The sequence below is a fragment of the Streptomyces sp. SYSU D01066-1 genome, assembly GCF_054956795.1.
This window is the reverse complement of record NZ_JBUDHV010000042.1, coordinates 1-55,625: the sequence shown is the minus strand read 5'-3', so window position 1 is coordinate 55,625 and position 55,625 is coordinate 1. Positions and strand designations below refer to the sequence as shown.

Annotated in this window: 50 protein-coding genes and 4 pseudogenes (1 of these 54 running past the window's edge); 23 read left to right on the top strand and 31 right to left on the bottom strand. The window is 73.8% G+C overall.

What is annotated here, in order from left to right; all coding sequences use genetic code 11:
- The 3 genes in view from kdpB to kdpF are tightly spaced (at most 9 nt apart) and all read right to left on the bottom strand, a layout consistent with a single transcriptional unit that may run on beyond the window.
- A protein-coding gene (gene kdpB / locus ACY1JF_RS27960; RefSeq protein WP_462708047.1) for a potassium-transporting ATPase subunit KdpB crosses the window boundary here: on the bottom strand, nt 1-1,034 show its beginning. Its footprint begins 1,093 nt before the window's first position; only the first 1,034 of its 2,127 coding nucleotides appear in the window; it begins with the start codon at nt 1,032-1,034; the stop codon falls past the left edge of the window.
- Nucleotides 1,031-2,695 (bottom strand): potassium-transporting ATPase subunit KdpA, encoded by a 1,665-nt coding sequence (gene kdpA, locus ACY1JF_RS27955; protein ID WP_462708046.1) that lies wholly within the window; start codon nt 2,693-2,695, stop codon nt 1,031-1,033. Before kdpA ends, kdpB begins: the two co-directional genes overlap by 4 nt.
- Before the next feature lie 9 nt (nt 2,696-2,704).
- A complete protein-coding gene (gene kdpF, locus ACY1JF_RS27950; protein ID WP_462708045.1) occupies nt 2,705-2,794 on the bottom strand; it encodes a K(+)-transporting ATPase subunit F in 90 nt (29 codons plus the stop codon).
- Between the two features lie 626 nt (nt 2,795-3,420).
- On the opposite strand from kdpF, the gene ACY1JF_RS27945 reads away from it, so the two are divergent.
- The 4 genes from ACY1JF_RS27945 to ACY1JF_RS27930 are packed head-to-tail and all read left to right on the top strand — an operon-like array spanning nt 3,421 to nt 6,419.
- Entirely contained in the window at nt 3,421-3,690 is a 270-nt protein-coding gene (locus tag ACY1JF_RS27945; protein WP_462708044.1) for a hypothetical protein, read from the top strand.
- Between the two features lie 28 nt (nt 3,691-3,718).
- Entirely contained in the window at nt 3,719-4,552 is an 834-nt protein-coding gene (locus ACY1JF_RS27940; RefSeq protein WP_462708043.1) for a lysostaphin resistance A-like protein, read from the top strand.
- The gene (locus ACY1JF_RS27935; protein WP_462708042.1) at nt 4,549-5,736 is read left to right on the top strand and encodes a sensor histidine kinase; all 1,188 of its coding nucleotides are present in this window, start codon (nt 4,549-4,551) and stop codon (nt 5,734-5,736) included. Before ACY1JF_RS27940 ends, ACY1JF_RS27935 begins: the two co-directional genes overlap by 4 nt.
- The gene (locus ACY1JF_RS27930; RefSeq protein ID WP_462708041.1) at nt 5,733-6,419 is read left to right on the top strand and encodes a response regulator; all 687 of its coding nucleotides are present in this window, start codon (nt 5,733-5,735) and stop codon (nt 6,417-6,419) included. The genes ACY1JF_RS27935 and ACY1JF_RS27930 overlap by 4 nt, the downstream gene beginning before the upstream one ends.
- 396 nt (nt 6,420-6,815) lie before the next feature.
- Here the strand turns inward: ACY1JF_RS27930 and ACY1JF_RS27925 are convergent.
- Nucleotides 6,816-7,529, bottom strand: a pseudogene (locus tag ACY1JF_RS27925) (phosphatase PAP2 family protein); the annotation flags it as partial.
- A gap of 954 nt (nt 7,530-8,483) precedes the next feature.
- Here ACY1JF_RS27925 and ACY1JF_RS27920 point away from each other — a divergent pair.
- Both ACY1JF_RS27920 and ACY1JF_RS27915 read left to right on the top strand, forming a co-directional pair.
- Nucleotides 8,484-9,692 carry an acyltransferase family protein gene (locus ACY1JF_RS27920; protein ID WP_462708040.1) on the top strand — a complete coding sequence of 403 codons (1,209 nt, stop codon included), beginning with the start codon at nt 8,484-8,486 and terminating at the stop codon, nt 9,690-9,692.
- 176 nt (nt 9,693-9,868) lie between these two features.
- On the top strand, nt 9,869-10,249 hold the full coding sequence (locus ACY1JF_RS27915) for an antibiotic biosynthesis monooxygenase family protein (RefSeq protein WP_462708039.1): 381 nt from the start codon (nt 9,869-9,871) through the stop codon (nt 10,247-10,249).
- A gap of 33 nt (nt 10,250-10,282) precedes the next feature.
- Here the strand turns inward: ACY1JF_RS27915 and ACY1JF_RS27910 are convergent, their stop codons facing one another.
- Complete coding sequence (locus tag ACY1JF_RS27910) at nt 10,283-10,579, bottom strand: hypothetical protein (RefSeq protein WP_462708038.1); 297 nt, start codon at nt 10,577-10,579, stop codon at nt 10,283-10,285.
- 422 nt (nt 10,580-11,001) lie between these two features.
- Between ACY1JF_RS27910 and ACY1JF_RS27905 the strand changes: the two genes are divergently transcribed.
- Nucleotides 11,002-11,274, top strand: coding sequence for a winged helix-turn-helix domain-containing protein (locus ACY1JF_RS27905; RefSeq protein WP_462708037.1), 273 nt, complete (start codon nt 11,002-11,004; stop codon nt 11,272-11,274).
- Here ACY1JF_RS27905 and ACY1JF_RS27900 read toward each other — a convergent pair.
- From ACY1JF_RS27900 to ACY1JF_RS27880, 5 genes and pseudogenes are all read right to left on the bottom strand, one after another.
- A complete protein-coding gene (locus tag ACY1JF_RS27900) occupies nt 11,208-11,591 on the bottom strand; it encodes a hypothetical protein (RefSeq protein WP_462708036.1) in 384 nt (127 codons plus the stop codon). The genes ACY1JF_RS27905 and ACY1JF_RS27900 overlap by 67 nt on opposite strands.
- Nucleotides 11,592-11,670: 79 nt before the next feature.
- A complete protein-coding gene (locus ACY1JF_RS27895; RefSeq protein WP_462708035.1) occupies nt 11,671-12,300 on the bottom strand; it encodes a fascin domain-containing protein in 630 nt (209 codons plus the stop codon).
- A 654-nt stretch (nt 12,301-12,954) separates the two neighbouring features.
- The gene (locus ACY1JF_RS27890; protein ID WP_462708034.1) at nt 12,955-14,277 is read right to left on the bottom strand and encodes a DUF3500 domain-containing protein; all 1,323 of its coding nucleotides are present in this window, start codon (nt 14,275-14,277) and stop codon (nt 12,955-12,957) included.
- Nucleotides 14,278-14,360: 83 nt separating this feature from the next.
- A pseudogene (locus ACY1JF_RS27885) lies at nt 14,361-14,693 on the bottom strand (ATP-binding protein); the annotation flags it as partial.
- Between the two features lie 71 nt (nt 14,694-14,764).
- A pseudogene (locus ACY1JF_RS27880) lies at nt 14,765-15,484 on the bottom strand (response regulator transcription factor); the annotation flags it as partial.
- 487 nt (nt 15,485-15,971) lie between these two features.
- On the opposite strand from ACY1JF_RS27880, the gene ACY1JF_RS27875 reads away from it, so the two are divergent.
- Together ACY1JF_RS27875 and ACY1JF_RS27870 are read left to right on the top strand one after the other, a co-directional pair.
- On the top strand, nt 15,972-16,178 hold the full coding sequence (locus tag ACY1JF_RS27875) for a cold-shock protein (RefSeq protein WP_361158498.1): 207 nt from the start codon (nt 15,972-15,974) through the stop codon (nt 16,176-16,178).
- A gap of 278 nt (nt 16,179-16,456) precedes the next feature.
- Complete coding sequence (locus ACY1JF_RS27870; RefSeq protein WP_462708033.1) at nt 16,457-17,947, top strand: DEAD/DEAH box helicase; 1,491 nt, start codon at nt 16,457-16,459, stop codon at nt 17,945-17,947.
- A 169-nt stretch (nt 17,948-18,116) separates the two neighbouring features.
- Here the strand turns inward: ACY1JF_RS27870 and ACY1JF_RS27865 are convergent, their stop codons facing one another.
- Entirely contained in the window at nt 18,117-18,518 is a 402-nt protein-coding gene (locus ACY1JF_RS27865) for a hypothetical protein (protein WP_462708032.1), read from the bottom strand.
- Nucleotides 18,519-18,650: 132 nt separating this feature from the next.
- Here ACY1JF_RS27865 and ACY1JF_RS27860 point away from each other — a divergent pair, with 132 nt between their 5' ends.
- Together ACY1JF_RS27860 and ACY1JF_RS27855 are read left to right on the top strand one after the other, a co-directional pair.
- Entirely contained in the window at nt 18,651-18,995 is a 345-nt protein-coding gene (locus ACY1JF_RS27860; protein ID WP_462708031.1) for a MerR family transcriptional regulator, read from the top strand.
- A gap of 177 nt (nt 18,996-19,172) precedes the next feature.
- Complete coding sequence (locus ACY1JF_RS27855; protein ID WP_462708030.1) at nt 19,173-22,448, top strand: ATP-binding protein; 3,276 nt, start codon at nt 19,173-19,175, stop codon at nt 22,446-22,448.
- Here the strand turns inward: ACY1JF_RS27855 and ACY1JF_RS27850 are convergent.
- From ACY1JF_RS27850 to ACY1JF_RS27840, 3 genes are all read right to left on the bottom strand, one after another.
- Entirely contained in the window at nt 22,426-23,232 is an 807-nt protein-coding gene (locus ACY1JF_RS27850; protein ID WP_462708029.1) for an ABC transporter permease, read from the bottom strand. The two genes, ACY1JF_RS27855 and ACY1JF_RS27850, sit on opposite strands and share 23 nt — an antisense overlap.
- A complete protein-coding gene (locus ACY1JF_RS27845) occupies nt 23,229-24,209 on the bottom strand; it encodes an ATP-binding cassette domain-containing protein (protein WP_462708028.1) in 981 nt (326 codons plus the stop codon). Before ACY1JF_RS27845 ends, ACY1JF_RS27850 begins: the two co-directional genes overlap by 4 nt.
- 144 nt (nt 24,210-24,353) lie before the next feature.
- Complete coding sequence (locus tag ACY1JF_RS27840) at nt 24,354-24,680, bottom strand: ATP-binding protein (protein WP_462708027.1); 327 nt, start codon at nt 24,678-24,680, stop codon at nt 24,354-24,356.
- Here ACY1JF_RS27840 and ACY1JF_RS27835 point away from each other — a divergent pair.
- Both ACY1JF_RS27835 and ACY1JF_RS27830 read left to right on the top strand, forming a co-directional pair.
- Complete coding sequence (locus ACY1JF_RS27835; protein ID WP_462708026.1) at nt 24,597-25,208, top strand: DUF5753 domain-containing protein; 612 nt, start codon at nt 24,597-24,599, stop codon at nt 25,206-25,208. The genes ACY1JF_RS27840 and ACY1JF_RS27835 overlap by 84 nt on opposite strands.
- Before the next feature lie 8 nt (nt 25,209-25,216).
- Nucleotides 25,217-25,405: a DUF397 domain-containing protein gene (locus ACY1JF_RS27830; protein WP_462708025.1), complete on the top strand. Its 189-nt coding sequence runs from the start codon at nt 25,217-25,219 to the stop codon at nt 25,403-25,405.
- Between the two features lie 10 nt (nt 25,406-25,415).
- Here ACY1JF_RS27830 and ACY1JF_RS27825 read toward each other — a convergent pair whose 3' ends face one another.
- Nucleotides 25,416-26,438 carry a hemolysin family protein gene (locus ACY1JF_RS27825; protein ID WP_462708024.1) on the bottom strand — a complete coding sequence of 341 codons (1,023 nt, stop codon included), beginning with the start codon at nt 26,436-26,438 and terminating at the stop codon, nt 25,416-25,418.
- On the bottom strand, nt 26,435-27,850 hold the full coding sequence (locus tag ACY1JF_RS27820; RefSeq protein WP_462708023.1) for a hemolysin family protein: 1,416 nt from the start codon (nt 27,848-27,850) through the stop codon (nt 26,435-26,437). The genes ACY1JF_RS27825 and ACY1JF_RS27820 overlap by 4 nt, the downstream gene beginning before the upstream one ends.
- A gap of 260 nt (nt 27,851-28,110) precedes the next feature.
- Between ACY1JF_RS27820 and ACY1JF_RS27815 the strand changes: the two genes are divergently transcribed.
- The 5 genes from ACY1JF_RS27815 (at nt 28,111) to ACY1JF_RS27795 (ending at nt 31,888) form a co-directional block, all read left to right on the top strand.
- Nucleotides 28,111-28,566, top strand: a complete 456-nt coding sequence (locus ACY1JF_RS27815) for a tellurite resistance TerB family protein (protein ID WP_462708022.1) — start codon at nt 28,111-28,113, stop codon at nt 28,564-28,566.
- Between the two features lie 28 nt (nt 28,567-28,594).
- A complete protein-coding gene (locus ACY1JF_RS27810; RefSeq protein WP_462708021.1) occupies nt 28,595-28,816 on the top strand; it encodes a twin-arginine translocase TatA/TatE family subunit in 222 nt (73 codons plus the stop codon).
- A 139-nt stretch (nt 28,817-28,955) separates the two neighbouring features.
- On the top strand, nt 28,956-29,330 hold the full coding sequence (locus ACY1JF_RS27805; RefSeq protein WP_462708020.1) for a DUF6479 family protein: 375 nt from the start codon (nt 28,956-28,958) through the stop codon (nt 29,328-29,330).
- A gap of 159 nt (nt 29,331-29,489) precedes the next feature.
- A complete protein-coding gene (locus ACY1JF_RS27800) occupies nt 29,490-30,236 on the top strand; it encodes a phosphotransferase (protein WP_462708019.1) in 747 nt (248 codons plus the stop codon).
- Between the two features lie 221 nt (nt 30,237-30,457).
- Nucleotides 30,458-31,888 carry an alpha/beta hydrolase gene (locus ACY1JF_RS27795; protein ID WP_462708018.1) on the top strand — a complete coding sequence of 477 codons (1,431 nt, stop codon included), beginning with the start codon at nt 30,458-30,460 and terminating at the stop codon, nt 31,886-31,888.
- A 37-nt stretch (nt 31,889-31,925) separates the two neighbouring features.
- On the opposite strand, the gene ACY1JF_RS27790 is transcribed toward ACY1JF_RS27795, so the two are convergent.
- The 9 genes from ACY1JF_RS27790 to ACY1JF_RS27750 all read right to left on the bottom strand — a co-directional run bounded on the left by ACY1JF_RS27790 (nt 31,926) and on the right by ACY1JF_RS27750 (nt 42,158).
- Nucleotides 31,926-33,596: a glycoside hydrolase family 13 protein gene (locus ACY1JF_RS27790; RefSeq protein WP_462708017.1), complete on the bottom strand. Its 1,671-nt coding sequence runs from the start codon at nt 33,594-33,596 to the stop codon at nt 31,926-31,928.
- A gap of 82 nt (nt 33,597-33,678) precedes the next feature.
- Entirely contained in the window at nt 33,679-34,695 is a 1,017-nt protein-coding gene (locus ACY1JF_RS27785) for a hypothetical protein (RefSeq protein ID WP_462708016.1), read from the bottom strand.
- A complete protein-coding gene (locus tag ACY1JF_RS27780; protein ID WP_462708015.1) occupies nt 34,692-36,968 on the bottom strand; it encodes a hypothetical protein in 2,277 nt (758 codons plus the stop codon). The genes ACY1JF_RS27785 and ACY1JF_RS27780 overlap by 4 nt, the downstream gene beginning before the upstream one ends.
- A gap of 66 nt (nt 36,969-37,034) precedes the next feature.
- Nucleotides 37,035-37,466 (bottom strand): hypothetical protein, encoded by a 432-nt coding sequence (locus tag ACY1JF_RS27775; RefSeq protein ID WP_462708014.1) that lies wholly within the window; start codon nt 37,464-37,466, stop codon nt 37,035-37,037.
- Nucleotides 37,467-37,587: 121 nt separating this feature from the next.
- A complete protein-coding gene (locus ACY1JF_RS27770; RefSeq protein ID WP_462708013.1) occupies nt 37,588-37,890 on the bottom strand; it encodes a hypothetical protein in 303 nt (100 codons plus the stop codon).
- A gap of 140 nt (nt 37,891-38,030) precedes the next feature.
- The gene (locus tag ACY1JF_RS27765; RefSeq protein WP_462708012.1) at nt 38,031-38,798 is read right to left on the bottom strand and encodes a GAF and ANTAR domain-containing protein; all 768 of its coding nucleotides are present in this window, start codon (nt 38,796-38,798) and stop codon (nt 38,031-38,033) included.
- Nucleotides 38,799-39,002: 204 nt separating this feature from the next.
- Nucleotides 39,003-39,749 (bottom strand): TIGR03943 family putative permease subunit, encoded by a 747-nt coding sequence (locus ACY1JF_RS27760; RefSeq protein WP_462708057.1) that lies wholly within the window; start codon nt 39,747-39,749, stop codon nt 39,003-39,005.
- Nucleotides 39,746-40,765, bottom strand: coding sequence for a permease (locus ACY1JF_RS27755; protein WP_462708011.1), 1,020 nt, complete (start codon nt 40,763-40,765; stop codon nt 39,746-39,748). Before ACY1JF_RS27755 ends, ACY1JF_RS27760 begins: the two co-directional genes overlap by 4 nt.
- Nucleotides 40,766-40,808: 43 nt before the next feature.
- Entirely contained in the window at nt 40,809-42,158 is a 1,350-nt protein-coding gene (locus ACY1JF_RS27750) for a helix-turn-helix domain-containing protein (protein ID WP_462708010.1), read from the bottom strand.
- A gap of 139 nt (nt 42,159-42,297) precedes the next feature.
- Here ACY1JF_RS27750 and ACY1JF_RS27745 point away from each other — a divergent pair, with 139 nt between their 5' ends.
- Nucleotides 42,298-42,468 carry a hypothetical protein gene (locus ACY1JF_RS27745; protein WP_462708009.1) on the top strand — a complete coding sequence of 57 codons (171 nt, stop codon included), beginning with the start codon at nt 42,298-42,300 and terminating at the stop codon, nt 42,466-42,468.
- Nucleotides 42,469-42,531: 63 nt separating this feature from the next.
- Here ACY1JF_RS27745 and ACY1JF_RS27740 read toward each other — a convergent pair whose 3' ends face one another.
- The 5 genes from ACY1JF_RS27740 to ACY1JF_RS27720 form a co-directional block, all read right to left on the bottom strand.
- Entirely contained in the window at nt 42,532-43,905 is a 1,374-nt protein-coding gene (locus tag ACY1JF_RS27740) for an extracellular solute-binding protein (RefSeq protein ID WP_462708008.1), read from the bottom strand.
- Entirely contained in the window at nt 43,905-46,658 is a 2,754-nt protein-coding gene (locus tag ACY1JF_RS27735; protein WP_462708007.1) for a caspase family protein, read from the bottom strand. Before ACY1JF_RS27735 ends, ACY1JF_RS27740 begins: the two co-directional genes overlap by 1 nt.
- Before the next feature lie 4 nt (nt 46,659-46,662).
- Complete coding sequence (locus tag ACY1JF_RS27730; protein WP_462708006.1) at nt 46,663-47,025, bottom strand: hypothetical protein; 363 nt, start codon at nt 47,023-47,025, stop codon at nt 46,663-46,665.
- Between the two features lie 53 nt (nt 47,026-47,078).
- Entirely contained in the window at nt 47,079-48,149 is a 1,071-nt protein-coding gene (locus tag ACY1JF_RS27725; RefSeq protein ID WP_462708005.1) for a hypothetical protein, read from the bottom strand.
- A gap of 279 nt (nt 48,150-48,428) precedes the next feature.
- Nucleotides 48,429-49,604, bottom strand: a complete 1,176-nt coding sequence (locus ACY1JF_RS27720; protein ID WP_462708004.1) for a PP2C family protein-serine/threonine phosphatase — start codon at nt 49,602-49,604, stop codon at nt 48,429-48,431.
- Nucleotides 49,605-49,750: 146 nt separating this feature from the next.
- Between ACY1JF_RS27720 and ACY1JF_RS27715 the strand changes: the two genes are divergently transcribed.
- From ACY1JF_RS27715 to ACY1JF_RS27705, 3 genes are all read left to right on the top strand, one after another.
- On the top strand, nt 49,751-50,215 hold the full coding sequence (locus ACY1JF_RS27715; RefSeq protein WP_462708003.1) for a hypothetical protein: 465 nt from the start codon (nt 49,751-49,753) through the stop codon (nt 50,213-50,215).
- Nucleotides 50,216-50,394: 179 nt separating this feature from the next.
- Nucleotides 50,395-51,345 (top strand): hypothetical protein, encoded by a 951-nt coding sequence (locus ACY1JF_RS27710; protein ID WP_462708002.1) that lies wholly within the window; start codon nt 50,395-50,397, stop codon nt 51,343-51,345.
- A 60-nt stretch (nt 51,346-51,405) separates the two neighbouring features.
- A complete protein-coding gene (locus ACY1JF_RS27705) occupies nt 51,406-52,410 on the top strand; it encodes an endonuclease/exonuclease/phosphatase family protein (RefSeq protein ID WP_462708001.1) in 1,005 nt (334 codons plus the stop codon).
- A 168-nt stretch (nt 52,411-52,578) separates the two neighbouring features.
- On the opposite strand, the gene ACY1JF_RS27700 is transcribed toward ACY1JF_RS27705, so the two are convergent.
- Nucleotides 52,579-54,663 carry a PhoX family protein gene (locus ACY1JF_RS27700; RefSeq protein WP_462708000.1) on the bottom strand — a complete coding sequence of 695 codons (2,085 nt, stop codon included), beginning with the start codon at nt 54,661-54,663 and terminating at the stop codon, nt 52,579-52,581.
- Between the two features lie 278 nt (nt 54,664-54,941).
- On the opposite strand from ACY1JF_RS27700, the pseudogene ACY1JF_RS27695 reads away from it, so the two are divergent.
- Nucleotides 54,942-55,625, top strand: a pseudogene (locus ACY1JF_RS27695) (VWA domain-containing protein); the annotation flags it as partial.

Genomic DNA, 55,625 nt, shown 5'->3' with positions numbered 1-55,625 from the left:
ACCGGCACGAACTCGGCGGCCCGCCGGTCGCCCAGGGTGATCGTGCCGGTCTTGTCCAGCAGCAGTGTGGAGACGTCACCGGCGGCCTCCACCGCGCGGCCCGACATCGCGAGCACGTTGCGCCGCACCAGGCGGTCCATGCCCGCGATGCCGATCGCGGAGAGCAGGGCGCCGATGGTGGTCGGGATCAGGCAGACCAGCAGCGCGACCAGCACGACCATCGTCAGTTCGGTGCCCGCGTGGGCCGCGAAGGGCGGGAGCGTGGCGCAGGCCAGCAGGAAGACGACGGTCAGCGAGGCCAGCAGGATGTTCAGGGCGGTCTCGTTGGGCGTCTTCTGCCGGGCGGCGCCCTCCACCAGGCCGATCATCCGGTCGATGAAGGTCTCGCCGGGCCGGGTGGTGATCCGCACGACGATGCGGTCGGAGAGCACCTTGGTGCCGCCGGTGACGGCGGACCGGTCGCCGCCGGACTCGCGGATGACGGGCGCCGACTCTCCGGTGATCGCCGACTCGTCGACGGACGCGACGCCCTCGACGACGTCGCCGTCCCCGGGTATGACGTCCCCGGCCTCGCAGACGACCAGGTCACCGACGGCGAGGTCGGTGCCGGGGACCGTGCTGCCGTCGACCCGCCGGGCCACCGTGCCGGTCCTGGCCCGGCGCAGGGTGTCGGCCTGCGCCTTGCCGCGGCCCTCGGCGACCGCCTCCGCCAGGTTGGCGAAGAGCACGGTCAGCCAGAGCCAGGCGCTGATGGTCCAGCCGAACCAGTCGCCGGGGTCGGTGGCGGAGAACGCCGTGGTCAGCACGGCCCCGACCAGGACCACGAACATGACCGGCGACTTCACCATCGTCCGCGGGTCGAGCTTGCGGAAGGCGTCCGGCAGCGAGGTGAGCAGGTGCTCGGGTCCGAAGAGGCCCGCGCCCGCGCGGCCGGCCCCCTCGGACGTACGGCCGCCGGGTGCGGCGCGGTGCGGCGCCCGGGTCTCGGTGGTGGTGGACATCGGGTCCTCGTACTCCCGTGTGTCGGTGGTCATGCCGCCAGCCCCTCGGCGAGCGGCCCCAGCGCCAGCGCCGGGAAGTAGGTCAGACCGGTGACGATCAGGACGGCGCCCACCAGCAACCCCGTGAACAGGGGCTTGTCGGTGCGCAGGGTGCCCGCGGTGGCCGGCACCGGCCGCTGCCCGGCCAGCGAGCCCGCGAGCGCCAGGACGAACACCATCGGCAGGAAGCGGCCCAGCAGCATGGCGAGGCCCAGGGTGGTGTTGAACCACTGGGTGTCGGCGTTCAGACCGGCGAAGGCCGAGCCGTTGTTGTTGGACGCGGAGGTGTAGGCGTACAGGATCTCGGAGAAGCCGTGCGCCCCGCTGTTGGCCGTCGAGTCGCCCGGGGTGGGCAGGGCGACCGCCAGCGCGGTGCCGACCAGGACCAGCGCGGGGGTGACGAGGAGGTAGCAGGCGGCGTACTTGATCTCCCGGGTGCCGATCTTCCGGCCCAGGTACTCCGGCGTGCGCCCGACCATGAGCCCGGCGACGAACACCGCGATGACCGCCATGACCAGCATGCCGTACAGCCCGGAGCCGACCCCGCCGGGGGCGATCTCGCCCAGCATCATGCCGAGCAGGGTGATGCCGCCGCCGAGGCCGGTGAAGGACGAGTGGAAGGAGTTCACGGCGCCGGTGGAGGTCAGGGTGGTGGACACCGCGAAGAGTGAGGAGCCGACGATGCCGAAGCGCACTTCCTTGCCCTCCATCGCCCCGCCCGCGATCTCCAGCGCCGGGCCCTGGTGGGCGGACTCGGTCCACATCATCAGGGCGACGAAGCCGGCCCAGATGGCGCCCATCGCCGCGAGGATCGCGTAGCCCTGCCGCACCGAGCCGGCCATGACGCCGAAGGTCCGGGTCAGGGCGACCGGGATCAGCAGGAGCAGGAAGATCTCGAAGAGGTTGGTGAAGGGGGTGGGGTTCTCGTAGGGGTGGGCGCTGTTGGCGTTGAAGTAGCCGCCGCCGTTGGTGCCCAGCTCCTTGATGGCCTCCTGCGAGGCGACCGCGCCGCCGTTCCACTGCTGCGTGCCGCCGGTGAACCGGCCGGCCTCGTGGATGCCGGAGAAGTTCTGGATGACGCCGCACGCCACCAGCACCACGGCGGCCACGGCCGCGAGTGGTACGAGGACGCGGACCACTCCGCGTACCAGGTCGGCCCAGAAGTTGCCCAGCTCACCGGTACCGGAGCGGACGAAGCCGCGTACGAGGGCCACGGCGACGGCCATGCCGACGGCCGCCGAGACGAAGTTCTGCACGGCCAGACCGGCGGTCTGCACGACGTGGCCCATGGTCTGTTCGCCGTAGTACGACTGCCAGTTGGTGTTGGTCACGAAGGAGACGGCGGTGTTGAACGCCTGGTCCGGGTCGACGGACGCGAAGTCCAGCGAGCCGGGCAGCACGCCCTGGAGCCGCTGGAGCAGGTAGAGGAAGAGGACACCGGCCAGGGAGAAGGCGAGGACACCGCGCAGATACGCGGGCCAGCGCATCCGCGTGTCCGGGTCGGCACCGATGGCGCGGTAGATCCACTTCTCGGCCCGCAGGTGCCTGGGGGACGAGTAGACCCGGGCCATGTGGTCGCCGAGGGGGATGTGGGCGAGCGCCAGCGCGGCGACGAGCGCGAGCGACTGGAGCACGCCGGCGAGGACGGGGCTCATGGGGCGCTCTCAGAACCTCTCCGGGTGGATGAGGGCGAGGACGAGGTAACCGAGCAGGGAGACGGCCACGACCAGGCCGACGACGTTCTCGGCGGTCACAGCTTCGTCACCCCCTTGGCGACGAGGGCCACGAGCGCGAACGCCGCGATCGTGGTGACGACGAAGGCCACGTCGGCCATCGCGAGCTCCTAGTGAGGTGCGGAGAAGAACCTGCCGTGTCGAGGAAAGCCCCTCCGTGGCCGGATCCGTACCGCCGTTGACAGCTCCCTTACGTCGGCGCGGACACCTTTGACGCTTCCCTTACGGTGCTTACGGCACTTATGACGCTTGCGGTGCTCATGACCCTTGCGGCGCCTACGGCTGCGTCCGCGCCCCGGCGCGCGGACCGGTGGCCGGTGCCGGACGGTCCGCCACCGGCCACCGGCCACCGGCCACCGGCCACCGACTAGCGGCCACCCGTTCCTTGACGCCAGAACCCCGGACCCCGGACCCCGACCCACGGCCCACGGGCCCACGGGCTCGCGGCCTCCCCGCCACCCTGGCCTCCCCACCCGCACCGCCGGAGCCAGCCGAGGAACCCCCCGAACTCCCCCAAAGCGGCCCGAGTCACCGGTTCGGGCCCCTCCCCCGTGGTCGGCTCCCCCCTGCTGTCCCCCACGTGAGCCACACGCAAGTCCGCCCCACGGGGTGACGATCCCGGGCCGCCGTTTCCCTAGATTCCAGGTGTGGCCGCCGGAGACCGGAGAGGCCGCTTCCACCCCCTCCTCCCCCGGTCCTTCCTGGAGTTCCTCATGCCGCGCACGCCCGAGGCAACCGCGACGGCCGCGCTGTGCTGTGCCGCGGCCGGTGACGGCCCGGTCGCCCCGGCCGGTCACTCGACGGGCGGGCCGGCCACCGCCGCCGAGAGCGGCCACCACACCCGCGCCGACCGCCCCGGCCCCGCCGTCGGGGCCGGCCGGAACGTCACCCCCCAGGCCGCCGCCGACCAGCGCTGACCACCCCCGCACCCGAAGGAGAGTTCTCATGAAGTTCGTCTGGCAGCTGCTGACCGTGGTGGTCATCTCGATGGCCGGGGGCCAGGCCCTCATAGCCGTGGAGGACAGCCCCTGGCTCCAACTGGCCGCCGGAGCGGTGACCGTCGCACTCGGGCTGTACCTCTACGGGTGGGTGGTACGCCGCACCGAGCACCGCCCCTGCGCCGAAGTGTCCCTGGACGGTGCCGCGCCCGCGTTCGGGCGGGGCCTGCTGATCGGCGCCGCGGTCTTCGGCGCCGTCATCGCGAACCTCTACACCGCCGGGTACTACGAGGTCGACGGCCTCGGGTCGCCGACCGGCGCGGTCGGGCTGCTCGGCTTCATGGCCGGCGCCGCCGTGACGGAGGAACTGCTGTACCGCGGCGTGCTGTTCCGCCACGTCGAGAAGCTCACCGGCACCTGGCTCGCGCTGGTCCTCACCGGCCTGCTGTTCGGCGCGTCCCACCTGCTCAACCCGGACGCCTCCGTGTGGGGCGCCGTCGCCATCGCCATCGAGGCCGGCGGCATGCTCACCGCCGCCTACGTCGCCACCCGCCGGCTGTGGGTCCCCATCGGCCTGCACTTCGGCTGGAACTTCGTCGCGTCCGGCGTCTTCAGCACCGAGGTCTCCGGCAACGACACCCCGCAGGGCCTGCTCGACTCCACGATGTCCGGTCCGGTGGCGCTCACCGGCGGGGACTTCGGCCCGGAGGGCAGCGTGTACTCGGTGGTGTTCGGCGCCGCGGTCACCATCGTGTTCATGGCGCTGGCCCGCCGCCGGGGCCACCTGGTTCCCCTGCGGCGTGCCGACCGCGCGGCCGCGACCGCTACGCTCGCCCGGTGAGCGCACTGCTGAACGCCGTACCGGCCCGGCTGCGACACGCGGCCGGGCGGTGGCGCGGCGTCGACGTCACCGCCTGGTACGTCGTGCTGGGCCCGCTGCTCCTGGTCACCTCGTTCATGCCGTCGCTGCACCACCACGGCACGCAGCTCGGCGGGGTGGCGGACCGGCCCTTCGACGCGCTGGCGGTGCCGGCCGTCGCCCTGCAGTGCCTCCCGCTGACGGTGTGCCGGCGCCGGCCGACGGCCTGTCTGGCCCTGGCGTCCACGGGCTTCGCCCTCGACCAGCTGCGCGGCTACCACTCCGTGGCGGGCACCGCGATCGCCTTCGCGCTGCTGGGCGCCGGCTCCCGGATCGAACGGCACCGGCGGATCACCGCGCTGGCCCTCACGGTGGCGTACGTACCGCTGTCCGTCGCCCTCGCCCGCCTCGGGTCGGTCGACGCGGTCAGTGAGTACGCCACGTTCTACGTGGTGACGGCCCTGATGTGGGGCATGGGCTCGTGGCTGCGCTCCGCCCGGCACGCGGAGGCGGAACGCCGCGTCCGGGTCGCCGAGGAGACCCGTACCGCCGAACGCACCCGGATCGCCCGCGAGTTGCACGACGTGGTGACCCACCATGTGACGGCGATGGTCGTGCAGGCCGAGGCGGCCCGCTATCTGACCGCCGCGCCCGACCGCCTCGACCAGACCCTGACCGCCGTGTCGCAGACCGGCCGGCAGGCCATCGGCGACCTGCGGCACCTGCTCGACCTGCTCAACCCCGACCACGGCACCCGCTCGCCCGAGGACCGGACACCGCACGTCGGTACCCTCGGCTCGCTGGTCGAACAGACCCGCCGGGCGGGCCAGCCGGTGGAGTTCACCGAGGAGGGCACCGCGCCGGAGTCGGCCGGCAGCGCCCACCTGGTGGCCTACCGGGTGGTGCAGGAAGCCCTGACGAACGCGCTCAAGTACGCCCACGGCATCCGCACCTCGGTCGCGGTGCGCCACGGCGAGAAGGAGATCACCGTGGAGGTCAGCACGGAGGGGGCGGGCGACCGGTCGGCGTCCCCCGGCGGCAGCGGACGGGGCCTGGCCGGACTGCGGGAGCGGGTCGACGTGCTGGGCGGCGAGTTCAGCGCGGGCGGCCGGCCGGGCGGCGGCTTCACGGTGCGGGCCCGCATCCCTTCCGGGAGCCCGTCGTGAGCACCCCGGCCGCCACCGGGGCGGCGGCCCCGACGCGGGTCCTGGTCTGCGACGACCAGGTACTGATCCGCACCGGCCTGGTCACCATCATCGACGCCCAGCCCGACCTCTCGGTGGCCGGGGAGTGCGGCGACGGGCAGGCCGCCGTCGACCTCGCCGGCCGGCTGTGCCCGGACGTCGTGGTGATGGACATCCGCATGCCGGGGCTCGACGGCATCGAGGCCACCCGGCTGCTGGCCGGCGCCGGGGTGGCACACCCCGTCAAGGTCCTGGTGGTGACGACGTTCAACCTCGACGCGTACGTCTACGAGGCCCTGCGCGCCGGTGCCAGCGGCTTCCTGCTGAAGGACGCGCCGCCCGACCGGCTGCTGCACGGCATCCGCACCGTCGCCACGGGCGCGGCCCTGCTGGACCCCGAGGTGACCCGGCGGCTGGTGGGCCGGTACGCCACCCGCATCCGCCCCGCCGAGCAGGGCGCGGATCCGGATGTGCCGCTGACGCCGCGGGAACTGGAGGTGCTGCGCCTGATCGCGGACGGCCTGTCCAACACCGAGATCGCCGCGGCGCTGCTGATCAGCCGGGAGACCGTCAAGACGTTCGTCTCCCGCATCCTCACCAAACTGGGCCTGCGCGACCGCGTCCAGGCCGTCGTGTACGCCTACCGGCATGGGCTGGTGACCTGAACTCGGTCGTCCGGCCGTTACTTCCGGCGGTGTCCAGCCGCGGCCCGGTTGCCTAAGGTCACCTCCCGTGAGAAAAGTGATCCGACCGGAGCTACCGCTGCTCGTGGTGGCGGCGGCCACCGTGCCGCTGGACGCGGCGAGCCCGTGGTGGGCGGTGGCGACGGCGGTGCTGTCGGGTGCGGGCGGCGCGCGTGCGGGCACCGCCCGTGCGGCGGCCGGGGTGCTGGCGGGCGCGGTGGCCGCGGCCGTGGCGGCGGTGGGTGCCGTCCCGTCGTGGATCGCGCACGGCGACCGGTTCGTGGCCGTCCTGGCCGGGGCGGGCGTACTGCCGTGGTGCGCCGGCCGGTTCCGGCGCCAGTACCGCGCGCTGGTGCGGGCCGGCTGGGAGCGGGCCGGGCACGGGAGCCGCGTAGCGCGGGCGCGGTACGGCCGCCGAGCAGCGCGGTCGCGGCGCGGGCGGACGCCCACCAGCACCAGTGCCGTCGCCACCGCGGCCCCGAGCGCCGCGCCCGCCACCACGTCGTGCGGGTAGTGCGCGCCCGCCGCCACCCGCGCCGCCGCCACCGCCGCCGCGAGCGGCAGGGTGACGGCGGCCAGGCGGGGGCGGAGCACGGCCAGGCCGGCGGCGAGTCCGGCGGCCAGCGTGGCGTGGTTGCTGGGGAAGGCCCAGTCACCCGCCCCGGGGCACTCGGCGACCGGCTCCGCACCCGGTACGGCACGGCAGGGCCGTTCCTCGTCCACCACCAGCTTCAGCGCCTCGCTGACCGCGTACGCCACCGCCGTACCGGCGACGGCCAGGACCGTCCCCACCGCCGTACGGACGTCACGGGCGCGCAGCGCGGTCCAGCCCAGGTACGCGGCCAGCAGCCCGAGGACGAGCAGCAGACCGTCGCCGGCCCCCTCCGCGAGCGCGCCCGCCCAGGACGGGCCGCCGGCCATCGCGTCGTTCACCTCCCGGAACACCGAGGCCGAGACACCACCGGTCACCCGTACCGGCCTCGCCTCACCGAGGCCGCCGGGGTACAGAAGGGCGGTCGCACCGCCGCCCACGACCAGCGCGCCCGCCCCGCCGCCGATCCGGAACTTCCTTCCAGGCACCTTCGCTTCCATGGGGACCGACGCCAGGGACGCCGACCCGTCGGCACCCGGGCCGAAGGACAGGGCCGACCCCCGACGATCGTCATGGTCGACAGGGCGGACGGGACGGTGCAGAGCAGGGCGGGCAGGGTCGTCCGCATCGCCGCCCAGCATCATCACGTACCGCAACTGTCATGTTGCCGAGAAGACCTCAATGGCGAAGATGACCGGCACGGGCCTGGTGGCCCCGGTGTCCCAGATTCTGTCGGCCACGAACAGGCCCCGGTATCTCCTCGCGCCTGCGGGGTGGATACCGGGGCTCTTTCTACATCTACGGCGGCAGATGCTTCAGGAAGGCGGTAGCGTCTCCGGCCGACCAACCCGCAGGGCTTCCCAACGATTCCGAGGCAGCCCGGTAGTCACCCCCGGACACAACACCCGCACGAAAAACGTGAACACTTCCTGCCTCACTGCCCTTTCCCTGCTCATTTGAGCACCCTCCTGACGTTCGCTCCCCATCTGCTCACGTCATCCAGCGGTGGGTACATGACTCCGACGGTCGGCGGGGGAGTGAGCCCGAGACAGCGTCCCGTACAACTTGTCCCAGCAAGGCGCTTTTTGACCATTGAGTTCACGAAGACCACCCGGGTTTCAACGCTTGATCCCCCTACACCGCGGAGCGGGACGCGACCCCACCCCCACAGTCGGGGGCCGCTTTCACGCAGGGCCGGACGGGACCGACAGGGCACTCTCAGGGCACATGAGGGCGGGAAACGGTGGCAACCGCCGAGAAACACTGAAAGTAGTTTTTCCACGTCAGATGCCCTGGCACTGAGAAGACGCGGGCCAGGACCCTGAGCGGATGAACTTCGGCGGCAACGTCTGACCCGGCCGCCCGGGGGACGCGGGAGGCATACGGCCACGCTTTGTGGGCAGGCGCCCCCGGTCACCGCTCGTGAAGCCGGCAGAGGGGAAGCGTCTCCGTCCATGGCCGAGGCACCGGACTCGACGACCGCGCGCACCACCGCCCCGGAGACGGAGGCGGACGACGCCTCCGGCAGACCTTCTCACCCGGGCCACCGGGGCTTCCCGTCGGTGCTCGCGCGGCCGGGCCGGATCGACGCACTGGACGGACTGCGCACCCTCGCCGTCGCGCTGGTCCTCGTGTACCACGTCGAGCCGGACCTCATGCCCGGCGGCTCGGTCGCCGTCGACCTGTTCTTCACCATCAGCGGCTTCGTCATCACCCGGCTGCTGCTCGCCGAGCACGTCCGCACCGGCCGGATCGCCCTGCTCGCCTTCTACCGGCGCCGCTGGGCCCGCCTGGTCCCCGCGCTGTGGGCGATGTGCGCGGTCTGCGCGCTCCTGGGCGCGGCCACCTCGCTGTGGGCCTTCGACGGCGCGTGGCAGGCGGCCGGTCTGGCCGCCGCGTTCGTCGTCAACCTCGTACGCGCCGGGGAACTTGGCCCCTACTCCGACCTCACCGCGCCCCTCGCCCACACCTGGTCGCTCGGCGTGGAGGAGCAGTTCTACCTCCTGTGGCCCCCGCTCCTGCTCGTCCTGCTGCACCGGCTCCGCCCCCGCGCCGTCCTGCTGTGCACGGCCGCCCTGTGCGCGCTGCCGGTCCTGTGGCGCTGCGCCCTGTGGGCCCCCGACGCCGCGCACCGCCTCTACAACGGCACCGACACCCGCGCCGACCAGCTCCTGGCCGGCGCCCTGGTCGCCGTACTCCTGGCCCGGCTGCGCGCCGACGACCCCCGCCTGGCGCGGCTGCGCGCCTGGGCGGCCCGGCTGGCCTGGCCCGCCCTCGGACTGCTCCTCCTCGCGGCCTGGCGGATGCCGGTCACCCAGGACGCCGGTGTCTGGACGGCCGTCTGGTACACCGTCGGCCTCCTCGCCGTGGCGGCCGTCTGCGCCACCCTCGTCACCGGCCTGGAACTGCGCCGCGACGGCCGCCTCGCCCGCCTGCTGTCCCTGGCCCCCCTGTCCTGGACCGGCCGCAACCTCAGCTACGGCCTCTACCTCTGGCACTACCCGGTCGTCCGCCTCCTGGCCTCCCTCGGCATGACGGAGGGCCGCCTGGCGGCCACGGTCCTGCTCACCGGCGTACTGGCCCTGCTGTCCCACTACGCCGTCGAGGCGCCGGTGCTGCGCCGGGCGGCGCGGCGGCGCGGCACCTCCGGTCCCCGTCGATGAGCCGGTGCGGGGGACCATGGTGTCGATGGTGTCGATGGGGCCGTTGGACGGACCGGCCCCCAGGAACGCCTGGATCAGCGCGCCCCGCTCCACATGGCCCTCCTCGCGGTACCGCTGCCGGGAACAGCCGGGAAAAGGGCCTGACCCGCCGCGCGCCCGCGCCCTACGGTGACGCCATGAGCGATCACCCAAAGACCCCCGTCACACCCGTCGAAGCCCACGAACCCCCGTACTACGTCGCCGTGTTCACCACGGTGCGCACCCAGGACCAAGGCGGCTACGGCGAGACCAACGCCCGCATGGAGGAGCTGGTCAAGGACATCCCCGGGTACCTGGGGATGGACCACGCGCAGACCCCCGGCGGGCTGGGCATCACCGTCGGCTACTTCCGTGACGCCGAGGCCCTCGCCGCGTGGCGGACCGACGCCGAGCACCGGGCGGCACAGCGGCGCGGACGGGCCGAGTGGTACGAGCGGTACACGCTGCACGTGGCGAAGGTGGAGCGCAGCCACGGGTTCGTGCGGGCGGGCAGCCCGCGGAACCCGGCGGCGGACTGACCGGCCGCTGGGCCGTGCCGTCGCCGTCCCGCGCTAGCCGTCGCCCGCCCCCGTCAGGCGCCGCCCACGGGACTGCGCCACCCGCAGTACGTCGGCCAGGCACTCGGTCAGCCGGATCGCGGCGTAGCGCACCTCGGCGTTCGGCGACAGGGGATCGCCCAGCACCCGGCGAGCGGTGCCGAGCACGTCCGTGCCCACGGCGAGCTGCCGGGCCTCGGTCTCGTCCGCGAGGCGCGACACGGTCCCGCCGTCGTCGCCGGGGGCGAGGAAACAGGGTTTGCCGTCGGCGGACAACCAGGGCAGCAGCCGCAGTTCCGAGACCCCGCTCACGCCGCCACCGCCCGCTCGCCGACGGTGACGTAGGGACGGACGAGGCGGGTCCCGTCGCCGTCCAGGGGGAGGTGGTGGCAGTACGGGGAGCGGGGCAAGGGGAGGGGGACACCGAGGCGGGCGGGTGTGGTCGCCGGGGGAACACGGCGAGGGCGGGGCGCGCCCGCGCGGCGACGTCCGGTCCCCGGGCCGAGCAGAAGGCCCGGCCTTCGGGCGAGGCGACGGATAAGGTCGTGCATGTCGACGCTCCTGTATCAAGCGTTGGCCGTGCCCCGGGGCCCTGCCAGGCCGCCGGGGTCCTTGTTGGCACGACCATACCCGCAACTGCGTCCCTCTGCACCCCTCTGCAAATAGCCGCGTCCCGACGCGTCAGGCCGCGTTCTAATACTGCGTGACGCACACCAGTGCAGCACGGTGGAAGGATGACTGCTCTCCCGCGCTACGAATACGTGAAGCTGGCGGACGCCATCGCCGCCGAGATCGCGTCCGGCAAGCTGCCGCAAGGCGCGGCGCTGCCCGGCGAACGGGCCATGACCGGGCTGTACGGCGTGAGCATCGGCACCGTGCGGCGGGCCGTCGTCGAGCTGCGCAGGCGCGGGCTGGTCGCCACGCTCCCCGCCAAGGGGACCTATGTGATCGGCACCCCCGAAGCGCCCGCCGATCCGGCCGGGGACGCGGCGGACACCGGCGACTGAGCGGCCTCCTCCCGCCCCAGTTCCTCCTCCAGTTCCGCCGGCGCCCGCCGCGCCGCCTCCGCGCGGCGCAACAGCAGCCGCTGCCGTTCCGCGGCTTCCCGCTCCGGCGGTGCCGTGTCCCGCCCGTCCATCTCGCGGGCCTCCTCCAGGGACGTGATGACGGCCCCGATCAGGACGTCGACCAGCACGAACGAGGCGGGCAGCGCGTAGGAGCCGTAGGAGAGGAGGCTCCAGCGGGAGATGTCCAGGCCCGCGTGGACCGCGTCGCCGATGCCGTCCAGGGTCATCAGCAGGAACAGGACGGACGGCCCGCGCACGGGAGGGCATGACGACGTCCCCGCCCCCGCCACGGGGGCCGTGGCGGGGGCGGGGACGGTCGGTGCCCCGAGAGGACGGTCAGAGCGTGTAGAGGTTGAACTCCTCCCACGACCCGGACACGTCGGCCGAGCGGGCGCGCAGGGCGTACTGGAGCGTGCCGGTGTAGCTGTTCTCCATGGCGACGAACAGACCGTTCAGCTCGGACTGGATGGCGTAGCGGTCCAGCGTCTCGTTGTAGTAGAGGATGAACCGCTCCCAGCCGGCCACGGTCGTGGAGCGGGCCCGCAGCAGGTTCTGCGAGGCGCCGGTGTAGTTCTTCTCGACGGCCACGTAGAGGTCGTTCGCCTGGGACTTCATGGCGAACGTCCCGTCCTCCCCGATCCACTCGAAGGTGAATCCCTCCCAGGAGCCGCCGTACACGTCGGAACGGGCGCGCAGGGCACCGGTGTTCGGAGCGGCGTACGTCTTCTCGGTGGAGACGAACTTGTTGTTCTTGACCGATTCCACGGCCAGTTCGGTGGGCTCCACGGCGGCGGCGGCGCGCGCGGCCGGGGCGTCACCCGCCTCGTCGGTGATCTGCGCCAGTTCGGCGGCGTTGTCTATCTTCTCCCAGCCGGCCGGCACCGCGGCCGGGGCGGCGCCCGCGGTGGGCGCGACCAGCGCCGAGGTCGCCGCCAGGGCGCTGAGGGACAGAAGGACAGTGGTCATGCGTCGCACAGTCGATTCCCCACCATTCGTGAAACGGATTGGCGCGGCAGTCGTTGTTCCTACTGCCGATTCACGCCGATGACGTTCGCCGCCAAGCCCCTCCCCGGGCCCGACGGCTCCGTCAGCGTAACGGGAGTGAAGGAATTGACGGCAGGGATTAATGGCCCCTATCCAGGGCTTTTCTCGGCCACCGGACGGCATTTTCCCTTCCGCAATTCCCTGTTAACGCACAGGACGCGCACAGTTTCCGTCACGCCCGGGGAGGGGCCGTGCGGCCGGTCGAGGGCCTTCCGGTGTTTCCCCCGGCGCGGCTGATCTCCGTCGGCTGTCCACCGGTCCGCCCGGCCGCGCCGGCCCCCTCCCGGTCCTCCCCGAGACCCTCGCCCGCGACGTCCTGCCCGACCTGCGGGCCACGCACGGCTGGACCCAGGAGAAGCCGGAGGGCCTGACCGTCGCCGGGAACGGCCGCGCCCACGCCGTCACCGGCGACGACGGCCTCGACGGCTCCACCGGCGAGACGGTCCTCCTCGGCCTCGGCCGCGCCGCCCGGCTCTGCGGCCGCTGAGCCCCGGCCGGTACGGCCGGCCTTCGCGCACCGTCCGGCCGGCGGACGGTGGCGACCCGCCGCCCTGCCGCGGGCCGCCACCGGGTGGCTCAGCGGTGGTGCGGTGACGTCAGGTAGTGCTGGCGCAGCAGCTCGCGGCCGTAGTCGTTGCCGTTGGGCGTGCGGATGATGGAGTGGACGTGCTTCTGGGTGGGGGTGCCCGCGGTGGAGTCGTAGGCGCCGGCCAGCGGGCCGGGGGCCTGGCAGTCGACCTCGATCCAGACGACGGGGCTCTGGACGCGGACGTAGAACGCCGAGTCGTCGGCGGTGCCGCCGGCCCAGGTGACGTAGGTGTCGTCGAGGTGCCGGGTGATCTCGGCCATCCGGACCTTCGCGGCGTCCGCCTTGGCACGGTCGACGAACGCCCCGGCGACGGCGAGGAGCCTGGTGCGCTGGGCGGAGGTCAGCGAGTCGCAGCGCAGGCCCTCGTACGCCTGGACCGCGTTGTCGGAGAACGCGCCCGCCTTCATCGACTCGGCCGACTTGGTGTCGGAGGCGACGGCGGTCTTCCGCTGGGCGGCGGTCAGGGAGTTGATGAAGGCGAGGCTCGCCTCGACCTCCTCGTGGCAGACCTTCACGGTCGTCCCGTCGATCTCCATCTCGGTCGGCTCCGAACCCCAGAAGCAGGGGCTCATGACGACCTGGTCGCCCAGCACGAAGTAGTTGATCACCAGGTGGTGGCCGTCGAACTGGAAGCCCCAGGGCTCGGTGGCCGACGGGGTGCCGAGCACCGTCCAGTAGTAGGCGTCCTCGTTGAAGCGGTCGGTCTGGCCGATCGCCTCGCCCGCCGCCTGGTTGATCCGGCGGATCTTCTCCGTCGTCTCCAGGCCGTCGGCGCTCAGGGCCGACTTCAGCAGGGCGGTGCCCAGCTCCTTCTGCGCGTCGGTCAGGTCGGCGAGGGAGACGCCCTGACGCTCGTAGGCGTCGACGTTGCTCCACAGCCGCCACTCGGTGGAGTGGACCGTGAACTGCGTCGACGTCCGCTGGTCGTCGGTCAGACCGGCCAGGAAGGCTTCCGCCGCCGCGATGACGGGGGCCGTGGCGACCTTGGTGGAGTGGATCGAGTACAGGTCGTCGATCCGCTTGCCGTCGGTGGTCAGGCCGAAGAAGTCCTCGGTGATGGTCTGGTTGCCGGGGCCGCCCGCCCCCGCGCCGGGGGCGCCGCTCGGCGCGGCGGAGGGCGAGGGGGAGGCCGAGGCGTCGGCCGTGGTGGTGTCGTCGGCCAGAGCCGTCCAGGCACCGGCGCCGCCCATCGTGGCGACAGCCGTGGCACCGGATGCGAAGAAGACCTTGCGCATGAAGGAACGGCGGCCCGCGTGGGCCCCGCGGCCCGTCTCCCGCTGCGACTGCTCCCCGTTGTCGAGCTCGGTCATCGTCGCTGACTCCCTTCGGTCCCGGCCCGCCCCTGCGGCCGGCCGCTTGACCGCCACCCTGGTCGGCGGAGCTGAGAGCGGGCTTAAATTCCCTGATATTCACAGGGAGTTGACAGCGCGGTGGTCCCCGGCAGCGTCACCGTGAACCCCGTACGGCCCGGCTCGCTCCCGACGGTGACCCGGCCCCCGTGCGCGCGGGTGATCGCGGCGGCGATGGCCAGGCCCGGCCCGGAGCCGCCGCCCTCGCCCGGCTTGCGGGAGCGGGAGGTGTCGGCGCGGGTGAAGCGTTCGAAGACGGACGGGAGCAGGGCGGGCGGGATGCCGGGCCCGTCGTCCCGCACCCGGACCAGACGGGTGCCGTCGGGGGCCGCCTCCACGGTGACGTCGACCCGGGTGCCGGGCCGGGCACGAACCCGCCCGCCCCACGCCGGGGCCGGGGCGCGCGCCCCGGCCCCGGCCCGGTACGACGCTCATGCGCCGTCACCGGCGCCCGCAGGACGTAGCCGGCGCCGCGCACCGTGCGGATCATCGGCGCCCGCCCCTTGTCGATCTTCGCGCGCAGGCCGTAGACGCGGACCTCCACCAGGTTCCCCCCGCTGTCGAAGGCGCCGCTCCACACCTCGCCGAGGATCCGCGCCTTGCTGAGCACCTGGCGCGGGTGCCGCATCAGGAGCGCGAGCAGGTCGAACTCCTTGGCGGTGAGCGCGACCGGCTGCCCGGCGCGCCGCGCCGTCCGGGCCTTCACGGACACCACCAGGTCGCCGAGGGCCAGGACGGGCCCGTCGTCGGCCGTCTCCTCCTCGGCGCCGGACCGGCGCGGCAGCCCGCGCAGCCGGAGCATGACCCCCTCCAGCGAGAACGGCTTGGTCACGTAGTCGTCGGCGCCCGCCGGCAGCCCTTCGAGGCGGTGGTCCAGCGCGTCGTGGGCGGTCAGCATGAGCACCGGCAGCCGCGCGTCCTCGTGGCGCAGCCGCCGCAGTACCCGGAGGCCGTCCAGGCCGGGCAGCATCCGGTCCAGGACGACGGCGTGCGGGGCGCGGCCGCGGGCGAGGGTGAGGGCGCTACGGCCGTCACGGGCGAGGAACGGCCGCCGGCCGGCCTCGGTGACGGCCCACGCCGGCAGTTCGGTCAGTTCGGGCTCGTCGTCGACGATCACGACCCGGACCGTGCCCGGGCGGGCGGTGGGGACTCCACGGACGGCAGGCATGCTCACACCCTGTCCCGGAACGCTGGGAGCCCCCTGTGGGCCGCCCGTCGCGCGGCCGTGAGGCGGGTCCGGTGGTCCGGCGCCGCGGGGGGGTCACCCGAGTGGGTGTCCGGGGCGCCTGTGGTGTTCGTCTCGCGGGCCGGCGCGGACCCGCGCCGGCCCGCGTTCCGTCCCCGGCCGCGCGTCCGGGGCGTCGCGGGAGGTCACAGCCGTATCGGCCCGGACCCGGGCCGGTGACCCTGCACCGCGGGCGGGGCAATATCTGTGCCGGCGACGTAAGAAATTGTCGTGACGTCCGGGGAATATTCCCGGAAACGGCGCGCGAGCGGCGCCGGGGGCGGAAATCTCCACTGCCTGCGCCGATCGTGGCGTGCTAGTGTCGACATCAGTTGCAGTTGGTTGCCAGTCTTTCCGACGGGGTGATCATCGCGGCGACCGAAGTACACACAGGGTGTGCTTCGTGCACCGTCCTCCAAAGGAGATTCTCATGGCTTCCGGCACCGTGAAGTGGTTCAACGCCGAAAAGGGCTTCGGCTTCATCGAGCAGGACGGCGGCGGCCCCGACGTCTTCGCCCACTACTCCAACATCAACGCCCAGGGCTTCCGTGAGCTCCTGGAAGGTCAGAAGGTGACGTTCGACATCGCTCAGGGCCAGAAGGGCCCGACGGCGGAGAACATCGTTCCCTCCAACTGACGACGCCGTCAGTCAGCTGACGCGTACTTCACAGCTGGGGCCCGCACCGTGGGGTGCGGGCCCCAGCTCATTGTGTTCCGGGGATTTCAGGGGTTTCCGGAGCCCCAACTCTTTCTGAACTCCCAGGAACTTCAGGGAATTTCACGGATTTCCCGCCTGTTCCACGGGACGGCCCCCTGTCCCGGCCCCCATCGTTCTCGGCTCGTTCTCGCGATTCTCTGCGCCGTTTCACCGCTGCGGGAATTCCCTGGCACGTGCCGCGTCAAGGAAGGTTCCGTATGAACCGTGCACGTGCCGACCGCCCGTACGACCGCTCCGGCTCCGCCGGCAAGCGCTCCGGCGGCCCCCGCCGCCGTCCCCAGGGCGGAGGCGGACGCCGTCCGTCCGCTCCCCAGGGCGGCGAGTTCGCGCTGCCCAAGACGATCACGCCCGCGCTGCCCGCGGTCGAGTCGTTCGCCGAACTGGAGCTGCCCCCGCGAGTGCTGGCCACCCTCACCGCCGAGGGCATGACCGTCCCGTTCCCCATCCAGGCGGCCACCCTGCCCAACTCCCTGGCCGGCCGGGACGTCCTGGGCCGCGGCCGGACCGGTTCGGGCAAGACCCTGGCCTTCGGCCTCGCGGTGGTCGCCCGCACCCAGGGGCAGCGCGCCGAGTCGAAGCGTCCGCTCGCCCTGGTCCTGGTCCCCACCCGGGAACTGGCCCAGCAGGTCACCGACGCGCTCACGCCGTTCGCCCGCTCCGTGGGGCTGCGGCTGGCCACCGTGGTCGGCGGCATGTCGATCGGCCGGCAGGCCGGTGCGCTGCGCTCCGGCGCCGAGGTCGTCGTCGCGACGCCGGGCCGGCTCAAGGACCTCATCGACCGCGGCGACTGCCGCCTCGACGACGTCGCCGTCACCGTCCTGGACGAGGCCGACCAGATGACCGACATGGGCTTCATGCCCCAGGTCACCGCCCTCCTCGACCAGGTGCGCCCGGACGGGCAGCGGCTGCTGTTCTCCGCCACCCTGGACCGCAACGTCGACCTGCTGGTCCGCCGTTACCTGTCGGACCCGGTGGTGCACTCCGTCGACCCCTCCCAGGGCGCCGTCACCACGATGGAGCACCACCTGCTCCACGTACTGGACGACGACAAGCAGCGCACGACCACCGAGATCGCGGCCCGCGACGGCTCGGTGATCATGTTCCTGGACACCAAGCACGCGGTGGACCGGCTCACCAAGCACCTGCTGAAGAGCGGCGTCCGCGCGGCGGCCCTGCACGGCGGCAAGTCCCAGCCGCAGCGCACCCGGACGCTCGCCCAGTTCAAGAGCGGACAGGTGACCGCGCTGATCGCGACCAACGTCGCGGCCCGCGGCATCCACGTCGACAACCTCGACCTGGTCGTCAACGTCGATCCGCCCGGTGACCACAAGGATTACCTGCACCGCGGTGGCCGTACCGCCCGTGCGGGCGAGTCCGGCAGCGTGATCACCCTGGTCACCCCCGGACAGCGCCGGGAGGTGAGCCGGCTCCTGTCGGCGGCCGGGATCGTGCCGCAGGTCACCCGGGTCCGGCCGGGCGAGGAGGAGCTGAGCCGGATCACCGGCGCGCAGGAGCCCTCCGGCGTCCCCGTCGTCATCCCCGTGCCCGCGCCCTCCCCGGAGCGTCCGCGGCGTACGCAGTCGGGCGGGGGGACGGGTTCCGCGCGGCGCGGCCGGCGCCGTTCCCCGGCCGGCGGCCGGACCGGCGGCGGTGCGCCGCGACGCCAGGGAACGGGCGGCGCCCGCTGATCCGTACGGGCGCGACGCACCGGTTTGCCGGTTCCGGTTCACCGGCTTCGGCTCACCGGCCGCGATGCACCGGATCGCCGGCTCCGGCTCACCGGCTCCGGCTCGCTGATCTCGGTCCACCGGCCCCGGTCCACCGGCTCTGGCTCACCGATCTCGGCTCACCGGTTCGTCATCGGTCGGAGTAGCTGAAGTCGCCCACGGTCCAGGCGCTGACGTCCCTGATCGCCACGCGGTACATCCCGCCCGTCTCGGGAATCCCGAGACTGCCCTGCAGGATGCGCGCGAGGTGGAAGTGCAGGTGCGTCGGCGCCGGGCCGCCGGGCCGCTCCTGTCCCCCTCCCCCTCCACCTCCCCGCTCCGGTTCCCGCTGTCGGACGAAGGCGTCCGCGAACGGGCTCAGCCGGTCGGAGGCGCGCAGCACCTCCGCCACCCGCTCCCGCCAGGTGGCCTCAGGAGCCAGGCGGCCGGTGATGACGGCGCCCTGGGCGACGACGGTCAGTGACATCTGATTGCTCGGCTCCGACTCCACCATGGCGGCGATGGAGACGAGCAGCTCATCAGGGTTCGGCATGGGAGCGAGTCTATGGGTCACCCGCGGGGGCCCGGCCGCCCAGGCGGCAGTGCGGCCCGAGGGTGTTGAATTCCCCAGGGGCCCGGCGCCGTACGGCGCCGGGCCCCTGGACGCGTTGCACTACGAGGTGACATGACAGCAGGCAATCCGCTCAGCGAACGGCTGGACGACGACGACTACCCCGCCTACACCATCGGCCGGGCCGCCGAGATGCTCGGCACCACCCCCGGCTTCCTGCGGGCCCTCGGGGAGGCTCGTCTGATCACCCCGCTCCGTTCCGGGGGAGGTCACCGCCGGTACTCGCGCTACCAGTTGCGGATCGCCGCACGGGCCCGCGAACTCGTCGACCAGGGCACCCCGATCGAGGCCGCCTGTCGCATCGTCATCCTCGAGGACCAGTTGGAGGAGGCGCAGCGCATCAACGCCGAGTACCGGCGCGCGGCCGGCGAGACGGGCCCGGCGGACGGGGCGGGCTGAGACGGGAGCGGGCTGGGACAGGAACGGACCGGGACAGGGTGTGCCCCTCGTCCGGGGCGGGCGGGACGAGGGGTGGGAGGTCCGGGAGGTCCGGAAGGTCCGGGAGGCGCGCGCGGAGCGGACGGTGCGGACGGCGCGGAAGGGTCCCCTCCGCCGCCCGCTGGCTAGTCTGCGCGCATGACCACCGAGCTGGTACTGCTGTCCGAAGTCCGTTGCCGCGGGCGGGAGATCACCGCCCCGCGGCCGCGCGGCCTGCTGGCGCTGCTGGCGGACGAGGTGCGCACCGGGTGCGGCACGGGCCGGCTGGTGGAGGGCCTGTGGCCGGACGAGCGGCCGGAGCGGCCCGCCAAGGCCGTCCAGGTGCTGGTCTCCCGGCTCCGGTCGCGGCTCGGCGCCGACCTGATCGTGAGCACGCCGACCGGCTACCGGCTGGCGCTGGACGAGCGGCAGGTCGACAGCTCCGCCCTCCTGCTCCACGAGGCGGCGAGCGCGGAACGGGCCGCGGCCGGGGACCACGCGGGCGCGCTGCGGGAGGCCGAGGCCGGTCTCGCGCTGTGGGACGGCACCGTCGGCGCCGGCGCGGGCGACGACCTGCGCGACCCGCTGGTGGCGCTGCGCACGGCGCGCGCCGGGGCCCACCGCTCCCTGGTCCGCACCCGGGCGCTGGCGCTCGCCCGCTGCGGGCGCCGGGCGGAGGCGACGGCGCCGTTGGCGGAGCTGGCCGGGGCGGCGCCGTACGACGAGGAGGTGCTGGCGGAGCTGCTGCGCTGCGAGGCGGCCGGCGCGGGCCGGGCCGCCGCCCTGACCCGGTACGAGAACCACCGCCGCAGGCTCCGCGACGAACTGGGCACCGACCCCGGGCGGGAGCTGAGGTCCGTCCAACTGGAGCTGCTGGCCGCAAACGCGCCGCCGGTCCGCCACGGGGTGCCGCACGACCCCAACCCGCTGCTGGGCCGGGACGCCGACATCGCCGCCGTGTCCGCGCTGCTGCGCACCGCCCGGGTGGTCACCGTCGTCGGGCCCGGCGGGCTGGGCAAGACCCGGCTCGCGCACGCCGTGGCCCGGGCGGCCGAACAGCCCGTCGTGCACTTCGTGCCGCTCGCCGGTGTCACCGACGGCGCCGACGTGGCCGGCGAGGTGGCCTCCGCGGTGGGCGCCGGGGAGGGGCGGCAGTTCGCCGGGGGCGGCCCGGACGTGGTGGGCGGCGTCCTCGCCGCGCTGGGCACGGGCCCCGCCCTGCTGGTGCTGGACAACTGCGAGCAGGTGGTCGACGGCGCCGCCGACCTCGTACAGGCGCTGACGGCGCGGTCCGCGCGGCTGCGGGTACTGACCACCAGCCGGGCCCCGCTGGGGCTGTCCTCGGAGTCCCTGTACGCCCTTCCCGAACTCTCCCCGGCCACCTCCGCCGAGCTGTTCGCGCAGCGGGCGCGGGCGGCGCGGCCCGGTGTGGAGCTGGACGCCGGCGCCGTCGCGGAGATCTGCCGGCACCTGGACGGGCTGCCGCTCGCCGTCGAACTGGCCGCGGCGCGGGTGCGGGTGCTGTCCGTGCCCGACATCTCCCGGCGCCTGCGGGACCGTTTCGCGCTGCTGCGCGGGGGCGCGCGGGACGCGCCCGAGCGGCACCGGACCCTGCGGGCGGTGGTCGAGTGGAGCTGGAACCTGCTGGAGGACGACGGCCGGGCCGCGCTGCGGGCGCTGTCGGTCTTCCCCCGGGGCTTCACGGCGGAGGCCGCCGAGTACTTCCTGAGCGACACCGGCATCGGCTCCGGCGCCGACTCCCCCACCGGCATCGGCTCCGGCACCGGCACCGGACCCGACACCGGCTCCCACACCGGCATTGACACCGACACCGGCACCGGCACCGGCTCCGGGGAGGTCCTGGACCTGCTGGAGCGGCTCGCCGGGCAGTCCCTGCTGAAGGTGGAGGACGGCCCCGCCGGGGTGCGCTTCCACATGCTGGAGACGCTGCGGGAGTTCAGCGCCGCCCGGCGCGCGGAGGCCGGCGAGCAGGAGGCGGTCACCGGCCGGTTCCTGACCTGGGCGCGGGACTTCGGACGCGCCCACCACGACGTGCTGTTCCGCGACGACCCGGTGCCCTCCTGGCACCGCGTCCGCGCCGAGCAGGACAACCTCGTCCTCGCCCTGCGCTGCGCCCTGGCCCGGTCCGACGGTCCCGCCACCGCCGCCCTGACCGCCGTACTGGCCTCCCTGTGGGCCACCGACACCCACTACGAGCGGCTCACCGCCCTCGCCGCCGACACCGGCGGACCGCTCTCCCGGTTCCGGCCCGGCCCCGAGGACGTCGAACCGGCCCGCACCGCGGCGACGGTCTGCGCGGCCAGCCTCTTCATGGGCTACGGCCCGCACGCCGTGCGCCAGCTCGTCACCCTGCGCCGGCTGCCGCCCGCCCCGCCGGACACGGTGCTGCGGGCGATGGCCCTCGTGCTGCGCGCGTTCCCCGAGATGCGCCCGCCGCGCTACGAACGGCTGACGGAACTGTGCGAGGCGGACGAACCCCTGCTCGCCTGCCTCGCCTCCGGCACCGCCAGCTACCTGTGGCAGTCCCGCGGCGAACCGGAGCGGGCCCTGGAGTACGCCCGCCGGATGCTCGACGCGCTCGGGCCGCTGGAGAACCCGGCGGTACGGCTGCTGTGCCACGGGCGGATCAGCGAACTGTGCCTGCGCGACGAGCGGGGCGAGGAGGCGTACGTCCACCTGCGGGCCGCACTGGACGCGTTCGGCGGGTCCGGGGACTGGACGGACCTGATCGGGGTGGGCTGGGGACTGGTGCTGGCCTGCCTCCAGCGCGGGGAGCCCGACGAGGCGGAGTACTGGCTGCGGCTCTCCTCCCTGGACCCGGCCCCCTCTGATCCCGCGGCCGTCTACGGCCCCGACCTCGCGGCCCGCGCGGAGATCGCGCTGGCCCGGGGGCTGACCGAGGTGGGGCTCGGACTGTGGCGCCGGGCGGTGGAGCGGCTGCGGGAGGACGGGTCGCAGTACGCCGGCGATCCGTTCATGGACCCCTGGTCGCTGGAAGTGCGGTCGGCCGCGGTGGCGGCGCACGCGCTGCACGGGCGGCCGGAGCCGGTGGCGGGGCTGGTGGCGGAGTTGCGGCGGGAGCTGCTGGAGATGCTGTCGGGGGCCGGCGGGGCGGACGTCCCGCTGAGCGGCGGCCCCGCCGGCCTGCCGCCGTACGGCACGGCGTTGCTGGCGCTCGGCCTGGCCGGGCTGGCCTCGGGGGACGCGGGGGCCGTGCGGCTGGTGGCGCTGGCGGAACGGCTCCCGGTGGTGCGGAACTTCCCCACCCTGTCCACGGCCCGGGCCCGGCGGGCCGCCGAGGACGCCGACCGGGCGGCGTACACCGAGGCGAGGTCGGCGTACGCCGCCCTGGGGCGGGATGAGCTGCGGGGCGAGGCGGCCCGGGAGCTGCTCAGCGCCGCGGCTCGCGGGTGAACAGGGACCTGGACCAGACGTACCCGAGCACCACCAGCCCCAGCGACCAGCCAAGGGCCAGCACGGCGTCGGTCGTCCCGATGCCCGTGCCGGACAGCAGTCCGCGCAGCGTCTCGATGACCGGCGTGAAGGGCTGGTACTCGGCGAACCAGCGGAACCAGCCCGGCATCGCGTCCACCGGCACGAACGCGCTGCCCAGCATCGGGAGCAGCACCAGCGGCATGCCGAGGTTGCCGGCGCCCTCGGCGTTGGGGCTGGCCAGGCCGATGCCGACCGCGATCCAGGTGACGGCCAGGCTGAACAGGGCCAGCAGCCCGGCCGCCGCCAGCCACTCCACCGGCGTCGCGCCGGACCGGAAGCCCAGGGCGAACCCGAGGGCCAGCACCAGCGCCAGGGCGCCCAGCGTCTGGATCACGCTGCCGAGGACGTGGCCGGTCAGCACCGAGGAACGGGAGATCGCCATGGTGCGGAACCGGGCGATGATCCCCTCGGTCATGTCCATCGCCACGGACACGGCGATGCCCAGGGCGGTGCCGCCGACGGTCATCAGCAGGATGCCGGGGAGCAGGTAGGCGAGGTACTCGGCGCGGTCCGGGCCGCCGCCGTCGATGCCGGCGCTCATCACGTCGCCGAAGACGTAGACGAAGAGCAGGAGCAGCATGACCGGGGTGAGCAGGAGGTTCAGGGTGAGGGAGGGGTAGCGGCGGGCGTGCAGGAGGTTGCGCCGCAGCATGGTCAGGTTGTCGCGCAGGGCGTGGGTCCGGGGGGCGGCGGGCGTGCTCATCGGGTGGTCTCCTCGGTGCGGGCGGGTACGGCGTTCCCGGTCAGGGCGAAGAACACGTCGTCCAGGTCGGGGGTGTGCACGGACAGCTCGTCGGCCTCGACCCCGGCCGCGTCCAGCCAGTCGAGGACCGCGCGCAGCTCGCGCTGGCTGCCGTCGCTGGGGATGTGCAGGGTGAGGGCCCGGTCGTCCCGCGTCGTCTCGCGCAGGGCGTCCGCGGCCCGCCCGTAGGCCACCGGGTCGGTGAAGCGCAGCCGTACGTGCCCGCCCGGCACCAGCCGCTTCAGCTCCTCCGCGCTGCCCTCGGCGACGAGCTTGCCGCCGTCCAGGACGGCGATGCGGTCGGCGAGCTGGTCGGCCTCCTCCAGGTACTGCGTGGTGAGGAAGACCGTCGTACCACCCGAGACCAGGTCCCGGATGATCTGCCACATGGTGTGCCGGGAGCGGGGGTCGAGTCCGGTGGTCGGCTCGTCCAGGAAGATGATCCGCGGGTCGCCGACCAGCGTCATGGCGATGTCCAGCCGCCGCTTCATGCCGCCCGAGTAGGTCGAGGCCGGCTTCCTCGCCGCGTCGACCAGGTCGAACCGCTCCAGCAGCTCTGCGGTGACCCGCCGTCCCTCCTCCTTGGGCAGGTGGTGCAGGTCGGCCATGAGCAGCATGTTCTCCTCCCCGGTGATCAGCCCGTCCACGGCGGAGAACTGCCCGGTCACCCCGATCGCGGCCCGCACCGCCTGCCCCTGGGCGGTCAGGTCGTGCCCGGCGATCCGCGCCTGCCCGGCGTCGGCGGAGATCAGCGTGGAGAGGATGTTGACCACCGTGGTCTTGCCGGCGCCGTTCGGCCCGAGCAGGGCGAACACGGTGCCGACGGGGACCTGGAGGTCGATGCCGTCCAGGACGGTCTTGTCGCCGTAGCTCTTGCGCAGCCCGGTGGCAAAGACGGCGGGCTCGTGGTGCCCGGTGGCGCGGTCTGTCGTCGTCATGCGAAGAGCGTGCGGGCGGGCCGGTTCAGAAGGGCTTCCGTCTGGTTTCAGCCGGACCGGCGACTGCGCGCGGCGCGGGAACCGTCCCCGAAAACGGATGACACGTCGGGCCGGAGTGTCATCCGTTCCCGGGAGGGGCGCGGCTCAGGCCGTACGTCCCAGCTCGCACCAGACGTACTTCCCTCGACCGCCCTCCCCGGCCAGCGGCTGCCGGCCCCACCCGTCGGCACACGCCCGCACCAGCGCCGGTCCCCGCCCGTCCTGCGTGTACAGGGCCTGGTCGAAGGGGTCCGACGGCTCCGGCGGTGACGGGTCCGCGTCCCACGCCCCGATCCTGAGGACCCCGTCTCCCGACCAGCCGACCCGCAGCGCCGCCGGCCCTTCGGTGTGCCGTACGGCGTTGGAGACCAGCTCCGCCGCGAGCGGCTCCGCCACGTCGACGAGGCCGATCTGTCCGAGCTGGAGCACCATGCCGTCCGCCGGTGGGACGTGGACTTCCTGCACGTGCCAGGGCTCTTGCAGACTGAGGAGTACGCTCGCGCCCTCTTCTCCTGCGTGAACCACGAGTCTCCAGGGAGCGAGGTCGAGCGTCGGGCGGAGCATCGGATGAGGCGCAGAGGCATCATCGAAGGCTCCGACCCGACACCGTACGAGGCCGTGATCCATGAAGCGGCCTTGCGCATCAGGGTCGGCGACCGTGCCGCGATGAGGGTCCAGCTCGCTCGTGTCCTGGAGCTTTCCACCGCCGATCACATCACCGTGGGGGTCATCCCTTTCGACGTGGATCACTTCGCCGGGGCCGGCAGCGCCATGGTGTACGCGGCAGGCCCGGTACCCAAGCTCGACACGGTCGTACGCGATGGACCGCACGACACTGTCTTCGTCAATGCCGAGGCCCAACTCGTCCGATTCCGCGGTCTCTTCCATAGGCTGGAAGCCGTAGCACTCGAACCCGAGTCCACCCGTGACTTCATCCACAAGCTGGCGAAGGAGCTGTGAGGCCCACCATGACAACCTCCGACACCTGGAAGAAGTCGTCCTACTCCGGCGGAGGCGACGGCAACGCCTGTGTGGAAGTCGCCCGCCGCCCCGCCCTCATATCCGTCCGCGACTCGAAGGTCCCCGACCGGGGCGTTCTCACCTTCCGGCGGACCGCCTTCGCCGCCTTCGTCGACGCGCTCAAGGCCGAGAGCTGACCGATCCGCGCTACACCGGCTCCGCCGCCGGGCCCACCAGTTCCGTCAGGACGTCCTCCATCGTCACGAAGCCGAGGACCGTGCCCGTCTCCCCCGTCACCGCCGCCAGGTGGCTGCCCGTGGCGCGCAGGGCGGTGAGGGTGTCGTCCAGCGGGGTGTCGATGCGGACGCGGGTGACCGGGTGCAGTGCCGTGCGCGGAAACGGGCGGTCGCGGTCGGTCAGGCCCAGGGTGTCCTTGATGTGGAGGTAGCCGAGCAGCGTGCCGTTGGGGCCGCTGACCGGGAAGCGGGAGTAGCCCGCCTCGGCGGCCAGCCGCTCCAGCTCGGCCGGGGTGACGGTGTGGGTGACCGTACGCATCCGCTGCGGCGGGACGAGGATCTCGCCGACCGGGCGGGTGCCCAGTTCCAGCGCGTCGCGCAGCCGCTCGCCGTCGGCCGGGGTGAGCAGCCCGGCCTCGCTGGCGTCGTCCACCATGCGGGCCAGCTGGTCGTCGGTGAAGACGGCCTCCACCTCGTCCTTCGGCTCGACCCTGAGCAGCTTCAGCAGGGTGTTGGCGAAGGCGTTGATGCCGAAGATCACCGGCTTGAGCGCGCGGGTGAGGGCGACCAGCGGCGGGCCGAGGAGCATCGCGGTGGCGGCCGGGGCGGCCAGCGCGATGTTCTTCGGGATCATCTCGCCGATCAGCATGTGCGCGTACGTGGCGAGCGTCAGGGCGATCGCGAAGGCGATGGGGTGGACCAGCGCGTGCGGGACGTGCACCGCCTCGAAGGCGGGCTCCAGCAGGTGCGCGATGGCCGGTTCGGCGACCGCGCCCAGCACCAGCGAGGAGACGGTGATGCCGAGCTGAGCCGTGGCCAGCAGCGCGGAGATGTGCTCCAGGCCCCACAGCGTCATCCGGGCCCGCTTGTCGCCCTCCTGGGCACGCGGCTCGATCTGGCTGCGCCGCACGGAGATCAGGGCGAACTCGCCGCCCACGAAGAACGCGTTGGTCACCAGCGTCAGGGCGCCGATGAGCAGCTGGACGACGGTCATCGGACGGCCTCCGTACGGTCCTGGCGGTCCTGCCGCTGTTCCTGCCGCTGCTCCTGGCCCTGTTCCTGGCCCTGTTCCTGGCCCTGTTCCTGCCGCTGCTCCTGCCGCTGCTCCTGCGCGGGTACGGCCGGCGGCGCGGTGATGCGCAGCCGGTCGGCGCGGTGGTGGTCGACGTCGAGGACGTCCAGCCGCCAGCCGTCCAGCTCCACGGCGTCGCCCTTGACGGGGATGCGCGTGAGACGCGTGGCGACCAGTCCGGCCAGGGTCTCGTAGGGGCCCTCCGGCGCGGTCAGACCGATCGTGGCGAGCTGGTCGATGCGGACCGAGCCGTCCGCCTCCCACGCTCCCTCGCCGGCGGGCTGGAGGTCGGGAGCCTCGACGGGGTCGTGCTCGTCGCGGACCTCGCCGACCACCTCCTCGACGATGTCCTCCACCGTGGCCACGCCCGCCGTGCCGCCGTACTCGTCGATGACGACGGCCATGGTGCGGGCGGCGCGCATGCGCTCCAGGAGACGGTCGGCGGGCAGGCTGTCGGGGACCAGCAGCGGGGTGGTGGCCAGGTCGGTGACCGGGGTGGCCGCCCGCTTCTCCGGCTCCAGGGCCAGTACGTCACGGATGTGGACGGTGCCGATGACCTCGTCCAGGCTGTCGCGGTAGACCGGGAAGCGGGACAGGCCGGTGGCGTGGGACAGGTTGGCGGCGTCCGCGGCGGTGGCGTGCGCCTCCAGGGCCTTGACGTCCACGCGGGGCGTCATCACGTTCTCCGCGGTCAGCTCGCCCAGGTGCAGGGTGCGCACGAACAGCTCGGCCGAGTCCGCCTCCAGGGCGCCCTCGGCGGCCGAGTGCCGGGCCAGCGCGACCAGCTCCTCGGGGCTGCGGGCGGAGGCCAGCTCCTCGGCGGGCTCCAGGCCGAAGCGGCGTACGAAACGGTTCGCGGTGTTGTTCAGATGGCTGATGAACGGGCCGAAGGCGGCCGTGAAGCCGCGCTGCGGCGTGGCCACCACCTTGGCCACGGCCAGCGGCCGGGAGATCGCCCAGTTCTTGGGGACCAGCTCGCCGACCACCATCAGCACGACGGTGGAGACGGCCACGCCGAGCACGGTCGCCGCGGTGGACGCGGCGCCGCCCAGGCCGATCGCCTCCAGCGGGCCGCGCAGCAGCGCGGCGAGCGACGGCTCGGCGAGCATGCCGATGACCAGCGAGGTGACGGTGATGCCGAGCTGGGCGCCGGAGAGCTGGAGGGTCAGGCGGCGTACGGCCCGCAGGGCGCCGTCGGCACCGCGCTCGCCGTTCTCGGCGGCGCGCTCCAGGTCACCGCGCTCGACGGTGGTGAGGGAGAACTCGGCCGCGACGAAGACGGCGCAGAGCAGGGTGAGGAGGACGGCCAGCAGGAGCAGCAGGACCTCGGTCACCGCGCCACCCCCGCTCCCATGTGGTCCGCGGTGCTGTCACCGGGAGTATGGCTACGGCCGGTACTGGGAGGTTCCATTACGGAACGGGGCTCCTTTGACAGGTGTCGAGGGGATGGTCGTGTCCCATGGTAAAGGACGGGCAAAGCCTCAGGGAAGCTCTACTCGACTGTAGAGAACGGCCCGGTGGGTCCACTTGTTCCCGGGGTGCTCCCCGACACTCCCTGGTAGTTTCTACATCACTGTAGAGAAATGGAGCGCTCATGGCCCTGTGGGATCGCCTCAAGGAGTCCGCGTCGCAGATGCAGACCCAGCTCCTGACGGAGAAGAACGGCCTGAGGAGCGGCGCCTTCCGCGACGCGAGCATGGCCATGTGCGCCCTGGTCGCGGCGGCCGACGGGAGTGTCGACCCGGCCGAGCGGCAGCGGGTGGCCCAGCTCATCGCCACCAACGACGTGCTCCAGAACTTCCCCACCGACGACCCGCGCCGCCGCTTCGAGCAGAACCTGGACAAGTTGACGGCCGACTTCGCGTTCGGCAAGGTCAGCGTGTTGCAGGAGATCGCCAAGGCGAAGAAGAAGCCCGCCGAGGCTCGCACGGTGGTCCAGATCGGCATCGTCATCGGCGGTGCCGACGGAGACTTCGACAAGGACGAGCAGGCGGTGGCGCGGGAGGCGTGCTACGCCCTCGACCTGCCGCCGTACGAGTTCGATCTCTGACCGGCCGGACCCAGGAACAGGGGGCGCAGTGTTCGGACTGAGCGAACTGGCGATCATCCTCATCGTCATCGCCGTCGTCGTGGGTGTGCGGAAGCTGCCGGAACTGACCCGCTCGGCGGGCAAGGCCGCGCGCATCCTCAAGGCCGAGGCGCGGGCGATGAAGGAGGGCGGGCAGCCGGGGGAGCCGCGGGTGATCCAGGGCGAGGTGGTCCGCAAGGACGCCCCGGGAAACGGGACCGGCGAAGGCTGACGCGACCAGGGCCTACCCGACCAGAGCCGATACGGCGAGGCGGGACCCGCCCGGATGCCGGCGCCCCACCCCCCACGGCCTAGGCGGACAATTAGGACTTACTGTCGCTTTCCACCCCCTACGGGGCGATAATCGCACCATGAATACGGCAACGTATGAACAGCTGGCCGCGACGCAGCACACGCTCAGCATGATCGCGGCCTTCTTCGGCGGGCTGGTGATCGCCGGCGCGCTGATCTGGGCCGTACGCGTCGGCTTGCGGGTCCTGGAACGGGAAACCACCCATCCGAGCCCCCAGGAGCAGCCGAAGCTTCCGCCGACCGGCCCGGTCTACGAGGAACGGGAGATGCGGGAACCGGACGACGTGCCCGTGGCGGCCGACGGCGGCGCACGGCTCATGCCGTACGAACTCCACCCCGCGAGCACCCGACGAGGAAAGGACCAGAACCGGCCCCGCTGGCTGCCCGGCTCCACGGGCTCCTTCGGAAGCGGCGGCCTGCCACGCGGTCTGTGAGCACTGACACCGCCTTTGTCATCGCTCCGCTCTGATGAGCGGCCGGAGTACGGATCGGCGCTGACTGTTGGCTTTTTCCGTCGGCAGAGGTGGGCCGGGCGGTACGGAGGCCGATGAGCAGCGGTGTCGCCGACGTCCCGGGTGCGGCAAGGTGGGCGGATGCCTGAGTCGTCCGAGTCGCCCCTGCCCGGAGGTTTCGTCAACGCGGTCGTCCGTGTCGGGGACACGGTGCGCCGTCCGGCCTCGGCGCGCACGGGGTTCGTGAGCGATCTGCTGCGGTTGCTCGAATCCAGCGGCTGGAGTGGTGCCCCGCGGCACCTCGGTACGGACGACGAGGGCCGCGAGGTCCTCAGTCACCTCGACGGCCATGTGGCATGGGAGCCGCGCCAGCCCGCAGCCGTGTCGTCCGACGGGAGTCTGACGACGGTCGCCCGGCTCGTGCGCGAGTTCCACGACCTGACGGCCGGCACCGCGCCGGCGGGAGACCGGGAAGTCGTGTGTCACAACGACCTGTCGCCCAAGAACACCGTCTACCGGCCACGCGGGGGCGAGCTCCGCCCGGTGGCGTTCATCGACTGGGATCTCGCCGCGCCGGGCGCGCGGGTCCACGACGTCGCTCATGTCTGCTGGCAGTACCTCGGCCTGGGCCCCGCGGTCACCGACGTCGGGGAGGCGGCCCGGCGCATGAGGCTGGTCGTCGACGCCTACGGGCTGTCCGACCGGCGACGTCTGGTGTCCACGATCCTGTGGTGGCAGGACCGGTGCCGGCGGGGCATCCAGGCCCAGGCGGACGCGGGGGACGCCGCCATGGCCCGGCTCCGTGACGCGGGGGTGGTGAGGCACGTCCAGGCGGCCCATCAGTGGGTTTCCGATCACCGGGACGCACTGGAACGCTCGATGCGGTGAGCGCGTCGCCCCTGAACCGTCCCCGATCCGCCCCGGAGAAGCCCCTGAGAAGGACGCGGAGGGGCACCACGTGGGTGCCGGCGCACCTAACGTGACGACGGTGCCCAGCCGGGCTCGCACGCCTGACACCACCACTCTTCGCATGAGGAGGATCCATGCCGTCAAGGGCGTCATCAAGGGGCAGAACCGCGCTGCGGTCCAGCGCCGCGAAGGGCACGGTCATGGCCGTGGGAGCCGCCATGGCCGTCGTCACCGGCCTCGCCACGGCTCCCGCCGCGCACGCGTCACCGCCTGCCACGGCGACCCTGCGGTGGGCACCGTGCGACAGCCCGGCGCATCCGGGAGCCGAGTGCGCCACGCTCCCGGTACCGGTCGACTGGGCCCACCCGGACGGGCCGGGACTCGACCTGGCCGTGGCCCGCCGCAAGGCCACCGGCCCCGGCGCACGCGTCGGCTCGATGGTGTTCGGCCCCGGCGGGCCGGGCGACTCGGGGGTGGACATGGTAGTGGACCGTGTCAGCCGGTTCAGCCCCGAGGTCCGCCGCAGGTTCGACATCGTCAGTTTCGACCCGCGCGGCGTGGGCGGCAGCGACCCGGTGACCTGTTCCGGCGACCTGCTCGCCGAGCGGCCGTCACCGGAGCTGAGGAGCCAGGCGGACTTCGACGCGACCGTGGCGTACAACAGGCGGCTCCGCGCCGACTGCCGGGCCCGTACCGGCCCGGTGTTCGACCACCTCGACACCGCCCAGACAGTCCGGGACCTGGACGCCCTCCGGGCCGCCCTCGGCGAACGGAAACTGACCTTCCACGGCAGCTCGTACGGCACGCTGCTCGGCGCGCAGTACGCCGAGACCTATCCGCGCCGCGTACGCGCCATGGTGCTGGAGAGCGTCATGGACCACAGCGTCCCGGCCACCCGTGACTTCCTGCGGGCCCAGGCGGCCGCGGCGCAGGACTCCTTCCGGGAGTTCGTGCGGTGGTGCGACGGTGCCACGGAATGCGCGCTGCACGGCCGCGACGTCCGCGCCGCCTGGCAGGACCTGCTGGCCCGGGCCGGGCACGGCGAACTGGCGGACCCGGCGAAGCCGGGCACCCCGCTGTCGTCCTCGGACCTGGTCAACAAGATCGCGTTCCGGAAGTTCTACGCGGCCGACTACGCGGGCCTGGCCACGACGGTCGCGCGGATGGGGGCGAGCGCGCCACTGCCGGCGTCGCCCACCGCGCCGGCCCCGCTGCCTTCGGCCACCTTGGTCTTCTGCTCGGACTGGCACCTGCCGGTGCGCGACCACCGGGAGTACGCCTCGCTCGTCGCCACGATGGACAGGACCGCGCCCGACCTGCCCCTCCTGCTGCCGATCCACATGGCAGCGGCGTGCCTGGGCGCACCGACCGCCAATCCGCAGCACCGCCTGGACGCGGCCGGTGCCCCGCCGATCCTCCTGGCCAACGCGCTGCACGACCCCGCCACCGGCTACCCGTGGGCGGTCTCGGTGGCCCGGCGACTCGGCCGCGGCGGTGTGCTCCTCACCTACGAGGGCCAGGGGCACGGCAGCGTCACCAGCGGCCCGTGCATGGTGGACGCCGTGGACGGCTACCTCGCCGACCTGGCCGTACCACCGCGCGGCACGAGCTGCCCCGCCGTACCTTCCTGACCCTCGCGCCAGGCGGCGAGGGCCGGCCGGATTGCCCCTACAAGGCCAGCCACACCGTCGTGTCCGGGCCCAGCCGGCCCTCCACCAGGGGCGCGCTGCTCAGCAGTACCTCGCCCGCCGGGAGGTCGACCACCCGGTCGGAGAGGTTGGCGACGCAGCGCCAGCCGGGTGAGCGGTCGAAGCGCAGGACACCCGGCGGGGTGTCGTCCGACCAGGTGAGGGTCTCGCCGTCGAGGAGCTTGCGGCGCAGGCGCAGGGCCGTGCGGTACAGCTCCAGGGTCGAGCCCTCGACCCCGTCCTGGGCCTGGACGGCGTACGCCGCGAAGGACGGCGGCTGCGGCAGCCAGGCACCGGCCGCGCCGAAGCCGTACGACGGTCCGTCCGTCGTCCACGGCAGCGGCACCCGGCATCCGTCGCGGCCCTTGCGGACGTGCCCGGTCTGCTCCCAGATGGGGTCCTGGAGGACCTCGGTGGGCAGGTCGGCGACCTCGGGCAGGCCCAGCTCCTCGCCCTGGTAGAGGTACGCCGAGCCGGGCAGCGCCAGCATCAGCAGGTTCGCGGCGCGGGCGCGGCGCAGGCCGGCCGCCTCGTCCAGCGCCGGGGCGGCGCCACCGGACAGCAGCCAGGCGTCGGGGTCGGTGCCGGGCGGGAGCATCAGCCGGGAGGCGGGGCGGACCACGTCGTGGTTGGCCAGCACCCAGGTCGCGGAGGCCCCGGCGGCGGCCGCGTCGGCGAGTGAGCCCTCGATGACCCCGCGCAGTTCGGCGGCGTCCCAGTCGGCCTTCAGATATTCGAAGTTGAACGCCTGCCCCAGTTCGTCCGGGCGGGCGTACAGCGCGCGCCGCGCCCCCGGCACCCACGCCTCGGCCACCGCCATCCGGGGCGGGGTGTAGGAGTCGAGGATCTTGCGCCAGTCGCGGTAGATCTCGTGGACGTCGTCCCGGTCGTAGAAGGGGTGGGTGCCGGGCTCGAACTCGCCGAGCGCGGCCTCGCTGCTCAGCCCGGGGGCGCCGAGGTCGCGCAGCGGCTCGGCGAGGTCCTTGACGAGGGCGTGGGCGACGTCCACCCGGAAGCCGTCGACACCGCGGTCCGACCAGAACTTGAGAGTGGTGCGGAAGTCGGCGCGGACCTGCTCGTTCTCCCAGTTCAGGTCGGGCTGCTGGGGGGCGAACAGGTGCAGGTACCACTGCCCGTCGGGCACCCGCCGCCAGGCGCTGCCGCCGAAGACGGACTGCCAGTCGGTGGGCGGGAGTTCGCCGTGCTCGCCGCGCCCGTCACGGAAGACGTAACGGTCGCGGGCGGCCGAGCCGGGCCCGGCCTCCAGGGCCTCGCGGAACCAGGCGTGGCGGTGCGAGGTGTGGTTGGGGACGAGGTCGACGATGACCTTCAGGCCGAGCCGGTGCGCCTCGGCGGTCAGCGCGTCGAAGTCGTCCAGGGTGCCCAGGCGGGGGTCGACGTCCCGGTAGTCGTCGACGTCGTAACCGCCGTCGGCCAGCTCCGAGGGGTAGAACGGGCTGAGCCACAGCGCGTCCACGCCGAGCGCGGCCAGATGGGTGAGGCGCTGGGTGATGCCCCTGAGATCACCGAGCCCGTCCCCGTCGGCGTCGGCGAAGCTGCGCGGATAGATCTGGTAGATGACGGCCTGCCGCCACCAGTTGGGGTCCTGGGACGACAGGTCGGGGGTGCCGGATGCGGTACGTACGGTCACTCGGTTCCCTTCGTGGTGCGTGCGGGCGACACGAGTAGGTCTGTCCACATCGCCGGAAAGGTGAACCTGTGACTACGGTACGTTACGCCGAGGGCAGGGCGGCGGGGGTCTCACAGCCGTGCCGGGCGGCGGACTCCTTGGCGAAGTGGGCGAGGTCGGCGCGTTCGGCCTGGGTGAGGGGCTCCTTCTCGAGGTCGCGACCGCTGCCGTCGACCGGCGAGGCGTGGTAGAAACCGGTGCCGAGCGCGCCCTCGCAGGTGGCCGTGGTCCAGGCGGTGGAGCCTTCGGTGCCCGCGGGGGTGTCGTGGCCGGCGTACTCGCCGTCGCGGCCCGTCGGCGAGGCGTCGCTGTACGGGCCGTAGTGGGCGAAGATCCTCAGATCGCCGACGAGCTCGCACTTCTCGATCGGCGACTTGGCCGCGGCCGTCTCCCGCACCGTGGCCACCGAGGTCATCCCCTCGCAGGTACCGGACGCCTTGGCGGCCGGAACGGACTTGGTGGCGGTGGCGGGGTCGGGGCCGACGAGGCCGTCCGTGTCCCCCAGGTCGGTCTCGCAACCCGCCCGGTCCGCAGCGCGCTGTGCCGCCCCGGTGACCACCCGGACGCGATCGAGCCGCGCCTTCTCCAGACCCTCGTGGTCAGAAGTGGCTCCGACCGTCACAAGGATCCCGCCGCCGTCCGTCTCGTCCCAGTTCCGGCAGCTGAGGAGTACCGTCGCGCTGCCGCCCCCGGGGGACACGAAGCCGGGCCACCCCGCGTTCAGCGGAACAGGGAAATCCGAGTCCGTCGTATAGGTGGCGTAAGCGGTACGGGCACCGTCCGAGGGCTCGATGGTGACGGTGGCGCCGTCGAACTCGCACCTGGTCGCCGGCACCGCACCGAACAACCTGTCCGACTGCCCGCTGACCACCTCGTAGTGGATGCCCAGCACGGACCACCGCGACCGCCCCGTGAGATCGAGTACCGGGTCGGTCGGCAGCATGCCGTCGCACGCCCGCGCGACCTTCGCCGCGGGGTACTGGACCCAGAAGCCGTAACCCAGCGCCCCCAGGACGGCGAGTGCCGCGGCGGAGCCGATCAGCCGGCGCTTCAGGTTCATCCGTCCGCCCTCTTGTCCCCGCCGTATCCGTCCAGGTTGCTGTCGGCCGAGACGAAGCCGGCCTCCACCTCGTTGGCCAGGATGTTGTCGTAGTCGGCGGTGTTGTCCAGGCCCTGCGCCTCGGCGGCGTTGCGGTAGGCGTCCTGGACCACCGCCGCGGTGGAGTACTTGGCGTGCTCCCAGTCCTGGCCGCTGGAGTACACCGCCTCCCCCTTGGTGTCCTTTTCGGCGCCCTGGACGATCTGGTTGATGAGATCACCCGTGATCGTGGTGGCGGCGCCCCCGACCCCGGCGCCGACGGCCGGGGTGGCGATGAAGGAGGTGCCGACACCGATGCCGGTGCCGACGATCCCCGCCGCGTAGCCGCCCGCCCGTCCCATGGCGTCGTTGTACGCCTTGTCGGCCTCCACCGCGTCGCCGATGTCCGACTCGCGTCTGCCGATGGCGATGCTTGCCTGGACCTCACCGGAGGTTCTGGCGATTTCTCGCAGCGCGGTGTCGGTGGTGCCCCCGTACGCGTCGGGGTTGCGCACGTGGTAGTCGATCAGGTTGGACGTGTACGCGCTCTCGCCGAGGTTGATGGCCGCGTAACCGTCCGGGTCCTTGCCGACGGTCATGAGGAACCGCGAGATGTTCTGCTCGGCGTTGTCCTGCCTCTCACCTGTCTCGCTGACGGTGCTGAAGTCGGCCGGCGCGCCCGAGGCCGGGTAGAACTCCGCCCCGTTGCCGCCATGGTCCATCGACATGGTCCGGTGGATGTCCGGCATGTACTCCCCCGCCATCCGCCCCAGGCTGTCCTGCATCCCGTCCCGCGACAGTTCCTCGTTCTCGGAGACCTTGGCGACGACCTCCGACATGAGCGCGGCCTGCTTCTCGTTGTGGGCCGGGGTCTGTGACGACGGGCTCGTGTCGTAGGCGTGGCCGGTGACCGCCGACTCCAGGGCGTGGCCGAGGTTGTTGTAGCCGCTGGGCTCCTTGGAGTCGCCCGTCCAGGCGCCGCCCTTTGGCCAGTGCCGGTCCTCCAGGAGGTAGTCGAGGTGGTCGACCTTTTCGCCGTTCACCGTCGTGTCCGAGGTGAGGAACTCGGTGGAGGCCTGCGGGTTGTGGCCGAGCGCGTCCATGAAACCGGTCATCGGGTCGAGTGCGCCGATGTTGGTGGAACCGAGAGCGCGGGTCATGCCGCCGCCCCAGTAACCGTCGGGATTCTGACCGCCGTTGGTGCCGTTCTTCTCGGCGGTGATCAGGGCGCCCCCGTAGTCCTGCAGGAAGCCGGTGTCCCACTTGCCCTCGCTCATCAGACTGCTGGTGAGCTGGTAGCCGCTGAGGCCGTACGGGTACTCGGTGGGGTTGGCGTTGAAGTCGCGCTGCCCGGCCGCCAGCAGGTCGTTCTGGAACTCGGTGACCGCCGGGTCGGGGCCGCCCTTGCGGTGGTCGTCCGACGTGGTGGCGGTGCCGAGCGTGGTGCCCAGGTCGGCTCTGAGCTTCTTCAGCTGGGCCAGTTCGTCCTTGGAGAGGGTGGTCCCGGCGGGCGGGCTCATCAGCTCGTTGTACTTGCCCAGCACGTTGTCCGCGCCGGCCTTCACCGCGAAGGCGCGGGAGAACTCGGGGTCGTTCTTGTTGGCCGACAGGAGCAGGCTCAGCTTCTTGGTCTCGGCTTCGGTGAGGCGGCCGTCCTTCTTCATCAGGGCGGCGGCCTGGTCGGCCTCGACGGCGTCGAGGGTGGTGTGGACGCTGGTGTTGAACGACTTGCTGCGGCCACCGTTGGCGTCCCGTTCCAGGGCCGCGCCGGCCGCCTCGTCGGCGGCGGTGGCCAGCTCCAGGACCCGGGTCAGCCGGGACACGATCGAGTCCAGCTTCTCCTTGCGCTCGGTGGCGAAACCGGGCGCCGCGGAGGCGGTCGGGCTGTCCCAGCGGGAGTCGACGTCCTCGACCCTGCCGTCCTCGGAGACGTGGAAGTCGTTCTTGCGGGCCTCGTCCAGCAGGGCGTGCAGCTGCTTCTGGGACGCGCCGAACTCGCCGTGCGCGTCTCGCAGCAGCTTGCCGATGCGGCCCGCCTCGGTGGCGGCGTTCTCGTACTCGGTGCGGGCCTTGGCCATGGTGGCGAAGGCGGCGTCGGCCGCGTCCCCGCTCCAGTGGCCCTTCAGATGGCCGACGACGCGCTGCTCGAACTCCTGGAGCAACGCGTCGTACTTGGCCGGCAGCGCGCTCCACGAGGCGGCGGCGTCGGCGAGCGGGCCGAGGTCGGCCTTGTCGAGGTAGGGGACGGACACCATGGGCGACAGCTCCTTCGGATCGGACAGGCTTTCGGTAGCGGGTGTACGGCGGATACGGGGTGCCGCTCATCCGAAGGGTGTGCTGATCGCGTTCTGCCGGGCCCGCTCCTCCTGTTCGGTGCGGGTGTAGTGACCGGAGGTGGTGTGCAGCTTGTCGCTGATGTCCTGCAGCATCCGCTTGAGGTTCATGACCTGCTCGCCCCAGCGGACGTCCATCGTCATCAGGGAGCCGGCGGTGACCCACGAACCACCCTCGGGCAGGCCCCCGGAGGTGTGCTTGTTCAGGCCCTTGACGGCACTGAGGGTGTCCTCGTCGGCGGTGTTGTCCGCGTTCTCCGTGTCACCGCGCAGTTCGACCAGGGCGTTGGCGGCCTGGTCCAGACGCGCGGTGTCGACGTCGGTGGTGCCCGCGCCGCCGCCCCCTTGCGCGGGCGCGGAGTCCAGCCGCGTGCCGACGGCGGAGCCGCTGTGCGGTGGCGTGTCGAAGGGTGTGCTCATCCTTGTGTCCCATCCCCGTCGGTGTCCGCGAACCGGCACGCCCCGCCCGCGCCCCAGCGGCGGGCACGGACATGCCAATCGGCCCGAAGGTACCCGATCATGCCCCGGACGGTCAGGTCAATCAGCCCTCCCGCTCACTGTCCTGTCCGCCGGCCCCCACCTTGGCCCCGGGCGCCCTGGACGGCGTCCCGCACGGCGGCGACCGCGGCCGCGGTGTCGACGTTCTCGCCGAGCAGGCGCCGGCCGGCTTCTCGACGGTGGCCCGGAGGGCGTGGATCGCGACCTCGGAGCGGCGGGTGACGATCTCGATGTCGCGGGCCGACGCCGGGCCCGAGTCAGGAAGTGGTCCGTCCGCGTGGTGATGCCGCTCGACGCGTACGCGGCGCTCTTGATGGTTCGACACGTCGATGCCGGTGATCGTCATTCCGCTCCCCGAGCGGTGAGTCCGAACCGGTAGGCCGGCTGCCGCGTCCGCGACCGCGCGCCACCCGCCTCATGCCCGCCGAGGGCACCGGGATGCTCCCAGCCGTCACCTGCCGACGGGCCCCCGGGCCATGCGTCCGGCTATGCGTCCGGACTCAGGCGCCGGCGGTGGGTGATCACGTCCTCCGCCGCCTCCTGGACCGTACGGCCCCGGACGAACGCGTCGCCGCGCAGGCGGGCCAGGGCCTCGTCGGGGCCGATGCCGAGCTGGGCCATGACCATGCCGATCGCCTGATGGATCCGGTCGTGGCCGGTGGCCAGGCCGCTGAGCCAGGGCAGGCCGCCCGGACCGTCGTCGTCCACCCCGTGCGGCAGCGCCATCAGGGCCATGGTCATCACACCGGCGACCAGCCGCGCCGTCCGCAGTTCGGCGCCGCCGAGCCCGCCGGGGGTGTCGCGGTAGAGGTCGAGGGTGCCCAGACAGATCGAGTCGCTGCCCAGCGGCAGCGCGTACACCGCGCGGATCCCGGCCGCCGCCGCCTGCTGGGCGTAGACGGGCCAGCGGGCCGCCTCCGGGCCGGCGGTCAGGTCACCGACGAGCACCGGGGCGCCGGTCCGCGCCGCCTGGACGCAGGGCCCGTCGCCCAGGGTGGCCTGGATCTCCGCCACCCGGCCGGCCCGCTCGCCGCTGGCGCACAGCCGTACCGGCACGCCGTCGCCGTGCAGCGACACGCTCGCGCCGGACAGCGGCAGCAGCCGGACCACGACCTCGCACAACCGGGCCGGCACCTCGCCGGGCGGGGCACCGCCGACGCTCTGCGCGATCAGGTCGGCGGCCCGGCCCTGGTCCGCTCCCCGGAACCGGTCGGACCGGTCGGCGGGCCTCCGGCAGTCGTCGCTGGGCGACACGCCCACCGCCTCCTTCACACACACGGAAGGCCACATCGGCAGCGCCCGACTACCCGAGCCCGACCAGGCGAAACCGGGCCCCGGAGGACCACCGGGCCCCGGAGGACCGGCCCGGGGCGTTCCGCCGTTCTTGCGGGGCTCCTCGCCGCGCCGGCGGGCCGGCCGGCACGGACCCGGGCACGAGCACCCGCGTCCGGCGAGGGCCTACGTCCGCTCGTACGGATTCGCCGGCTGCGCCACCCGCCGCACCCGCTCCGCGTCCACCACCGGCGGCCAGGCCGCCTGCGTGCCGAGCGCTCCCTCGGGGTGCCAGGTGCCGGTGACCGTGACCCAGGCGCCGTCGTCCGGGGCGTCGGCCGCCGCGTCGCCGCGGACCTCGGCCTTGCTGGTCGTGGCGTCGGCGGCGCAGCAGGTGACCGCGAGCCGGGTGACGTACCAGGTGCCGTCGTCGTCGCGGGTGACGAAGCCGGTCAGCCGGACGGTACGGCCCTTCAGCGAGCGTTCGCTGTCGTAGATCGCGCGGGAGGAGAACTCGGCGAGGGTCAGCTCCACCGGGTCCCCGGACGGCAGGGCCGGGAAGGTCCCCACGCCCTGGGCGGCGCGCTGGGCGGCCTCGCGTTCGGCGCTGTAGGTGCCGAGGGCAGGCGGCGGGAAGAGGAGGAGGGCGAGGGCCGGCAGGGTGAGCAGCCAGGCGACGCGGGGGCCGGCCGCGCCGTGGCCGTGGCCGTGGTCGTCGTCGCGGCTGTGGCCGTCGTCGTCGTGCGCCTCCTCCCGTGGGCGTCGCGCGCACACCGAGACCGCCGCCAGCAGCACCAGTACCGCCCCGGACAGGATCAGAAAGGGCCGCAGCCCCTCCTGCACGTACCGCAGGTACAGCTCCGAGAAGAGCGAGATCCGCAGCACCGCCGCGCCGGTCAGCGCCAGCAAGGCCGCCGGTCCGTACCGCCTCACAGCAGCCACCACCCCACCAGTACGCTGCTCGCCACCGCCACCACCCACGTCACCGACGCGAACCGCACCGCGAACGCCCGTCCGAAGGTGCCCGTCTGGAGCGCGATCAGCTTCAGGTCCACCATCGGGCCGACCACCATGAACGCCAGCCGCGCCGTCGGCGAGAACCCGCTCAGCGAGGCCGCCACGAACGCGTCCGCCTCACTGCACACGCACAGCACCACGGCGAGCACCGCCAGCAGCAGCACCGACAGCCAGGCCGAGCCGGTGAAGACGTCCAGCACGGACCGGGGCACCGCGATGTTGAAGGTGGCCGCCGCCCCCGCGCCCACCACCAGGAAGCCGCCCGCGTGCAGGAAGTCGTGCCGCAGCCCGGCCAGGAAGCCGCCGAGGCCGTACGACGATCCGGTCCCCGCCGGCCGCTTGGGCAGCCGCAGCCACTCGTCCTTGCCGAAGCGCGCCCACAGCCAGCCCATCACCACCGCCGCCGCGAGGGAGGCCAGCAGCCGCGCCGCCACCATCGACGGCTGCCCGGGGAAGGCGATCGACGTCGCCACCAGCACGACCGGGTTGATCGCGGGGGCCGAGAGCAGGAACGCGAGGGCCGCGGCCGGGGCGACCCCGCGCCGCATCAGGGACCCGGCCACCGGCACCGAGGCGCACTCGCACCCCGGCAGCACCACGCCCGCCGCGCCCGCGACCGGCACCGCGAGCGCCGGGTGGCGCGGCAGCAGCCGCTTGAACACCCGGTCGGGCACGAACGCGCCGATCGCCGCCGACACCACCGTGCCGAGCAGCAGGAACGGCACGCCCTGGACGACGACGGCGGTGAACACCGTCCACCAGGCCGCCACCGCCGGGGTGTACAGGTCGAGGGCGACGACCGGGCCGAGCACCGAGACGACGGTGACGACCGCGATCAGCGCGGTGCCGCCGACGACGGCGTACAGCAGCGCGCGCAGCACGAGCCGCAGGGCGTCGGCCGCCGTCCGCCGATCCCGGAACCGGTTCTCCATCCGCGCAACCTAACCGACCCCCCTGTGCGGCGGCTCGCACGTCTCACAGAGCAGGCTGTGCGGGCGCCGGGCCCAGGGTGGTCGTCCCCGGGGCCGTACGGTGGCCCAGGCCCGTGCGGTACGCGTCCAGGGCGGCCTCCGTACGGCCGGTGCGGCGCAGCAGGTCGCCCAGCAGCCGGCACAGGTCGGCCAGGTCCCCGGCGGCGCCCGCCCGCTCCAGCAGGCTGAGCGCGCGCACGTAGTGCTCCTCGGCGGCCTCGGTGTCCCGGGCCTCCTCGGCCATGATGCCGAGCAGCCGGTGCGCGCCGGCCGCGTGCACGGCGCCGCGCTCGGAGGTCAGGTCGTCCAGCACGGTGCGCAGCAGGGCCGCGGCCTCCTCGGACCTGCCGCGCCGGCGCAGTACGTCGGCCAGTTCGACGGCGGCCTGGCTGGTGTAGAGGGCGGCGCGCTGGGCGGAGAGCATGTCCAGCGCCTGCCGCAGCTCGGCCTCGGCGTCCTCCAGGCGGCCGTCCTGCGCGTAGACGTAGCCGCGCATCCAGTGGCAGTTGGCCAGTTCGGTGCGGAGCTGGAGCGTGCGGTACAGCTCGGCGGCCTTGGCGAGGGAGGCGTCGGCCTCGGCGAGGCGGCCCTCGGCGACCAGGGTGCGGGCGACGGACCGGTGCATCCGGGCGACCAGCGCCGGGTCGCCGGCCCGCGGGGCCAGCGCGAGGGCCAGCTCGGCGGCCTGCGCGGCGCGGGCGTGCGCGCCCATGTCCATGTACGGGCCGATGGCGCTGGCGTACAGGAGGAGCAGGGCGTCGGGGTCGTGCAGGCCGGCGCGGTTCAGTTCGTCGAGGGTGGATTCGAGGAGGTAGACGGCGTAGCGCAGCTCTCCGGCGAGGTAGTGGGCCAGCGCCCGCCCGCGCAGGGCCGGGACCCGGGCGGGCAGCGGGGCGCCGGTGTCGGTCAGGCGGCGTTCGGCCCGTTCGAAGTACTCCCGGCCGCGGGTCAGCTCCCCCTGCTCCACCGCGCACTCCCCGAGCCCGAGCAGCGCGGCGGCCTCGATGTCGGCCAGCCCGTGCGCCTCGGCCTCGGTGAGCAGCCCGGCGTAGTTCTCGGCCGCCGCCTCGGTGGCGCCGGCGGCCAGGGTGCGCTGGGCGCCGGTGAGTCTGAGGCGCAGGTCGGTGGCGAGGTGCGGCGGGCGGCCGGTGACCAGCTCCTCGAAGGCGACGCCGAGCCGTTCGGCGATGTGCCGCAGCGCCTCGTCGGAGGGGCGGACCCGGCCGGCCTCCAGGGTGGAGACGTAGGCGGGGGTGTAGGCCGGTTCGGCCAGCTGCCGCTGGGTCAGGCCACGCTCGGTCCGCAGCCGCTGCACCCGGCGCCCGATGACCGCCGGATCGTCCCGGTCCTCCACCGCCGACTCCCCCCGTGCCCCTTGCCGTTCGGCATCCCCGGCCCTAGGTTAAACCGAGAGTTAAGCGTGTTTAACCCATTGCCGTACATCGCCGTACCGCCCCCGCCCGCTTCCCGTGGACCGCTGTTGCGAGGTCACCGTGCTCGAACGCCTCCGCACCGCCGAGCGCTACGTCCGTGCCGTCGCCGCCGCCGTCGCCGCAACCGCCTGTCTGCTGCTGGCCGCCAACACGGGCCCGGCGGACCCGGCGGACGAACCGCCGGCCACCCCCCGCCCCGCCGCCCCGCGCCTCGACGGGCAGCACACCTGACACCGCCGCGCACCGCCCCGGCTGCTCCGGCAGCACACCTCACGCCGCCGCGCACCGCCCCGGCTACTCCGGCAGCGCCCGCCGCAGCGCCGCGTCCAGCCGCTTGGCCAGCGTCGCGTCGTCCGGCGGATCGGTGCCGAACAGCGGCCCGAGCCGCGCGGTGAAGGTCTGGGTGAACGCCCCGTACAGCGGGGTCCGCGGTCGCTGCACCGCCCGCCGCAGCGCGGGGAGCAGGATCTCGCGGGCGTAGGCGGGCCGGTCGGCGGCGTCCCGGGGCATCCGGTCGGGCCGTTCCCCGCTCGGGGCGGCCGACGGCGTCCCGGCGGAGTCCACCGGGCACCGCACGTGGTCGTCGGTGTACGCCGAGACCCGCGTCGCCGCGAACCCCGCGTCCAGCAGACAGCGTTCGCTCTCCTTGCCGGTGAGGAACTCGATCAGCTCGGCCGCCTTGCCCGCCCGGCGGGAGGCGGCCGTCACCGCCAGGTTCTGGCCGCCGAGCACCGCCCGGCCCGGCAGCGCCGTCACCCCCAGCTGACCGGCCGAGAAGCTCTGGTGCAGGGTGCGGTACACCCACGGCCAGTGCCGCAGGAAGGCGGTGCGGCCGTCCGCGAAGTCGGCGAGGGAGGCCGCCTCGTCGGACTGCGCGGCGTCGGCGAGGGTGTACGGCGTGGCCGTGCGGCGGCGCAGCTCGGCGATGCCCCGGGTCAGCTCCTCCACGGTCGCCGTGTAGTGGCCCTCGCCGTCGGTGAGCGGCACGCCGCCCGGCACCGCGGCGAACGCCTCCACGGCGTTGACGGTGCGGCCCTCGTAGGCGGCGAGCTGGGTCGTCCAGCCCTTCTCGTAGCCGGGGACGTCCCGCTCGTCCAGGACGTCGATCAGCGTCTCCAGCCGCCGCCAGTCGGTCGTCTCGGCCAGCTCCGTCCGCTCCAGGCCGGCCCGCGCGAGATGGTCGCGCCGGTAGTAGAGGAGGCCGACGTCGCTGTTGAACGGCACCGCGTACACCTCCCCGTCCCAGCGCGCGGTGCCGGCGACGGAGTCGATGACGTCGTCGTCGACCAGCGCCCGGGGCAGCGGGCGGACCAGGTCCGCGGCGGCGAACTCCGGCACCCAGGTCACGTCCAGGTTGACCACGTCGTAGGCGGCGCTGCCGGACTGGAGGGCGCCGAGCAGCTGGCCGCGCTGCTCGTCGGCGCTGCCGGGCAGCTCCACCAGGCGGGCCCGGAAGGCGCCGCCCGCCTTCTCCTGCCGCTCGTTCCAGGCGTCGATCAGCCGCCGCCGCACCCCGTTCTGCCCGGTGACGTCCCGGCCGCTGGCGACCACGATGTCGCCGGGCACGTCCTCGGAGGGGGCCGGTCCGGTGCCGTCGCCGCCGCCGGTGCAGGCGGCGGACGCGAGCAGTGCCGCGGCCAGCAGCAGGCCGAGCGGGCGGCGGGGCATCACTCCTCCTCCCCCGTTCCGGTGCGGGCGACCTCGTCGCGCAGGGCGGCGCCCGGGTCGTCGCCGGCGTCCAGGCAGCGTCCGCCGCTCACCTCGGCGATCCGGGCGTCCGGCCGGCCCGGGTCGCAGCCGCCGCCCGCCAGGGAGACCATGGTCACCGGCGTCTCGGCCGCGCGGGCCGCGTCGAGCACGGCGTCGAGCCGGTCGCCGCCGAGCCGGTCGGCGTCCTCGTCGTCGGTGACGTACACGATCAGGCCGGGCCGCTCCCGTTCGGCGTCGCGCCGCTCCATGTGGTCCAGGGCGGCGAGCAGCGCCCGGTGCGGGTCGGCGTCGTCGTCCGACCGGGTGACGGCGGACCGGTCCAGCGCGCGCTCGGCGTCCCGTCGGCGGTGCGGGCCGGTCGGCAGCAGGGTGTCGTACGGGTCGTCGCCCGTGCCGTACACCGCCCACACCCCGTACTCGTCGCGCGCCCCCAGGCCGCCCAGCGAGCGGGCGATCAGGCCGGGGCCGCCGCTGGGCCCGTCCCAGACGTCGCGCATCGAACGGGAACTGTCGAGCAGGAACAGCACCCGGCCGGGCCCGTCGACGTCCCGGTAGGCCTCCAGCGCCGCCTCCATCGCGTCCCGCCCGGCCGGTTCGATCAGCGGGGACGGGGCCACCAGCACCCCCGCGGCCCGGCCCTCCTCGTCCAGCAGCGCCCGCTCCCCGTCCGCCGCCCGGAACCCGGCCTCGGCGAACACCTGACGCCCGCCGGTGCGGGTCAGCCACCGGCGGAAGCCGTCGGCGGCGGCGTCCCGCCGCCGCGCGTCGCGGTCGGCGCCCCGCCAGCGCACCCGGACGAAGACCGGTTCCAGGCCGGGTACGTCGCCCGGGTACTGGGCCATCCGCGGGGTGCGCCGCGCGCTGTCGCAGGCGACGCCGCTGCGCATCAGGAACTCGGGGACCAGGGCGGCGGTGCGGTCGTCCACGGCGTCGTCGTCGGGCAGCGCGCACAGCAGCTCGGCGGCGGTCGGGGCGGGCGGGCCGGACTGCGCGACGCGGCGTTCGGCACCGGCCGCGTCCCGGGCCTCGGCGCCGGAGTGGGTGCCGTACAGGCCGATGGTGGCGAGCAGCCCGGTGTCCGCGAACTCCGGGTCCGGGCGGCGCACCCCGGCGTCCGCGCGACGGCCGCGCAGGGCGTCGATCATGCGGTTGAGCGCGACGGAGACCCGTTCGTCCTGTGACTCGGCGGCGAGTTCCTGCGGGACGGCGAGGACCACGGGGGAGTACGCGAACGGCTGCGGGTCCTCCTCCAGCGCGGCGACCGCGTCGGTGTCCCGGCCCGCCGCCACCCGGGCGACGTCGGCGGGGGAGGCGGGTATCCAGACGTCCGGCTGGGGGCCCACGTCGCGCTGCGGGTTGGGGTCGTCGCCGGGCTCCTGCCAGGCACCGGTCTGCCGGCGCAGGGCGGTGACCGCGTCGGCGGTGCCCGCGCTGTAGACGGTGAGGCCGGCGCGGCGGCAGCCGTCGTCCGTGGTGTTCTCGTCCGAGGTGAGGTACGCGTCGGCGGCGGCGCGTACGGTCGGCTCCAGGTCGGGGTCGGCCAGCACCCGCAGCTCCGGGGGAGGGGCGCAGGCCACGCCGTCACCGGACGGTGCGACGAGCCGGTAGGCGCCGAGGCCGGCGGCGGCCAGGGCGAGGGCGAGCAGGACGGCGAGGACGGCCGGCCGCCGGCGCCCGGCCAGGTACAGCGCGGTCACCGCACCGGTCACGGCGCCGGTCACGGCGCCGGCGGCGGCACAGGCCGCCGCCATGACGGCGGCGGCCACCGAGCCTGCGCGTCCGGGGCCGGGCTCACGGGGGCCGGGCCGGCGGGAGCCGGACCCACCGGAGCCGGGCCCACGGGGACCGGGCCCACCGGAGCCGGGCCCGCGGGGGCCGGGCTCGCGGAGTCCGGTCCCCGTCGGTCCGGCACCTTCCCCGACCGGCCGCTGCGCTCTCTCCGCTCCGGGCGGCCCGCCCGGGGCGGCGGACGGCGCCCACAGCAGGACGTCCTCCCCCGGCTCGGCCCGGCTCTGCGGCTCCCACGGCGCCGACCGCACCGTACGGTGGCCGCCGGCCGCCATCCGCTCGCGCAGCGCCTCGGCGAGCTGCCCGAACCACAGCTCCCCGCCGCCCCGCTCCTCCAGCAGCCGCAGCAGCTCGGCGGTGAACGGCGTCGGCGTGTCCGGAGCGCCCGCGTCGGTACGGTGGTTGGCCTGCACGCTCATCAGCAGCAGGACCCGCCGCTTGTCGCGGAAGGTCTCCCACAGCCAGGCCGCGTTGCCCGCGAAACAGCAGTCCAGCACGATCACGATCCGCCGGGCCGCACTGGCCGCGAGCACCGTCAGCACGGTGGTGAACATCTCCGCGCCCGGGAACACCGCGTGCCCGCCCGCCACCACGCTGGCGTTGCGCATCTGGAGGAACAGCTCGTCGCCCGCGCTGGGGATCGCCCCGTGCCCGGCGAAGTACAGCAGCAGGACGCCCTCGGCCTCCTGGGCGGCGGTGCGCAGCGACCTGCTGAAGTCGTCCAGCGTCGGCGACCGGGACACCACGATCTCCCGCTCGCCGAAGACCCGGCCCCGCTGCAGCGCGTCCCGCAGCCGGTTGAGGTTGTGCTTGACCGCGGGCAGGTCGCAGGGCACGCCGTGCGGCGGCTGTGTGAAGTCGTACTCGGACACCCCGACCAGCAGCGCCCGGTTCACCCGCCCGCGCGGGTCGTAGCCGGCCACCGGCCTACCTGTCGTCGGGGTTCACCGGGTCGACACGGCCCTCGGGCGGTTCACCGTCCTCCACCTCGCGGCGGTTGGTCCGCCAGGCCTCCACGGCCCCCTTGACCTGGTCCAGCAGCTCCCGGAACACCACCGAGGCGGCTCCCGACGTCACCGCCACGACGATCTCCATCCCGACGCCCATCGGGGCGCCGGACCCGTCCGTGTGCGGACGTTCGTGGATTCTCAGATGCCCGGCGCGGACCAGTTCGTCCAGTGGCTTCTCCCGCTCCAGCCACTTGCGCAGGGCACCGACGTCGCCCTCGGTCGCGGTGCCGTCCAGTCGTACCCGGATGTCCTGTGTGGCCACTTCGTCCCCCTCAGCCATAACGCACCATCATGGCACCGGGAACGGACAGGGGGGAGGGGTCCGACGGAGGTTCAGCCCTGGGTCTGCAACTGGTCCAGCTGCTTGCGTACGTGGTCCAGGGCGCCCGCGCGGCGGCCGGGCACCCGGCCCCGCAGCTCGGCCAGCACCTGGCCCAGCTCGCGGGCCTGGTGCGGATCGCGGATCTGCCCCCACTGGTGGTGGGCCCGGTCGACGGCGGCCTCGACGGCGGGCGCGTCCGCCGCCTGCCCGGCGTTGAGCCTGACCCGCGCCACCGCCAGCCAGCCGCGGCAGCTGCGCACCGGGTCCCCGGCGAACATCGCCAGGTCGGCCCGGACCTCGGTCCAGTGCAGCGCGTCCTCGGAGGCCGGCCCGTGCGTGTAGGCGGCGGCCCGCTCGTGGGAGGCGGCCAGCGCGTCGGCGTCGGCGTGCCGCCCGGCCTGCACCGCCGCGGTGACGGCGTCGTGCGGGTCGCCGGGGGCCGGTCCGGGCACCGTCAGCACCAGGTCGGGGACGCGGCCGTCCCCGCCCTCGGCGACGGCGCGGGCCAGCGCCTGCTCGTGCAGGTGCGGCAACGGCGGCCGGTGCCCGCTGCGCAGGATGGTCGCGACCCCGCGCATGTACGCCGGGACCCCCGTCCCGCGCCGGGACAAGGGCGGCGCGACCCGGCCGTAGACGGCGTTGTTGCGCCCGCAGTCCAGCGGGTGCCGCTGGAGCCACTCCCAGGTCTCCTGGTCGGCGTGCAGGTCGAGGAGGAGCGTCGTCGCCCCGGTCGGGCGCAGCCGCAGCTCCTCCCTGATCCAGTGCCAGGGCAGGGCGGTGTAGCGGACGGTGGCCGGGGTGGTGCGGGCCAGCGCCAGGTGCGGCAGGTGCTGGCGGCGGTCGGTCTGGAGCTGTCCGGTGACGTACACGGTCAGCGGGCCGGGTGCCGCCGCGGCGGCCCGCAGCCGGGTCAGCACGGCCTGCGGGTCGAGCGGATCGGCCAGTTCGATGACGTTGGCGGTGTCCGTGCCGGACAGCACCGGGGGCGGCACGGCCGCGAGGACGGGGAGCACCGAGGCCGCGTCCACCAGGCGTCCCTTGCCCACGGGCGAAGCCGCCAGCAGCAGCACGGTTCCGGGCATGTCCCCTCCCCTGTCGATCACGTACGTCAGCACCGTAACCGCTGTGGCCGCCAAGAGGGGCGCCGGGCGGAAAGTGTGACCCCTTCCGGCACCGGAGCCCGGGGCTCCGCGTCGGCGCGCGAACCGCCGACGGCGCCCTCGGACCCGGCACCGGTGACGCCCTCGGCCCGGCACCGGCGGCACCCTCAGGACCGGCACCAGTGACGCCCTCGGCCCGGCACCGGCGGCACCCTCAGGACCGGCACCAGTGACGCCCTCGGCCCGGCACCGGTAGCGCCCTCAGGCCCCGCACCGGCGGCGTACGGCGAAGACCGTCGTGTCGTCGTCCAGCCGCCCGCCGCAGTGCCGGAGCGTGCCGTCGCGCACGAGGCGCACCAGCCGGTGCGGCGCGGTGACCCGGGCGTCGGCGGCGACGGCCCGGGCGACCTCCTCGGCGTGCCGGTAGAAGCGCCCGTTCCGGTCCCGGGCCTCCGTCACCCCGTCCGTGACCAGCAACAGCGTCTCGTCGGCGGCCAGCTCCAGCCGGCGCACCGGTGGCGGCCCGGAGCCGAGTGCGGCCAGGCCCAGCGGCAGCCCGCCGTCGACGGGCAGCTCCCGTACGCCGCGCGGGCCGACCGCGAGCGGCGGTTCATGGCCGAAGACGACGGTGTCGACGACGCCGGGCGCCCCCGGCGGGAAGCCGACCAGCACGGCGGTGGCGAACCGGTCGCCGTCGGCCGACCGGCCCCGGGCCGCCGCCGTGTGCCGGCGGTGCCGCGCCATGCGCACCTCCAGCCGGTCCGCGACCGTCGCGAGGTCCGCCTCGTGGTAGCCGGCCTCGCGGAAGGCGCCGAGCAGCGCCGCCGCCGTCTCCACCGCGTCCAGCCCCTTGCCCTGCACGTCGCCGACGAGGACGCGGGTGCCGTGCGGGCCGGGCTGGATGTCGTAGAAGTCCCCGCCGACCCGGGCCTCGGCGTCGGCGGGGAGGTAGACGGCGGCGTGGTCGAGGCCGCCCCAGCCGGACGGCAGCGGGCGCAGCACCACGCGGCGGGTGGTGTCGGCGACGTCCCGCATGTGCAGCATCCGCCGTTCCCCGCGCACCCGCAGCACACAGGCCAGGGTGGCCAGCAGCCCGCCGACGGTGACGAGGATGAAGTCGGGCAGCCCGCTCTGGTACCGGTGCGGCCAGACGCTGTCCACGGCGCCGTACGTGACGACCGCGAGGACCGCGTAACCGGCGGTGCCCCACACCCCGCAGACGGCCGAGGCGATCCCGGGGACCAGCACGATCCAGGAGATCATCCGGAAGTCCCCGCCGGTGTTGGCGTCGGCCGCAGCGACGGCGCCCAGCAGCACCAGCGGGACCCAGCCGACCCCGCGGCCGCCCACCCGTGCCGGCCGGGACCGCCGCACGGCACCCGGGTCACCGGACAGCCGGCCGGCGCGTCCCGGCCGACCGCTCAGCGGCCGTCTCACCGGCCTCACCTCACCGGCCCCGTCAGGACGCGACCGCTCACCCGCCCAGCGAAACACGCGCCCGCGGCACCCGCATCCTGAGTTGCCCGGGCGCGGCACCGGGTGTGACCTGGTAGGCGGGGGCCGGCGAAGAGAGGAGCGTCCTCATGACGCACGCGGGAACCACGTACGGCGGTACCAGGGGCAGGCCGGGCCGCGGGACACGGGCACCGGCGCCGGAATCCGATGTCTTCGGTCCCCGGACCCACCGGGTGGCGAAGTGGGCGCTGCCGGTCCTGCTGGGGCTGGTCTACGGCTGGTGGGCCGCGGCCAACCGGCGCCACGGCACCGAGATCACCGGCTGGAACCTGCTGTTCGGCTGGGTGACCGCGCTCGTCTTCGTGGTGCTGTACTCCGTCGTCCGCGCGGTGGCCACCCGGCTGCGGCGCGAGCGGCACGCGCTGCCGTGGGCCGTGTTCACCGGCTGCGCGGTGGGCTTCCTGATCGACCAGTCCGGCCGGAGCCTGCTCCAGTCCGCGGGCATCTCGCTGGCGGTGGCGGTGGGCGTGTTCTTCATGCTGTTCTACCGCTCCTCCACGCGCGAGAACGCGACCGACCACCGTCCGACCTGACCGTCCGGCCCCCGCCTCCGCCCCCGTCCCCACCCCCGTCCGACGCCGACACCGACACCGGCACCGGCACTGACGCCGACACCGGCACCGGCACCGGACCCACTCGTCCGGCCCACCGCATGCCCCCACATGCAGTCAGGCCGCTCGCCCGCCCCACCCCGGCGGTCTTGCCTGGACCCGTGGCCCCACGTCTCCTTCCCCGTCTCCGCCCCCGTCCCCTTCCCCCTCTCCGTCCCCGGCAGATCCTGTCGGCCGTCCTGATCGCCCTCGGCTGCCTCCTCGCCCCCTGCGGCACCCTCGCCGCCTGGGCGTCCTACGCCCTCTCCGACACCGGCCGCTACGTCGACGCCATGGCGCCCCTCGCCGCGGACCCCCGCGTCCGGGAGGCCGTCGCGGACGGCATCCGGGACGGCGTGTCCCCCCGGACCGGCCCCGCCGCCACCTCCCGTGCCACCCGCGTGTTCGTGCACGACGCCGCCCGCTCCTTCACCCGCACCGAAGCGTTCCGCGCGGGCTGGGACGCCGCCAACCGGACCGTCCACGACGCCGTCGTCCGCGCCCTGCGCCGGCCGCCCCGCGCCGACGGCCACCGCCCCGTCACCGTCGACCTCGCCCCCGTCACCGCCCGGATCAGGCACCAGCTCGCCCGGGACCACGTACCGTTCGCGCACCGCATCCCCGTACGCCCCACCACGGTCACCGTCCTCGGCGCCGCCGAGGCGGACCGGCTGCGCCGCGGTTACCGCGCGCTGGACGTCGCCGCCTTCTGGCTCCCGCTGGCCGCCGTCGCCTGTGCCGTCACCGGCATCGCGGTCGCCGCCCGGCGCCGCCTCGCCGTCACCGCCGCCGGGCTCGGCACCGCCCTGGGCGGCGCGCTGCTCGCCCTGGCCGTCGCCGTCGGCCGCCGCCTCACCCTGGCCGAACTGCCGGGCCCGGTGCGCGGCCCGGCCGCCGGAGCCGTCTACGACGCCCTGACGGCCACCCTGCGCACCGCCGCCTGGCTGCTGGTCGCCCTCGGTCTGGCCGTCGCCCTGGTGTCCTGGCTCACCGGCCGCGTCCGCCGCCGGACACCGGCTGTTCCCGCTCCCGGAACGCCAGGGGAACTTTCCGACCGCTCATCCCGTCTTTGATGAAGGATTTGAGGGAGAAACCGAAAAAGACGACCTGTTCCACCGAGCGGAAGGCCGGACTTGAACACGGACACCAGGGCCGCCGCGTGGGCGGTCCCCCGGCACGTACGCCGCAGACGGGCCGGCCGCCGGGCCGCCCTCACCTGCGCGGTCCTGCTGTTCACCGGTCTGAGCGTGGTCCTCGGCTGCCGGACCGCCGACACCGACGGCATCACCCCCGTACCGCAGCTCCTGGCCTTCCTGCCCTGGCTCCTCATACCCCTCGGCGTCGCGCTCGTGATCGCCGTGTGCACGCACTGGTGGTCCGGCGCGCTGTGGGGGGTGCTGCTGCTCGGCCTGCTGGCCTGGTTCCTGCAGCCCTACGGCAGGACCGGCGACCCCATCGGCCCGGCCTTCGCCGAGCTGCGCGTACTGACCTCGAACGTCGAGTTCGGGCAGGCCACCGACGCCCTCGTCACCGCCGTCCGCCGCGAGGAACCGGACATCGTGTTCGTCCAGGAGTGCGACCAGGCCTGCGACACGACGCTCCGCCGGGAGCTGGGCAGGACCTACCCGGACCGCCGGGCCGTCGAGGGCGGCGGCCCGGAGGGTTCCGTCATCCTCAGCCGCTACCCGCTCCGGACGGCCGAGGGCGTCGAGGGCACGATGGGCATGCCCGCCGCCGTCGCGGAGGTCAGCGGCGCCGACGTACGGCTCCAGCTCGCCCACCCCATGCCCCCGCTGCCCGGCCGGACCGACGTGTGGCGCGAGGAGCTGGACGCGCTGCGCGACGCCGTCGCCAGGGACACCAAGACCCCCACCGTCCTGGCCGGTGACTTCAACGCCTCCCAGGACCACGCCGCGTTCCGGCCGCTCCTGGACACCGGTCTGCGCGACGCGGCCCGGCTGGCCGGTTCCGGACGGACCGCGAGCTGGCCGGCCCTGACGGCGCCCACCTTCGGGGTCCAGATCGACCACGTACTGGTCTCGGAGGACTTCACCTCACGCGAGGCCCGGTTCCTCGACCTGGCCGACACCGACCACCGGGCCCTGCTCGTCGACCTCACCCTGCACCGGGCCGGCTGACCCGGGCCGGTTGCCTCGCCCCGGTACAGGGACCCTGAGGGTTCTCGACCCCTCAGAGCCCCCTGGTCCCAGACCTCAGGACCTCAGGGCCTCAAAGCCCTCAAGGTCCCAAGGCCCCAAGCCCCCAGCGACTTCTGAGTCCCCAGGGATCCCGGAAATCCCGGAATCTCAGACGCCGATGTCGGAGCCGTCCTCGCGCCACACCGCCACGACCGCCGGGCGCACGATCTTGCCCGCCCCGTCGGGCCAGGTGCTGGCCGGGTTCTCCACCGAGGCGCCGTCCACCTCGCCCGGGTGCTGCACGGCGACCAGCACGCGCCGGTCCTGGATGAGCGGACCGCAGGTCTCGGCGCCGGTCGGCACGGTCAGGAACTGCTTCAGCTCACCGCGCCGCTCGCCCGCCGTCGCCACGCCGAAGAGGCCGTCGTGCGTGCCCAGCGCGTTGCCGTCGGTGGAGATCCACAGGTTGCCGTGGTCGTCGAAGGCCACGTTGTCCGGGCAGGAGATCGGGCTGACGTTCTCCTTGGGGAAGCCCGCGAAGTACGTCGCGGAGTCCTCCGGGTCACCGGCGACCAGGAACAGCGACCAGCCGAACTTCAGGCTGTCGGCGCGGCCCCGGTGCTCGGTCAGCTCCAGGACGTGCCCGTGCTTGTTGGCGTTGCGCGGGTTGGCCTCGTCCGCCGCGGCGTAGGAGCCGACGCCGCGGTTGCTGTTGTTGGTGAGGGCGACGTACACCTTGCCGGTCTTCGGCGAGGGCTCGATGTCCTCGGGCCGGTCCATCTTGGTCGCGCCGACCTTGTCACCGGCGAGGCGGGTGAAGACGCACACCTCCTCGGCGCTCATCCCCTCCACGTGCGAGACGGCGCCGTCCTCGTCGGCGGTGACCAGCGGGATCCACACGCCGCTGCCGTCGAACTCGCCGTCGCCGGGCAGCTTGCCCGTGCCGTCGATCTCGATCGCCGGGGAGTCGCCGGTGAGCTTGGCGACGTACAGGGTGCCCTCGTCCAGCAGGGAGAGGTTGTGCTCGCGGACGGCGCGGCCGCTGCCCTTCTTCATCCGCTTGCTGCCGACGAACTTGTAGAAGTAGTCGAACCGCTCGTCGTCACCGGTGTACACGACCGGACGCCCGTCCGAGGTCAGCCGCACGGTCGCGGCCTCGTGCTTGAACCGGCCCAGCAGGGTGTGCTTGCGGGGCGTGGAGTCCGGGTCGTACGGGTCCAGCTCGACGACGTAGCCGAAGCGGTGCACCTCGTTGGGTTCCTGGGCGACGTCGAAGCGCTTGTCGAACCGCTCCCACTTGCGCTCGGTGGCGCCGGTGCCGATGCCGTACCGCTTGTCGGTGGTGCGGCTGCTGTTGGCGAAGTACTGGTTGAAGTTCTCCTCGCCGTGCAGCGTGGTGCCCCACGGGGTGGTGCCGCCGGAGCAGTTGTTGAGGGTGCCCAGCACCTTCCTGCCCGTCCGGTCGGCGGAGGTCTTCAGCAGGTCGGATCCGGCGGCCGGGCCGGTCAGCCGGAACTCGGTGGTGGCGGTGACGCGGCGGTTGAGCTGGTGCCGGGTGACGGGCGTGAGCTTGCCGGTCTTGCGGTCCTCCTCCACGACCACCGCGGACAGACCGTGCGCGGCCCACGCGATCTCGACCTGCTCGCGGGTCGGGTTGTCCGCGTCGTAGCCGCGGAACATCAGCACCTCGTCGGTGTACTCGTGGTTGGCCACCAGGAGCTGCCGGCCGCGCTCGTCCAGCGGCAGCAGCGCGAGGAAGTCGTTGTTGTAGCCGAACTGACCCGCCTGGGCCTTCGCGGTCTGGTTCTCCGGGTCGAAGGCGGGGGCGCCGCGCAGGATGGGCTCGCCCCAGCGGATCACGACGTTCTGCCGGTAGCCGTCCGGCACGGTGACGGCGTCGTCGGTGTTGGGGGCCACGGGCGTGAAGCGCAGCCCGCGCGCGCCCTCCGGCTTGCCCTGGCCGTTTCCGTGGCCCTTGCCCTTGCCGGCGGCAGCGGCCGCCTGCGCCTGGGGCGCGGCACCGACGGTGACCGCGCCGGCGCCCGCCGCGGCGACGGTGACCACGGCGGCGGCCCGCATCATCGACCGGCGGCTGAGCGCGCCGGCGATGACATCACCGACGTACTCGTTGTCACTGGTGTTGGGCACCTCGTGGAAGCAGGCGTCACCACACCGGAAACGACAGGTCATGGCGGAACGGCCGCCAGGGTGGGAACCGGACGGTGTTCCGATCAACGGCAGCAGCTTGCGCACTTTGCTCTCCCCTTGGATGCCCTTGGTGTCAGCGTGACCGTAGGGGCACATATGTGCGGCAGCCGGGCGCCGGGGTGAACAGGGAGTGAACCGAGGGCGACTGTCAGGTAGTTGATCACAGTCGGAGCGCCGTCCGCATACGGGCCGAAAGCGGCCCTTGACGCGGACCCGGTCCGTGTGCCAGACCGTGGCTCGAAGCGGAAGCGGGGGCCGCTAACCTTACGTGTCCGTCCTGGCCAGGGATTGACGGGCTTCAACTCATGCGAAGGGTTGCGCACATGGGCATTCTCACTCTCCTGCGGAACGCGTTCGGCCGCTCACGCAAAGCGCGGTCCGCCCAGCCGGAGGAGGCCACGCAGGAGACGACCCCGTCACCGGAACCGGCTACGACCCCGGCGCCGGCCCCCACGGAGGCCGCGGCTCCCGCGGAGGCCGAGGCCCCGTCCCGGCCCGAGCCGAAGCCCGAGCCCGCCGCCCCGGCGGTACCGGAGCCGCGCACCTCCGCCGAGGACGCCCCCGAGCCGCCCGCCGGTGACGTGCACGAGCTGGTCACCGCCGCCTTCGACAAGCACACGGTCCCGAAGCCCTCCCCGTCCCCCGACGACGCCCCGACCCCCACGTCGACGACGACACCCCCGGCCCCGGAGCCCACCCCCGAGCCGGAGCCGGAGCCCACCCCCGAGCCCACCCCTGCTCCCACCCCCGAGCCCGAGGCAACGGCCGACCCCGGACCGGAACCCACCCCCGCACCCGCACCCGCACCCGCACCCGAGCCCGAGCCGGAACCCGAGCCGGAACCCACCCCCGCACCCGAGCCCACCCCCGCGCCCAAGCCCGAGGCAACGGCCGACCCCGAACCGGAACCGACTCCGGCCCCCGCGCCCACCCCCACCCCCGCACCCGAGCCCGAGGCAACGGCCAGCCCGGAACCGGAACCGACTCCCGAACCGGAACCGGCCCCG

What these genes read in the sequence shown, in the direction of transcription:
- kdpA (WP_462708046.1), bottom strand. Translation starts at nt 2,695, where the DNA reads ATGAGCCCCGTCCTCGCCGGCGTGCTCCAGTCGCTCGCGCTCGTCGCC.
- ACY1JF_RS27940 (WP_462708043.1), top strand. Translation starts at nt 3,719, where the DNA reads ATGAAGTTCGTCTGGCAGCTGCTGACCGTGGTGGTCATCTCGATGGCC.
- ACY1JF_RS27920 (WP_462708040.1), top strand. Translation starts at nt 8,484, where the DNA reads ATGGCCGAGGCACCGGACTCGACGACCGCGCGCACCACCGCCCCGGAG.
- ACY1JF_RS27915 (WP_462708039.1), top strand. Translation starts at nt 9,869, where the DNA reads ATGAGCGATCACCCAAAGACCCCCGTCACACCCGTCGAAGCCCACGAA.
- ACY1JF_RS27905 (WP_462708037.1), top strand. Translation starts at nt 11,002, where the DNA reads ATGACTGCTCTCCCGCGCTACGAATACGTGAAGCTGGCGGACGCCATC.
- ACY1JF_RS27895 (WP_462708035.1), bottom strand. Translation starts at nt 12,300, where the DNA reads ATGACCACTGTCCTTCTGTCCCTCAGCGCCCTGGCGGCGACCTCGGCG.
- ACY1JF_RS27890 (WP_462708034.1), bottom strand. Translation starts at nt 14,277, where the DNA reads ATGACCGAGCTCGACAACGGGGAGCAGTCGCAGCGGGAGACGGGCCGC.
- ACY1JF_RS27875 (WP_361158498.1), top strand. Translation starts at nt 15,972, where the DNA reads ATGGCTTCCGGCACCGTGAAGTGGTTCAACGCCGAAAAGGGCTTCGGC.
- ACY1JF_RS27870 (WP_462708033.1), top strand. Translation starts at nt 16,457, where the DNA reads ATGAACCGTGCACGTGCCGACCGCCCGTACGACCGCTCCGGCTCCGCC.
- ACY1JF_RS27865 (WP_462708032.1), bottom strand. Translation starts at nt 18,518, where the DNA reads ATGCCGAACCCTGATGAGCTGCTCGTCTCCATCGCCGCCATGGTGGAG.
- ACY1JF_RS27860 (WP_462708031.1), top strand. Translation starts at nt 18,651, where the DNA reads ATGACAGCAGGCAATCCGCTCAGCGAACGGCTGGACGACGACGACTAC.
- ACY1JF_RS27855 (WP_462708030.1), top strand. Translation starts at nt 19,173, where the DNA reads ATGACCACCGAGCTGGTACTGCTGTCCGAAGTCCGTTGCCGCGGGCGG.
- ACY1JF_RS27850 (WP_462708029.1), bottom strand. Translation starts at nt 23,232, where the DNA reads ATGAGCACGCCCGCCGCCCCCCGGACCCACGCCCTGCGCGACAACCTG.
- ACY1JF_RS27845 (WP_462708028.1), bottom strand. Translation starts at nt 24,209, where the DNA reads ATGACGACGACAGACCGCGCCACCGGGCACCACGAGCCCGCCGTCTTT.
- ACY1JF_RS27840 (WP_462708027.1), bottom strand. Translation starts at nt 24,680, where the DNA reads ATGGTGCTCCAGCTCGGACAGATCGGCCTCGTCGACGTGGCGGAGCCG.
- ACY1JF_RS27830 (WP_462708025.1), top strand. Translation starts at nt 25,217, where the DNA reads ATGACAACCTCCGACACCTGGAAGAAGTCGTCCTACTCCGGCGGAGGC.
- ACY1JF_RS27825 (WP_462708024.1), bottom strand. Translation starts at nt 26,438, where the DNA reads ATGACCGTCGTCCAGCTGCTCATCGGCGCCCTGACGCTGGTGACCAAC.
- ACY1JF_RS27815 (WP_462708022.1), top strand. Translation starts at nt 28,111, where the DNA reads ATGGCCCTGTGGGATCGCCTCAAGGAGTCCGCGTCGCAGATGCAGACC.
- ACY1JF_RS27805 (WP_462708020.1), top strand. Translation starts at nt 28,956, where the DNA reads ATGAATACGGCAACGTATGAACAGCTGGCCGCGACGCAGCACACGCTC.
- ACY1JF_RS27800 (WP_462708019.1), top strand. Translation starts at nt 29,490, where the DNA reads ATGCCTGAGTCGTCCGAGTCGCCCCTGCCCGGAGGTTTCGTCAACGCG.
- ACY1JF_RS27795 (WP_462708018.1), top strand. Translation starts at nt 30,458, where the DNA reads ATGGCCGTGGGAGCCGCCATGGCCGTCGTCACCGGCCTCGCCACGGCT.
- ACY1JF_RS27785 (WP_462708016.1), bottom strand. Translation starts at nt 34,695, where the DNA reads ATGAACCTGAAGCGCCGGCTGATCGGCTCCGCCGCGGCACTCGCCGTC.
- ACY1JF_RS27780 (WP_462708015.1), bottom strand. Translation starts at nt 36,968, where the DNA reads ATGGTGTCCGTCCCCTACCTCGACAAGGCCGACCTCGGCCCGCTCGCC.
- ACY1JF_RS27775 (WP_462708014.1), bottom strand. Translation starts at nt 37,466, where the DNA reads ATGAGCACACCCTTCGACACGCCACCGCACAGCGGCTCCGCCGTCGGC.
- ACY1JF_RS27770 (WP_462708013.1), bottom strand. Translation starts at nt 37,890, where the DNA reads ATGACGATCACCGGCATCGACGTGTCGAACCATCAAGAGCGCCGCGTA.
- ACY1JF_RS27755 (WP_462708011.1), bottom strand. Translation starts at nt 40,765, where the DNA reads ATGGAGAACCGGTTCCGGGATCGGCGGACGGCGGCCGACGCCCTGCGG.
- ACY1JF_RS27740 (WP_462708008.1), bottom strand. Translation starts at nt 43,905, where the DNA reads ATGCCCCGCCGCCCGCTCGGCCTGCTGCTGGCCGCGGCACTGCTCGCG.
- ACY1JF_RS27730 (WP_462708006.1), bottom strand. Translation starts at nt 47,025, where the DNA reads ATGGCTGAGGGGGACGAAGTGGCCACACAGGACATCCGGGTACGACTG.
- ACY1JF_RS27725 (WP_462708005.1), bottom strand. Translation starts at nt 48,149, where the DNA reads ATGCCCGGAACCGTGCTGCTGCTGGCGGCTTCGCCCGTGGGCAAGGGA.
- ACY1JF_RS27715 (WP_462708003.1), top strand. Translation starts at nt 49,751, where the DNA reads ATGACGCACGCGGGAACCACGTACGGCGGTACCAGGGGCAGGCCGGGC.